Here is a 57,671-nt window from a genome sequence, read left to right as displayed (position 1 = left end):
TGGTACAAGTGATGCAGAACCAGGTCAGTCGATTACTCTTCACTTCGTTGATAATAAAGGTGAAAAACAAGTAATTGTTGCTAATCCAGCAATTATTGTGGATGAAAATGATCAATGGAGCTATACATTTACAGCTGAGCAATTGGCAGGCTTACCTTATGAGCAAGGCTTTAAGCTCGAAGCGTCTGTTAAAGATAAGGCTGGCAATGAGACCTTGATTCAATCGAATCATGTTCAGTTCCAAAATAACCAAATTGTAGATTTTGATGAAGCTGAATTGGTTGATCAACAGGGTGAGCCAGTAATGCTATCAAAAGAAGGAACTTTTGCAATTAGCGAAGGGCTTGCGTTAACGCTTTCAGCACCAGCAAAACCTGTCTATGTACAGGGTGAGTTAGTAACTTGGTCGGGTGATGCAACACAAAAGTTAATTGGCTCTGTAGATGGTCGTAATATTGTTGAAATTACGATTGATGAGACAGGCAAATACACTGTGAAGTTACTTGGTGCGGTAGACCATGATTCATCAACTGATGAACAATTTAACTTTGATGTGCGTGTGGACTTTATTGATCAGGCTACTAATGAAACGACATCTAAATTTATTACTGTTGATATCAAAGATGATGTTCCAACCGTTTCGGAAACGACATCTGTCAAATTGACCAACGACTATAATGTAGAAGGTCAAATTAAACTTGATTATGGTAGTGATGGAGGTTTCATTGAAACTTTAGAGATTGCTGGAGCAATTTTTAAATTTGATCCAGAAAGTAACACTTTAGTTCAACAACAGCCTTCTGCTGAGGTGGTGAACTATACATATAATTACCAAGGTTTGGATAATGGAGAGCTTGTTGTCGCAACCGCTAGTGGTGAAACTATTGTATTGAATTTAGTCACAGGTGTTTATCAATACAATGTATTGCCAATGTCTGAATCGCTGAAAGCGAATATTGATGCTCAGAACCAACCTAGCGCCTCTTTAGGTGGATCGGGTAGTTTACTAGGTGCTGTTGGATTAAATGTTGCTGGTCTTTTAGCTTTTGAAAGTGATCAACTATACAGCGTCAGTGGTACAGGTTTCCAACATGTGAAAGTAAGCATGGGTGGATTAGATGTGGGTAACATACTAGGCGGTCTTCTCACAGGTGAATTGGTAAGCTTTACCTACAACCAACAGTTGGCACAAGAGTTTGGTTATATTGTGCGTTTGGATACAAATTTACTTACTCGCCATTTAACAATTGAAGCACGTGACGGTTCTATTCTTGATGCCTTTAAAGTCAACCAATTATTATCAACGGTAAGTGTTGGTGGTGGTTTGAGTGGTACGGTGGATTTAAATGTATTACCGACAGGTTCAATTGAATTAAGTAACTTTAAAACAGACTCTAATGGCAATCGTATTGCGATTACAAAAGGTCTAGGTGACGATAAGACTGTAGTAGGTTATGAAATTAACGATCCAGTTTATAAAACACCTGCAAAAGTTGAATTGGCTGATGTTGGATTACTGACTGAACTCTTATCAGGTGAAAAAGCGAACACTACACAAGTTGACCAAGTCGGCATGAATTCGACCTTGATCGTGAAAAACTCACAAGTATCGAACAAACTGTATGGTTTAGACGGCGATGATACTTTGATTGGTGGCCTAGCAGCAGATCTACTTTATGGTGGTCGTGGTAACGATACATTAAATGGTGGTGCAGGTAATGATGTACTCGTCGGTGGCCAAGGTAATGATATTCTGACTGGCGGTGACGGTGCAGATACCTTCCGTTGGGAGAAAGATAATCAACGTAATGGTCTAAAAGCAGCACATGATGTGATCACAGACTTTGATCTACGTCCTTTTGCAGCGGGTGGTGATGCGCTTGATCTATCAGATATGCTGATTGGCGCAAGTCGTATCGGATTTAATGCTGGCAATCTAGCCAACTATTTACATTTTGTATATGACAAAGAGACGGGTAATACCACGATCTATGTAAGTACAAAAGGTGAGTTCATTGGTGGATTTAATGCAGTCACGGACTTTGCAAAAGCAGATCAATTAATTGAACTTGAGAACACAAACTTGACCAGTCCTAACCATAATAATTTGGACTCTGATTTTGAAATCATTTCATGGTTAGTACAACAAGGTAAGTTGGTCACAGATGTTACGGCTTCTACTTCAACAAAGACGTCAACTGATATTAAAGTAACCGTGACGGACTTTGATGGTGATAAAGCGACCTCTGATAGTGGTCAAAACTCCTTAAGCTTTGATCGCAGTGAGCTTGTTACTAACGTCACATACGATCCAAATAATGTTGCACCCTTAGTTTTCGGTAAGGATACAAGTTTACTTGGATTAATTTCTCTTGAAGCATTGCAATTGATTGAGCTGAGCGAACAAGATATTTATGTCTTTGATGTAAATAATAATTTGAAGTCGGTTGATATTCGTTTTGATCAGGCAATTGCAGTCAATGTAACGAATCCAGAGTTCTATTGGTCTAAGGCATTAGAACAAGAGTTAGGTTTGAAAGTTGAAGTGATATATAGCGAAGGTTTACTCGGATTAGTTGGTAAATCAACAACCTTAAGAATTACTAAACCGATTAATGATATGAACCAAGCGATTAGTAATGATGTGATTAATCAGTTCCTTGCTCAGGTTCAGTTCGGTGCACGTAAATCAGAAAATGGTGATGACGATTTAGGTATTGTCACAGGTGAATTGTTGTCATTAGATGTGTTAAATGCACTAACGATTACAGCGACAGACCTTCAAAATACATCAACGACGACGACATTAAGTAATTTACTTGATTTGAATCTGATTAATAGTAATGGCGGTCTCAATGGTAATGTGAATTTTGTTGAAGATAAGGGCAGCAACGTCATTGATGAACAAACTTCAACAAAATCTTTACTTGTCTATGGTTATGGTGGAGACGATACCATCGAAACAGGTGCTGGTCATGACATCATCTATGCAGGTACTGGTAATGACACTGTAACAGCTGGTGCAGGTCATGACATTATCTATGGCGATGATGGTTCTGACAAACTCTATGGTGAAGAGGGCAATGATTTCATTTATGGCGGCGCTGGGGATGATCAAATTCATGGCGGTCTAGGTCATAATACTTACCATGGCGGTGAAGGTAATGACCACTTCTACTCAGAGTTGGGTGCAGGTCGAGACACTGTAATCTACGATGTGTTAGAAACTGCTACAAATGATGCTGTGGGTGGTCACAGTCTAGATACGTGGTCAGGCTTTGTCGTTGGCAATATTACACATAATGCTGATGCAGATGTCCTTGATATCTCAAGTTTATTAACTGGATTTGAACGTGATCAATTTGAATATCTACTAGAAACAGAAGATAGTTCAGATAAAGCTCTAAGCTATTTAGGTGAGTTTATTTCAGTGAGAGTTGAAGGTAATAGTACTCAAATCAGTATTGATCGTGATGGTGCGGAATATACAAAAGATGGTGTGGTTTTTGGTCAATCATCTATGAAGCACCTCGTTACCCTAGAGGACACCAAAACTGATTTATTAACGTTACTGCAAAACAATCAAATCATCTATTAATCCCTATCACTTGGAAGCAGCTTCGGCTGCTTTCCGTATGGTTTTATCATTTATTTTTGAGATTTATTTATATGAAAAAAGCAGTATTGATGGGGATTGGTGGACTCTTAGTGAGTTTAAACACCTACGCAAATTCTGATTTATACGGTCGATATGCGCTAGATTGTAGTAAAGAAAAAGCCCATAACTTATCGTATGTCGTGGGTGAAAAAAGTATTATTCGTTTAATTTCGGCTAAGCAAAAGCATGCGGATTTTAAGATGGAGCAGCTTGCGCCAAAAGAATATCAGGATTACCAATATTTAGTTACGCGAAAGTACGATGGATTTAAAGTTGAGTTCTATCAAAAAGATCTCAAAAACTTTGCGCATATAAAAAGTACAAGTTTAATCAATATCTTTGGTCCAAAAACTCAAGAGTTACTTGTGCAATGTCCAGTTGAAATAGTGAAATAAAATAAAAAGGCCAGCAAATGCTGGCCTTTTTATTATTAGATCAAAATATAGAAATAAAACACTTCTGAAAACTTTATGAATAATAATGCTTAGGTTAAGATGAACCATCCTTTTATTGAAGTCTTTTGAACAGCTATGCAATCTTTTGTTCTTTATAACTCTGAGCAACGTAAAAAAGTAGAATTCGTACCTCGAAAAGAAGGGCATATCGATTTGTATGTTTGCGGAATGACTGTATATGACTACTGTCATATTGGGCATGCGCGTACTGTTATTGCATTTGACTACATTATTCGTTTTTTACGTAGCCAGGGTTGGCAGGTAAAATATGTTCGTAACATCACAGATGTAGATGACAAGATTATTAAACGTGCCAATGAAAATGGTGAAAAGATTTCAGATCTTACGAGCCGTTTTATTGATGCAATGAATGAGGATTTTGCAAAATTAGGTTGTTTGGAACCAGATGCTTCACCGAAAGCAACGGATCATATTGATCAAATGCAAAATATGATTGGTACGTTGGTGGATAATGGAACAGCATATCCTGCAAACAATGGTGATGTGTATTTTGAAGTTGAAAAATTTGCAAAATATGGTCGTCTTTCGGGTCGTAAACTTGAAGACATGCAAGCCGGTGCATCAGAACGTGTAGATGTTGAAGTAGAAAAGAAACATCCATTTGACTTTGTACTTTGGAAACATGCCAAAGAAAATGAACCGTCTTGGGCTTCACCATGGGGCAATGGTCGTCCGGGTTGGCATATTGAATGTTCAGCAATGTCCACTTGCTGCTTAGGCAACCACTTCGATATTCATGGTGGTGGTGCAGATTTAAGCTTCCCACATCATGAGAATGAAATTGCACAATCAGAAGCAGCAACAGGTGAGCAGTATGTAAACTACTGGATGCATGCAGGTTTCATTAATGTAGACGGTGAAAAAATGTCGAAATCACTCGGCAACTTCTTCACGATTCGCGATGTCATAGAAAAATTCCATCCAGAAGTTGTACGCTACTTTATTGTATCGTCTCACTACCGCAGCCCTGTGAACTATTCTGATGTTGCTCTCAAAGAAGCTAAAAACACACTTTCACGTTTCTACCATTCTTTTAAAGCATATCAACAAGCGTATGGTGAAGTGTCGACGCAACAGTTTGACGACGCACTGGTTGAAAAATTCAATGCTGCAATGCGAGATGATTTCAATACACCTGAAGCAATTGCGATTTTGTTTGAAATCAATAAAGAACTCAATCGTGCGGTAAAAGAGGAAAATGCAGAGCAGGCGGGTATTTATTATTCAACGCTACGTCACTTGACCAATATCCTAGGTTTAGTGCAATACAACGTTGATGAGTTTTTAAAATCGGATATTGGTCAAGAAACGTTGGGTTTAACTGAAGAACAAATTGAAGATTTGATTCAACAGCGTAAAGATGCCAAAAAAGCCAAAGAATTTGCGAAAGCAGATGAAATCCGTCAGTCTTTACTAGATCAGGGTGTTGTTCTAGAAGATACACGTCAAGGTACAATTTGGCGTCGTGCTGATTAAATAGACAAATAAAATTATAGAGAGTTGACAGTTGTGTGAATTTCTCTATAATTCACCTCATTGCGGGAATAGCTCAGTTGGTAGAGCATAACCTTGCCAAGGTTGGGGTCGGGAGTTCGAGTCTCCTTTCCCGCTCCAGAATACGAAAAAATCCTTATCGAAAGATAAGGATTTTTTTTGTCTAAAAAATTGAAAAATTACAATAAACATTACATTTCGCAGCAATATTTTGAAACGTAGAACTTTGTTAGTTATGCTAAAATGTCTAAAAATATTCTGAAATCCTATTAAAGGTTAACTCGTTGGCGAGTTAGTAAGGTGTAAAGGTTTTGAATCCACAAAATATGCCGAATCAAATCGATTTTCAAAAAGTTGCATTAGAAACTTTACGTATCGAAGAACATGCACTACAGGTATTAGCGACTCAAATTGATGAGCGTTTTGATCGTGCATGCGAATACATTTTAAAATGTCGTGGTCGTTTAGTGATTACAGGCATGGGTAAATCAGGCCATATTGGTCGTAAAATGGCTGCTACATTTGCCTCAACTGGCACGCCCTCCTTCTTTATGCATCCTGGTGAAGCAGGTCATGGGGACTTGGGGATGTTGGTCAGTGGTGATGTGCTCATTGCAATTTCGAACTCTGGGAAGAGCGATGAAATTATGATGTTAATGCCATTAATCAAACATCTTGAGATTCCACTTATTACCATTAGTGGTGATGATAAAGGCCCGATGCCACAAAATGCTGATGTAGCATTGACGCTTGGAAATATTCAAGAAGCTTGCCCATTAGGTTTAGCACCGACCTCAAGTACGACAGCAACGCTTGCTTTGGGTGATGCATTGGCAGTGGCTTTATTAGATGCTCGTGGCTTTACATCGGATGACTTTGCTCGATCTCATCCAGCGGGTGCCTTGGGTAAACGCTTATTACTGCATGTAAAACATTTAATGCACACAGGTGAAGATTTACCAAAAGTTTCACCAGATACACCAATGAACAAAGTTCTGTACGAAATTTCGAACAAACGTCTTGGCTTAACCACAGTTGTTGATGAGCAGGATCGATTATTGGGTATTTTTACTGATGGTGATTTGCGTCGTTTAATTGATAAGCAGCAAGGCTTTGATGTAAACATGCACGTGTCTGATGTAATGATTCAAAATCCATTGACCATTTCACAAGATGCTCGTGCAGTACATGCGTTAGAACGTATGAATGAAAAGAAAATTACACAATTTGTTGTAGTTGATGAAGCCAATAAAGTCATTGGTATTATCAGCATGCATGATCTGATTCAAGCTGGGGTAAATTAATTAAATGGCATCATATGTTTTGCTAGAACAAGCGCGTCACATTGAAGCATTGGTATTAGATGTAGATGGTATTTTAAGTGATGGTTTTGTTACATTGACCAATACAGGCGATGAAATTAAATCATTTGATATTCGTGATGGACTAGGTATGAAACTGGTTCAAAAAGCGGGTATTAAAGTTATCATCATTACAGGTCGTAAGAGCAATATCGTTGATAAGCGCATGTCAGACCTTGGTGTTGATTTGGTTTTTCAAGGTCGCGAAGACAAAGGCGTTGCTTTAAAAGAAGCGTGTGCTCAGTTTGGTATTGATCCTTCAGATTGTTTGTATATGGGTGATGATTGGCCTGATCTTTCAGCTTTTGCGATTGCGGGGATGAAAGTCACTGTACCAAATGGTCATTTAGAAGTGCGTCGTCGTGCAGATCTGGTAACTCAAGCTATGGGTGGTCGTGGTGCAGTACGTGAAATTTGCGACATGTTGTTGGTATCTAAAGGGGTATACCAGGAACTACTTGAAAAATATGCAAGTGCACCTTATTAATAAACTATGATGCCGTCACTGGATTGAATCTCCGCTTATGGATACTAAAGTTTTATACGTTACGGCAGTGGTTATTGCCGCAATAAGTGGCGGTTACTACTACTTCGGTGGTAAAGGTAACAAGCTTCAAGCAGACTCGTCTAAAAGTATGACGTATTCTGCTGAAAATATTGTGATCACCCAAACTGATGAATTAGGCAAATTGCATATTCGTGCTCAGGTCGATCGTCTTGAGCAAGATTTGCAGAAACAAACCTCACACTTGGTAAATCTGAAAGCCTCTGCATATAAAGATGGTGCGGTAGATGCAACATTCTTTGCAAAACAAGCAAATGGCACAGATGACAATAAAAAAGTTGTACTCAGTGAGCAAGTCGTGGCGACTAAATTGATGAATCAAGGGCAAATGGAGTTTCATACCGATGAACTTACTGCATTTCCTGATACTCGTGAACTTGAGACGAATAAACCTGTTACTGTGATTTCGCCACAAGCTGAATTTACTAGCCAAGGTTTAAAAGCCAATTTGAATGACGGTCAATACGAATTTTTTAATATTCGAGGAAAGTATGAACCATAATCTTAATCGAAACACTCCTAAAACTTTCCTAAAACGCGCAGCGCTACTCGGTTCACTGGCGTTATGCTCGGTTGCGGCATTTGCTTTACCTTCTGACCGTAATCAACCCATTTCATTGGTTGCGGATCGTGCAACATTCAATGAAAAAACAGGCATCACGACCTACACTGGTAACGTGATCATTGAACAGGGCACGATGAAGCTACAAGCAAATTCAATTGTTGCAAACCTGAACAGTAAAAAAGAAATTAGTACGATCACAGCGACAGGTGGCCCTGCACATTTCCAACAAAAAACTGATCCAGCTAAAGGCCCAGCTAAAGGTCAGGCTCAAAAAATTATCTATAATGCTGAAACCGGCATCATCACTATGACTGGTAATGCATTGCTTCAACAAGATGGTGCGAGTATTCGTGGTAATTCATTGAAATACAGTATGAATAAGGGTGATATTGTTGCTGAAGGTACTCCGAATAAATCGGGTTCATCGACAGGTCGTGTACAAATTGTCATTCCACCATCAAGCACTAAATCCTTCCCAGGAGCGCGTGATTAATGGAGCAAAATCAGCAAGTACAAACGCTGTGCATTAAGCATTTAGCAAAAAACTATAGTAAGCGCTGGGTGGTAAAGGATGTGTCCTTTAGTATGCAGAGTGGTCAAATTGTTGGATTACTCGGTCCCAATGGTGCAGGTAAAACCACGAGTTTCTATATGGTGGTCGGTCTGGTTCGAATGGATAAAGGTGAAATTCATCTTGATGACCTAGATCTATCAGATTTAGCGATGCATGAACGTGCACGTAAAGGGATCGGTTATTTACCGCAAGAAGCATCGATTTTCAGAAAGCTTACGATTTCTGAAAATATCATGTCAATTTTGGAAACACGTAAAGATTTAAATAAGCAACAACGTCAGCAACGACTTGCTGAACTACTTGCCGATTTTAAAATTACCCATATTAAAGATTCATTAGGTATGAGTGTTTCAGGTGGTGAACGTCGTCGTGCTGAGATTGCGCGTGCCTTAGCGGCAGATCCTAAGTTTATGCTACTAGATGAGCCTTTTGCAGGTGTTGACCCAATTTCTGTGGGCGATATCAAAGATATTATCCGTACACTGAAAGATCGTGGTATTGGGGTATTGATTACTGATCATAATGTGCGTGAAACACTCGCAATTTGTGAGCATGCTTATATTGTAAGTGAAGGTGCTGTAATTGCAGAAGGCACACCTGATGAGGTGTTAGCTGATGAAACGGTGCGTAAAGTCTATTTAGGCGATGACTTTGTTGTATGATAAATATCATTATAAAAAGATGAATTTTCCTGTTGAATGCGCTAGTTTCATTCAACAGGTTTATGTTATTGTCTAATGTGACAAAAACTGACCATTTAATCTAAAAAATTAACAATAAATCAGTATACTCTAACTAAAAATACGACTTGCTTACATCATGCAATTACGAAAGATAACGAACCCGAAAAAAGGGTTGAAGCGACCAAATAAATACGCCTTTGTTTGTATGTTATTACTACCTTTTTCGATTAGTTTGGTGCATGCAGCAGAAGTTGATAATGCGAAAAAGCATAAAACGCTGCAAGAAAGCCTTGATAAAATCTTTTTACCAAAACCCAAACGGTCTATAGACAAAATAGATGTCACTGAATTAAGTAAGTTCAACCTAGACACAACACGTGTTGCAGAATTACCAGCAGTTTCATACGGTCAGAAAATACAGGGTAGTTACAATCCGAATACAGTTGCTAAAAATTTAAGCTTCGTTGATGCGATTCACATTGCAGTTCAACGCCGTCCTGAAATCACACAAAGTATTGCTGCAGTTGGATCTCAAAGTGCAAATGTAGATGTTGCAAATGCTGCGTATTATCCACAAATTTCAGGTGGACTTGGCACAGCAGACTTAACCAAAGGTGAGCGTGGTCGACAGTTATTTTCATTGAATGCGACTCAAATGCTTTATGATTTTGGTAAGACACGTAGCTTAGTTGATATTGAGGAAGCCAAAACTTTACAAGAACAAGCAAATGTTTTGGTTAATTTAGATGAAGTCTCGCTTGAAGTTGCGAATGCAATAATTAATATAAAACGTTATCAAGAAATCACCAAAATTGCCAACCAACAGATTGCCGGTGTAAGTCGAATTGCTGAAATTGCAAATTTGCGTGCAAAAGCAGGGATTAGTAGTCAGGCGGATCCAATCCAAGCGCAATCTAATTTAGAAGCAGCAGAGTCAAATTTAATTGTGCAAGAAACACAGTTAAAACAATATCAGCAGCGTCTGCGTACATTATTGGGTTTTGATGTATCAAATATTAATTGGGTTATTCCAGACCGAATTTTAACTGCTGCTGAATTGTATAAAGATCCTGATTTTAAAATGATCCCAAGTATGATGCAGGCGCAAGCAGGCGTTGAAGTCGCAAAATTACAAAAGCAGCAATCTAAACTGAGTGCTTATCCAACCATTAATGTAAAAGGCAGTTTAAGTCAGGCAGTTAATGGGCGTAATCCAAATAATAATGAAGATGATGGTCTTTATAGCTCTATCATGTTGGAAGCGACCAGTAATCTCTATCAAGGTGGGGCCGTTGCTGCGCAAACACGTGCTGCAAGTTATGCTGAAGAAGCTGCAAAGGCACAAGTGAATACAGTGTATCTGGATGTAGTAGATCAGGTACGTTTAATTCGCGAACAAATTGAAAATAAAAAGCGTCAAATGTCTGTACTGGTACAAAGACGTGAAACAACGGTTCGCACAAAAGAGCTTTATCAAGAGCAATATAAATTAGGGACACGTACAGTTGTTGACCTATTAAATGCGGAACAAGCTATTCATAGTGCAGCTCAAGAAATTGTGTCATCGCAATACGATATTTACGCTTCACTTGCTCAATATATTCAAGTGACAGGACGTTCACGAGATATTTATGAACTTAATAATATGTCTATTCAGGGGTTTGAAGTCCAGCCATGAGTAATACCATAGATTATCAGCCTTGGCTTCAAGCGGTATTGAATATTGCCAAGCACTATCGAATTGAACCTTCTGAAGAGCGTATTCGCCTACAACTGGATTGGAATCAACATAATAATGCTGATGAACTTGTTCAAGTGATGGCGCGCCAAATTGGTTTAAGTGTTCGTAAGAATAAATACGATATTAATTTACTAAATCCATGGCGCTTGCCGGTACTGGTTGAATTTGTCAGTGGTGAAGTGGGTGTTGTAGAACGTATTGATGTAGATGGCAATGCCAGCGTACAACTCAGTGGCGATGAAGGTTTATCACAAGTTTTTTCACTCGATCGTTTAGCAAATGGCGTACGTAATATTTATATCTTGCGTCCTGAATCTTCAGTGCCAGATGCTCGTGTCGATGAATACATCAAACCCTTTGAAAAAAATTGGTTTTGGTCCATTGTTCTGAAAGATTGGAAGCGTTACATCGATATTATGTTTGCCTCTTTAATGGCAAATATTTTGGCGCTGGCTACTATTTTATTTTCGATGAATGTTTATGACCGAGTGATTCCATCACAGTCAGTGCCGACACTTTGGGTACTGGCAGGTGGTGTACTCATTGCAGCTATTTTTGAATTTACGCTGCGTGTTTCACGTATTTATTTATCGGATATTATTGGTAAACGTGCAGATTTAAAAATTTCTGACCGTGTATTTGGGCATGCACTTCGCATTAAAAATAGTGAACGTTCAAAATCAACAGGTACATTCATTTCTCAAATTCGTGAGCTTGAAGGCGTTCGTGAAATGGTGACCTCCACCACGGTCACAGCAATTGCTGATCTACCATTTTTCTTTTTGTTCTTATTCATATTCTGGCTGATTGGCGGCAACCTGTTTTGGGTAATGTTGTTGGTTGTGCCACTGATGATTATTCCTGGTATTTTGGCACAAAAGCCTTTAGCGAAATTGGCACAAATGGGGATGCGAGAATCTTCAATTCGTAATGCATTATTGGTTGAATCTGTACAAGGTATGGAAGATATCAAGTTATTACGTGCTGAATCACGCTTTCAAAATCAGTGGAATCACATGAATGAAGTGTCTGCTGATGTCAGTATGCGTCAACGTAAAATTGTTGGTTTGATGTCTGCTTGGACACAAAAAATACAAGGTTTAACCTTTGCCATAGTTGTATTGGTCGGTTGTTTCGCAGTAATGAAAGGTGAAATGACCACTGGTGCTTTGGTAGCCTGCTCAATTCTATCCTCGCGTATGTTAGCGCCAATTTCCGCACTAGCTGGGGTACTGGGTCGTTTACAACAAGCGAAAGTGGCAAAAGCAGGCTTAGATGAGTTGATGAAAAAGCCTGTGGATCAGCCTGATTATTCGCACTTAATTCATAAGCCTGTTATTAGTGGTGATTATGAATTGAATGGCGTGTCATTCAAATATGGTGAAGATGATCCACGTCCAAGTTTAATCATTCCAAAACTTGAAATTAAAGCTGGTGAGAAAATTGCAATTTTAGGGCGTAATGGAGCAGGTAAATCGACCCTGTTACAGCTCTTATCAGGCATGCAAACACCAGTACAAGGCAAAATTAAACTTGACGGTATTGAGCTGGCATTAATTGATCCAGCCGATGTCCGCCGTGATATGGGCTTACTGAATCAAAATGCACAATTATTTTATGGTTCAATTCGTGAAAATTTAACTTTAGGTGCACCACTTGCGACAGATGAGCAGCTCATTGATGTGCTTAAAATCACGGGCGCGTTAAGTTTTGTACAAGAGAAAAAAGAAGGTTTAGACCACATTATTTTAGAAGGTGGTGTAGGTTTCTCTGGGGGGCAGCGTCAAGCATTACTCCTAGCACGTTTGTTAATTCGTCAACCGAATATCTTGTTATTGGATGAACCGACCGCTGCGATTGATGATGTATCTGAAAAACAATTAATTGATCATCTCAAAGGCTATTTACAAAATCGTACCATGATTGTTGCAACACATCGTCGCGCTGTATTGGAACTTGTTGACCGTATTATTGTGGTGAATGAAGGTAAAATTGTGATGGATGGGCCTCGTGATCAGATTTTGAATCAAAATCAGGGTGCACCTAAACGTGCAACAGGGGCATAAGTCATGAGCGATAATAAGCAAGAAGTAAAACGTTCAAATGCTGTCAGTTTTAAAGAACCACCATTACCAAAAACGAGTTTGATTATTTGGATTATAACCATTGGTTTGGCAGTACTTTTAATTTGGGCATGGTTATTCAAATTAGAAGAAGTTTCAACGGGTACAGGTAAAGTAATTCCTTCATCTAAAGAGCAGATCATTCAATCTTTAGAAGGCGGTATTTTAACCAAATTAAATGTGAAGGAAGGCCAAATTGTTGAGCAAGGGCAAGTCCTTGCGCAATTAGACCCAACACGTTTTGAATCGAATGTGGCAGAGACTGAGTCACTACTGGTGGCAGCTCGTGCGACAGCAGCGCGTCTTCGTGCAGAAGTGAATGGGACTGCTTTAAAATTTCCCAATGATGTGTTAAAAATTCCTACATTAGTGAACGAAGAAACAGCACTATATCATTCACGTCGTGCAAATTTGGATGAATCACTATCAGGTCTAAAACAAGCCCTGGTACTTGTACAACAAGAATTGGCGATGACTGAGCCTTTGGTGGCAAAAGGTGCAGCGAGTGAAGTTGAAGTTTTACGCTTAAAGCGTTCAGCCAATGATTTGCAAAATCAAATGAATGACGTACGTAACCAGTACTATGTCAAATCTCGCGAAGAGCTTTCTAAGGCGAATATGGATATTGAATCACAACAGCAAGTGGTTCGTGGTAAATCTGATACGCTCAGTCGTACTGTTTTTAAATCACCAGTCCGTGGTGTTGTTAAAGAAATTGATGTTATGACTTTAGGCGGGGTGATTCCTCAAAATGGTAAGTTAATGACTATCGTGCCTTTAGATGAGCAGCTTTTAGTTGAAGCACGTATTTCGCCACGCGACATCGCTTTTATCCGTCCAGGGCAAGAGGCTTTGGTTAAGATTACTGCTTATGACTATTCAATCTATGGTGGTTTAAAAGGAAAAGTGACGGTAATTTCGCCTGATACCTTACGTGATGAAGTTAAACAAGATCAGTTTTACTATCGTGTGTATATTCGGACAGATAGTGATAAGTTGACCAATAAAGAAGGTAAGGACTTTAGTATCACGCCTGGTATGGTCGCAACAGTCGATATCCGTACAGGTTCGAAAACAGTACTTGAATATCTGGTTAAACCGTTTAACAAAGCCAGCGAAGCTTTGCGTGAACGATAATGTAATAGTTGTTTAAAAAGCCTCCTCTATGGAGGCTTTTTTTATCGGTAAGTCTTTCAAAATAGATATAATCATTGTTCCACTTAGTTCGAATGAAGATATGGCATTTACACTTTCTACACAGGTTTGTTTTGAAGAGGACATTAAGAAAAGTCGTTTTCAGGCGATAGCTGTCCCTGTAGAAAATGAACAGGCTGTTAAAGACTTTTTAGAAGCGAACCGTGATATCTCCACAACCCATCAATGTTGGGCATGGAAAATTGGTCATACTGTACGCTTCAATGATGATGGTGAACCTTCAGGAACAGCAGGGCGACCAATTTTAGCAACAATAGAAGGCAATGATTTAACCAATGTGCTGGTTTTGGTAAATCGTTGGTATGGCGGCGTTAAGTTAGGTACAGGTGGATTAGTCCGTGCTTATGGTGGCTGTGCAGGTCAATGTTTAATGCTTGCTGAAAAAATTGAGTTAATTGAAAAGAAAAAAGTGCAGTTTAGTTGTCAATTTAATGAGTGGGCAATTATTCAATATGACTTAAATCAACAAAAAATAGAATTTCAAGAAGAATATACTGCGACAGGCGTAGATATTGAAGCAGCGCTACAGGTTCATCAGATCGAACCACTTGCAATTAAACTTCAAGATGTGAGTAGAGGGCGCGAGCAGTTAAAAATAGTGGATGAATAATGTATTCATTTCTCTTGTGAGGCAATTTGTCTCAAACAACCAACCAAATAATTGAGATTAAACTAGATGACTGAGCAAGACCCACTACTGAAATATCGTGAACAGCATAAACATCGCTTGAATTACATGCCATGGTTGTATCGGTCGTTGAAACCAAAAAATAGAGTATGGGCCGAAGCTTGGCAAAAAGAATATCAAGAATATCTTATGTCGATGGAAACCGTTGAAATTGGTGAGAACTGTTTCATTTCACCGCTCGCTCATATATTTGCTGAGCCAGGTCGAAAGATTAAAATTGGTGATAATACGTTTATTGCAGCAGATTGCACATTGCATGGGCCGCTTGAAATAGGCAGTGAAGTAGCGATAAATCATCACTGTATACTGGATGGTGGCCGAGTCGGAATTAAGCTACACGACCAAGTACGAATTGCTGCCTATTGCCATCTGTATGCTTTTGATCACGGCATGGATACAGATATGCCAATTTACCAACAAGCTGTACGCTCACAAGGAATCGAAATTGAACGTGATGTCTGGTTAGGTGCACATGTTGGCATAAAGGATGGTGTACACATAGCAGAACAAGCAATTGTTGGTATGAATAGTATGGTGACGAAGCATGTCGAAAAACGTGCGATTGTGGCAGGGAATCCAGCTAAATTTATTCGATATCGAGATTAAAGCCATACATTTGTGCAAAAAATGGCTTTTAAACTTACACAAATGTATGCATCACGAAACAGAGTTGTGATAAGTTAAAAATAACAAACAACTTTTATAGCCAAGCAAAAATAAAACGAGGGCTAATCATGAAACGAGTTATCGCATGTATCGACTCTTCGCCATGCATTAATGCATTAGCAGATGCAGCGGCTTGGGTTGCAAAACAGACCAATCGTGAACTGGTTCTACTTCAAGTCCTTGACTATTACCCAGCAAGTTATCATCTAGGTGAAATTAGTGGTGTGATTGGTTTTGAAAGTAATGCCATGCTTTTAAAAGAACTGGCAGAGCTTGAGCAAAAACAAAGTGATCTAGCACTCGATTATAGTAATAATCTACTCAAACATATTTCTGAAATGATTCAGGACAAACATGGCATTCAAACCTCACACATTCAGGAAAAAGGCGACTTTTTAGAACAGAGTTTTAATGTTCTTCAGTCTGATGACATTGTATTAATTGGACGTGTTGGTGAGCGCTCAGCAGAGCGTAATAAGCCATTAGGGAGTAATGTTGAAAACTTTATACGTGGTGCAAGCTGTACTGTAATGACTGTAGGGCCAACCTTTAAGCCACCTACACGGTTTATTTTTGCTTACGAATATTCGCCAACATGTGTTGATTTAATGAAACGCGTGGCTAAGAGTGATTTATTACGTATTTTACAATGCCATCTAGTCTATGTTGGTGATCATCCACAAATTTTAGATGATCCCAAAAACTTTTTAACCAATGCCGGACTGGATGTTGTCACTGAGTATCGTTATGGAGATGTTTCAGAAAATATCTTGGATTATCAACAAGAGCATGGTATTCAATTAATTGTATTGGGTGCATTTAGTCACAGTAAAATTCATCAATTCTTTTTAGGTAGTATCACCACCAGTATCTTTAGGAATTCGAGTGTCCCTTTACTAGTTGTGAAATAAAAGTGTTTAGTTGTGGCAATTAAACAGGAATTTTAGACACAGATTAAAGTATTGATTTTGTATTTTAAATAATCAGAGTTATCCTCATATATTGTGGATAACTCTGTGTGTTGTTTTTGTAAGTTGCTGTTTATTAATTAAAATATTGTATTGATTGATTTTTAATCCAAATCAATCTTTGTGCAATCTCAAGATTAATCAGTTATTTTACAATCGCAAGTGCGAAACCATCATGGCCTTTACAACCAACCGTTTGCAATGCGGTGCAAGATAAAATACGAGGATTATTTTGCATAGCTATGAACATATCACGGATACCTTCAATACTCGGTTTATGATTTTCTGGATTCAAAATATCGCCTGCACGAATGACATTGTCCAGCACGATAACCGTACCTGAATGTGAGAGATCCAGACTCAACTCTAGATATTCTGGATAGCTTTGCTTATCCGCATCGACAAAAATAAAGTCAAAAGGTTCAGTATTTTCGGGTAGGGCACGTAAGATATCTGCAGCACGACCACATTTAAGATCAATCTTTTGAGGCAATTTTGCATTGTCGATATTTTCTTGTCCTAAAGCTGCGTGCGTATCACGACCTTCAATCGTTAAAATATAGCCATCGTCTGGAAGTGCACGTGCTAACCACATGGTGCTATATGCAGCAAAAGTTCCTAATTCCAAAACACGTTTGCACTTATTCATTTGAATCAACATTTGTAGCAACATGCCTTGGTTAGCCGCTACAGCAAGATGATCGGGGAAACCACGCTCATCTGTATGTTTCAATGTCTGAGTGAGAATTGGATCTTCAGGAATTAAATGTGAATCGATGTAAGCATCAATGTCTGTCCACATTTGTTGCATGTTGTAGCACCTCATTTTTGATGAGAGCATTTTAAACCTTTCCATACATAGCGCAATTTATTGTTCAATAATCGCCTGTTTTATACACAAAAAAGACCTCAAAAGAGGTCTTGGTATGACATTGTAATTTATTAGTAATTACACATTGAAGATCGTCTAGATAAATCTGGTCCCCAAGTGCGATAGCCCTGAGTATCAATATGAATTTGACCACTAGAATATAAGCCGAGCCCCATATTTAAACTCTGACCATGCTGTGCCCAAAATTGGCAAAGACGGAATTTCGTATTTTCAATATAGGCATAATCTTCAGGTTGAGGATAAACTGGCCCAATACGAAAATCGATTGCAGAATTGAATAAGTGACGAGATGAATTTGCACCACCAGCACATTGGTTTAATGGCAGATCACGATAAACCGATGTCACTTCGAAGTCTGTTAAGATGTTTGCTGCTACGAGATACTTAAATACACGCAGGGTAGAAATTTGGTTAGCCCATAGCTCACGATTAGGCACCATATACTCTGAACGGCCACATTTTTGCCAATCTCGCGCTGTACGCATAAGCTCAAAAGAAGGAATAATATTGCCAACACCATTTCTTTCAAGAAAGACCTCGTAATCACGTACTTTACGCAAATTATCTACAGATGCCACCCAGGAGTTGTAAGCATAAGGAACAACTTTAGGTTGCGATTGGCGAACGGTTGAGACTTTTTCTTGAGGAATGTAAATACGTTTACCGTCGTGAGTTGTAATAGTGTGGCCTTGTTTTTGTGGTGTACTGGTACAACCAATGAAAACAAGTGGGAAAATTGCAACGGACAATAATCCCTTAATTAAATGCTTCATTATAGAAATCAATTATTTATAAACTTGTTCTATTTTAATCTAATTTGAGTGAGAAATTTTGAATATTTTGCAATGAAATGTGTGCATTCGGTATAAAAAAAGATCAGCATGTGCTGATCTTTTTTGAATCTGTAAAATTACTTTTCAAGATATTGTAATTTATCAGTTTTGCCATTCCATTCTTCACGGTCAGCAGGTTGATCACCGATTTGAGTGATGTTTGGCCATTTTTGTGAAAGTTCAGTATTGAGTTCGATAAATACTTCTTGACCCTCTGGTAATTCATCTTCAGAGAAAATTGCATTTGCTGGACATTCTGGTTCGCATAATGCACAGTCGATACATTCGTCTGGATTAATTACAAGGAAGTTAGGACCTTCATAGAAACAGTCAACAGGACAAACTTCTACGCAGTCTTGATATTTACATTTAATACAGTTTTCAGTGACAACAAAGGTCATGGCGACAGCTACCTAAAAATATGGTTCTAATAACTAATAGTGTATTTTAGGCAAAAAATAGCACAACTAACAATTCCTTTTATTGATATTTATTATATGCAGTGCTGTTAAAATTACTAAAAACTGAACAATTTAACCAAAACAGCGATGTAATGATAATCATACTCAATAGCTGGCCTGAACTCACACTTTTATTTAGCATTTTACCTTGAGCGTTTTACATTCAAAGCTACTCCTTTTTCAATTGGATTAAAAAAAGCCCCCTAATAGGGGGGCTTTCAAATTGAAGTAGATTTAGATTTTTAATAAATCCTTTAATGCATAAAGTTGCTGTAATGCTTCTCGAGGTGTCAAATTATCAACATCAAGATTATTTAATGCATCAAGTGCAGGAGATTCCTTTTCCACTTCAACGATGCGTTCAACTACTTCAGCTGGAGCGACATCTGCAAATAAGTCAGTTTGTACCGCGGTATTGAGTTGCTGCTTTTGCTGGGTTTCTAAAATACGCAAACGGTTTTGCGCTTCTTTAATTACCGCATTTGGAATACCTGCTAATTTAGCAACTTGTAGACCATGGCTTTGACTCGCAGGCCCTTGCTGAACTTTGTGTAATAAAATGAGATTGCCATTCAATTCACGTGCAGTAACGTGGAAATTATCGATATTGGCATCTTTGCCAAGTTCAGTCAGTTCAAAATAATGTGTTGCAAATAAACATAAGCACTTGATACGACGTGTTAAGTCCAATACACATGCCCAAGCAAGTGACAGGCCATCATAGGTACTCGTGCCACGACCAACTTCGTCCATAAGGACTAAAGATTGGTTGGTGGAGTGATGTAAAATTTGTGAGGTTTCAGTCATTTCGACCATAAATGTAGATTTACCTGTGGAAAGGTCATCTGCTGAACCAATACGGGTAAATATACGGTCAATTGGGCCGAGTATTGCTGATTGCGCAGGCACGAAGCTACCACAATACGCTAATAACGTAATTAAAGCGGTTTGACGCATAAAGGTGGACTTACCACCCATGTTCGGCCCAGTAATAATGGCCATGCGATGATTAAAGTCGAGCGTCGTATCGTTTGGCGTAAATGCCGATTTGCTTAATGCTTCGACGACAGGATGACGACCGGCTTTAATATGGATACCAATTTCAGGGCTATATTCTGGGCGTGTCCAATTACGAAGACGGGCTTGATGGGCGAAGTTGGCCAATAAGTCAATTTGCGCGATGGCTGCACTCATCATTTGTAAATTGCCAATGTCTTCACGCAATTCATTAAGTAACATTTCAAATAGCATTTTTTCACGTGCAAGTGCTCGTGATTCGCTTGAAAGGACTTTGTCTTCAAATGATTTCAGTTCAGGCGTGATATAACGTTCGGCATTTTTGAGTGTTTGACGGCGAATATAATGATCTGGTGCTTGTTCTGCTTGTGCACGCGTTAATTCAATGTAATAGCCACTAACACGGTTGTAACCGATTTTAAGGGTTGGAATACCTGTGTTTTCACGTTCTTGTATTTCTAAGTCAATTAAAAATTGTCCTGCATGATCACGAATTTGACGTAGCTCATCTAATTCACTATCAAATCCTTCTGCAATCACGTTACCATCACGTAGCAATACAGGTGGGTTTTCAACAATCGCGGACAGCAAACGCTGATGTAATCCATGAAAATCGCCCATCTCATCATTCAATTGCATTAATAACTTAGATTGATGCGATTGGATCATCGGTTCGAGTGCATGGCGCAAGTAAGGGATTTGCGCACAGGTTTGGCGTAATTGAACTAAATCACGTGGACGAGCACTGCCTAAAGCAACACGAGACAATACACGTTCAATATCACCAATTTCTTTTAATACTAAGCGTATAGGGGATTCGTGATAGCCTTGTAACATGGCTTGTGATGCATCTAATCGTGCATCTAATAATGCTGAATCACGTAGTGGTTGCATCAAGGTGCGGCTAAGTAAACGTCCACCCATTGCAGTTTGGCAATCATTGATCAATTGAAATAATGATGTGCCATGTTCAAATAAAGGATCAATCAGTTCTAAATTACGGCGTGTAACAGGATCGAGTGCGACAAAATCACTGCTTTGCTCAAGTTGAATACTGCGAATATGAGGTAGCGCAGTTTTTTGCGTAACTCGTGCATAGTGGATTAATGCCGCAGCCGCAGCTTTTGCGAGCGGTAAATGATCAATACCGAAACCGGCAAGGGTAGAGGTGGCAAATTGGTCACATAGGGTTTTTTGCGCATTGTTTAAATTAAAATCAACATTGGGACGCTTTGTTACTGGACAGTCCAATTGACGTTTAATTTGCTCAACAATGTTTGGATCAATTAAATCTTCATCTATCAAAATTTCACTTGGCATTAAGCGTGAAAGTTCAATTGCTAATTGTTCAAGTTGATAGTCCATTTGCTGAACTTTAAAAATGCCCGCACTTAAATCAAGTAAGGCAATACCAATTTGGTTTTGTTGCAGACAGATAGCAACCAAGTTAGAGCTTTGATGTGATGCAATGAGTGCATCATCAGTCAATGTACCCGGTGTAATAATTCGAACGATACCGCGCTCGACTGGACCTTTACCGGTAACCTCACCAATTTGTTCGCAAATCACGACAGTTTCGCCTTTTTTGACGAGACGTGCGAGATAACCTTCCGCTGCATGGTAGGGAACGCCTGCCATCGGAATTGGCTCACCATTGGCTTTACCGCGATGGGTTAAAGTGATTCCAAGAAGTTTCGCTGCTTTATGTGCATCTTCAAAGAAAAGCTCATAAAAATCGCCCATACGATAAAACATCAATGAATGCGGATTTTGCATTTTCACTGACATATACTGTTGCATCATAGGGGTTAAAGTAGACAGATCCATCTTTGAAATCGCTGCTTGCATTAAATAAAACACCTTAAAAATAAATAGCTGTGTATTTGTCAAAAGAGCTTAAGGACTGAAATAAAGTCAATATGTACAGGTTTATGCTTATTCTTAGACTGTATTTAAAACTTCGACGTTCAGAAACAAATACCGCGGATGATTCTAACAAAAAAAGTCTGAACAAAAAGCCGTAATCGACTTTGCTGTGTATAAATAATGCAGAAAAGAAATAGAGGAGATGTAAGATACAGATAAGCGTATGAATATTATGGCGGTGGCTAAATAGAGGCCATCAATTCAGCACCGATACAATATTGATTACGTCCATGTGCTTTCGCACTATAAAGCGCATTGTCTGCGGTACGTATAAATTGATTTAGGTCATCTTTTCATTCGGCTTGATACTTGCTGTGCCAATGCTAATCGTCACGATGTCAGCAACACTACTTGCAGGATGTGGCAATTTTAGCTCATGAATACGATGAATGAGATATTCAGCTAAAGATTCGATTTGTTTTTCATCAAACATTGGGATAAGAACCAGAAATTCTTCACCACCATAGCGTGCAGCTAAATCACCACTGCGGCTGCTAATGGTGAGGAGTTCTTGAGCAATCAATTTTAAACATTGATCACCAGCTTGATGACCCAAATGATCGTTATAGTTCTTAAAGCAATCAATACCAATCATCATAATACTTAAAGGGTGCTTGTGGCGCATTGCATAGCGCCATTGCTGTTCAAGTATCATTGATAAATGGCGTCGGTTTGCAAGTCCAGTGAGTGAGTCAATCTGAGAGAGTAATTATAATTGTCTTGATTGCTTTTTCATTTCTAATTGATTGAGTTCAATCATGCAGTTTTGTAAGTAGTTTTCACGATGTTGCCGGTCAATTGCATAGGCAAGTGCCATACCGAGGAAGCTACTAAAAGTATATGTGCGATTAAGAAAAGTCCAATCTATATTATAGTGAAACAGTTTCGTCACAATGACCCCAATAACACCGCCAAACCATCCTGCAATAAGCGCAGTATAAAAGCGCATGCCAACAAAAGCATAGATAATCACAACAGCGTACATCATGGCTGCGTGTAATAAGGCGTCATTGTGGTCGTTGCCCACCACCGTCACAATAATAAAAGAGATCGCTACGGCAAACATTGAACCAATGCAAGTATATAAATCAAAATATTGGTTTAAACGTTTAAGGAAAGATAAAATCCAAGCAACTAAAATAATGATGCCGACCCAAACATAGAGTGAAAACCACAGTGTTGAGTTTTTACCAGCGGGGATAATTTGATAAATGCCATAACTTAAAAAGCTATAGAGCATAAAAATAATAATGCCACGCACGCGGAACTCATAGGCGGCTTCATTTTGGTATTGACGTCTATAGACAGGTTCTAAATTTTTAGAAAAGTGAACTTTATTTAATCTTTTAGAGATCAAATTGTTGATCGCTTCTCGATCTAAAAGTTTAGAGCCTTTTAACTTCATACGTTGTCACGCTCACATTAAAGTTATGGATTTTTATATCATTTCAATTTTGCTTATTTTTAGAATGGATAATAATGATTAAATATATTAAATTTTAAAATAAAACAAGCACTTTTATGCCTTTGTAAAAAATCTTAAATAATGATTATGTGAATGGTGAAATTTAAATTTGAATTATAATAAATATATGAAACTACGATCTTTAAAAAAGGATTGTGTTCGGAATATATTCACTTAATATGAAGAGAATAGTCAGATAGGCAGCAAGGCGAAATGACATCGATAATACAAAATATAAAAAAAGATAATCGTAATGTATATGGAGAGGAATTTCATATAACCCCACATCAAGTATGGTCACAGCAATTTTGGGATAATTTATTACCATATAAAAATAGAATTAGTGAACACCCATTTTTTGTAGATATGGCTAGTGGAAAATTAACTTTAAATAGCTTTCGTTTTGCCTTATTAAACTTTTATCCTTTGGTGGCACATTTTCCATCTTTTATGGGGTTAGCCTTAAGTAAAGCGACTCAATTTTCCGAGTTGGGTGTCACCGAAACACGGAATTGGTTGATACAAAATATTAAGGTTGAAGAGCGTCATTTAAATTGGTACCGAGATTGGGCAGGAGGTTTTGGTCTAAGTGTAGATGAACTTGATCGTGTGCAACCTCCAGCAGCCATGAATGCGATAAACCATTTTTTATGGAATATTAATACGCGTGGTCATTTAGCCGAATGCTTGGCAGCAACCAATTTGGCTATAGAGTGGGCAACAGGTGATTGGAGCACAAAAGTCTATGCCGGAATTTCGGCTTATACGTCACATCCAGAGGTGAATATAAATAAACGTAGTTTGGCTTGGTTACGTGCTCATGCGCATTATGATGATATTCATCCTTATGAAGCGATGGAACTCATTAAGCGTTTATGCGAGCATGATCTCGTTATGCAACAAAAAGCCTTTGATGCGGCCAAAGAGGGTTTGGCCTATTATGAACTAGCCTTAGATGCATGCTATGCACAACAAAAAAGTTGGGATTGAATAATGTTATTAAATTTAGTGTTAAAAAAACCGCCTATGTAGGCGGTTTTTTTACTTAAGGCTTGTACAAACCGAGTTCGATTAAATGTAAGCGTAAGATTCGGCGTAACTCCAATACGGCTTCAGGCGTTTCTTGAATAGAATGTCCACCCTTAATAATTTTTTCAGAGACTGCCCCATCCAAATGCGCACTGCTATAAGGTACAACATCATCACTAATAATATTAAGGTCATCACTGTTGGTGTTATTGCCCATAATTGAATGAAACTTCAATCCTTTACGCGGCTGGATATTTTCAGTTAGTGCAATAAACTTGGATTGATGGCTTAAATCACTTGGCCCATTTTGAATTAAACCGTGATCAATTTCTTTAAATAAATCTTTCAAGTCTTCTTCTTGAGTAATGACATCCCCCATAGCCGATAAGAATGCACCTGGAAGTTTAATGATTTTACGTGCAGCTTTGGTAAACCAACGGTCTGCAAATGCAGTTCCACGGTGTGGGGCAGCAAGGAAAATCGCACGACTGAAGTTTGGTATATCATCCATGACCAAGCGGTTTTTGACCACAGGGATGTTTCGATATTGGCCAAGTTGGCGGGAATTCATCATTTTCAAAGCATCTTGCGTGGTATCTGCTTGACTCACTAATAAGCGGGCAATAATACCGCCCATACTATGGCCGACCAAGACAGCATCCTTTTTTGCAGGCGCATTAGCAGCAACCTTGTCAAAGGTTTGATTCAATATTGAATAAATTTGGAATCGACTTTCAATAATCGGCATATTCGTTGAATAGAATACTTGCCATACTTGATAGTGCTCACGCAGCACAGAATCACCCATAATATCGTTGGTTAATCGAATCCATGCTTCGGGACTGCTAGCAAGACCATGTACCAATACGATGACTTTTTTATTCGGATTGTAGGGCTCTAACATATACAAATGCGGCATAGTCAGTTTTTCATCACGGTCAATCAATGATAAATAGGCTGATTTACCGAGGTTATTTTGCGCTAACCACAGTCCATAAGGTGCAGAAAAGTTTGCTGCCAACGCATAATTTTTATTACCGATATTCACTTGCTCATATTTGTAGGGATCATACGCTTTGATTTGAAATTCTTTACTATTCAGAATTTGTTCTACTGAGCCTGCATTGACAGGTTCTGCCGTAAATGTCGCTGCAAGATAACGTGCTGGATGAATATTTGGATTAGCACCATTCGGATATTTAAAGTGAAGCGGGTCGATAATATATTTTGATTTTTCTGATGGATTTGCACTGTCATCGGGTAGAACCACTAAAAACTCAGAGCCAAAACCATCCCGACGGGTGATCGAGCGCAAGCCTGAAAAGTTCAAGTTATATGTGGACATCAACTGCTCAATTTTACGATTTTGCAGCTCTGGATAATGACTAAAATTGATGTGATAGGTGGTATGCCCAACCGTGATCCGCTGCGTTGCTTCTTGAGGTTTATAACGAAGAGAGTAGCTATTAACTAATTTTGCAATGCCTTGGTTGTAAAAATCACGAATTTGAACCTGTCTGTTGTCAAAGATACGATCGGCAGGTGCACGTTTCGTTTTGAACATATAGGCATAACTATAGCGAATGCTCTTATCTAATAGGGTTAATTGGTTATCTAGACATTGATTATAGTTTGCTTCTTCAAGCTTTTTCTTTTCATCGGATTTATGACTACTTAATAACCCAATTTTACAAGCAGAAGATGATTCAAGTTCGATAGCTTTGGCTAAATACAGCTCACTTGCGGTTGCAAGCAATTGTTCATCCTGAATTTGAGGAATTTGTTGTAATTCGTCGACGCAAGCTTGTGGGTTTTCAGTACAGGCTTTGGCTTCGCGGCCAGTCATTGATAAGACGTTTAAACTGGCTTCACTGAGTTTGTTTCGAGATAAGATACTTTCACGTTCATTGGCAATCGAAACATTAAGTTTCTGATTTTTGACACTGACGACCTGACATCCACTCAGTACGCTGGTACTCATGATTCCAAGGAGCAGTATTGTTTTAGTATTTAGCTGCATAGGTAGGTCGCAAAATAAGTTTGAATATTTTCAAATCATACGATAATTGTCAGGATTTTCAATTCGCCATAAATGAAAAAAGACCGTTAAAACGGTCTTTTTCAAAAGAAATTTCTAAATCAATACGATTAAGAAGCAACTTTAGGTGGATTTAATACTTGCCATACGTTCCAGCGGCCTTGCTTTTCAATTTCTTGAATTAAACGATCAGCAACTTCACCTTCTTGAGGGTATTTTACTTTATAGTTTTTCAAGACTTGAATCGCGTTCTTTTTTTGTTCCATAGCAATATAGTTGTTTGCAGCTGACAGGTAGGCTTCTTGTACACCCGCTTTCATTGCTTTATCTAAATATGGAATCGCTTCACGTTGACCGCCACCTTCAGAGAGACCAAAACCAAACCAGAAGTTTGCTTCAGCATCTTCTTGGTTAATTTTAAGAATGCGCTGAGCATAAGTTAAAGACTTGGTGGTATACACAGAACCTAAATCTAGGTTACGTGCCATAACACTCGCTTTGAATGCACGCACTAGGATGTCAAAAGAAGCATTCTCTTTTGAAGCTAAAGTATCAAGCTGTTGAGTTACTTCTTTAAGTTTCAGCTCAAAACCTTTACGTTCTTGACGTTGTACAAAACGCGGTGGGTAGTGACGAGCTTTCCCTTCAACCAATTGTAAGAAGTCATCAATTTCTGTGATATCAATTTCGTTATCACCTGCCAATGCAGCAAATTTCATAGAGCGTTCTTTGCTGTTAACAGTTGTAATGATCAAACGGTTTTCTTCAAGTGTGAGTTTCTTAGAAGGGTCAGTCGGGCTTGTCACAACCATTTTAGTTACAGGTTGAGCCGCTGCTTTTTGTAGATTTAATTCAAATGGAGGTGGGGCATCGTAGTTAAAAGGGTTAAGGGCATAGAACGGAGGTGTAAGTTCTGGTTCTACAAAGATCATTGCATCTTTAGGTGCATTATTCTTAGTTGGGGCGCTTCCACAAGCGGCAAGAGTTAAAGCAATACAAGCAGCTGCCAAGGGCTTAAGCGTCATAATGTTCATCCATTTAATTTATTTTATACAAAAGTGCATGTTGGTCAGTCTAAAAAATCTCTGAACAACATGCAAGTCGCACATTATTGATTGTGATTGTGATTGTGATTGCTTTTGGTTAAGCTTTAGATTGTGAACTTTGCGCTTCGCATTCGCGACGCACATCTTCAATGATTTTTAGCTCTTCTTGGCTAAATGGTTTTTCGTTTAACTGCTGTTTGTTAAAGGTTGGGTCAAGGAGTGATAAACGTTGACATAAATTGTTCATACGTTTTTCATTTTGTTGAATGCGGTCAAGTAATACACGCATACCTTCAAGCATTGGATCGGTTTGATCTTGTGTCGCTGCATACGGTTGGAAACCAATACTTTCAGCATAATCACGACGACGTGTTTCAGCATCATCCTTTGGCTTATCTTTGCTAATAAAGCGTGCTGGATTACCTACAGCAGTCGTATCAGGTGGTACTTCTTTAGTGACAACGGCATTTGAACCGACTTTGGCATTTTTACCTACGGTAAAAGGCCCTAAAATTTTGGCACCTGCACCAACCACAACACCATCTGCCAACGTCGGATGACGTTTACCTTTATTCCACGTAGTCCCGCCAAGGGTTACACCATGATACAAAGTTACATCATCCCCAATTTCTGCTGTCTCTCCAATAACCACACCCATGCCGTGGTCGATGAAGAAACGACGACCAATTTTTGCACCCGGATGAATTTCAATGCCTGTGGCAAAACGACTAAAAGAAGACAAGAGGCGAGCTGAGCCTTTACACTCTTTTTTCCAGAGTTCATGAGCCATGCGGTGCATGATCAGAGCATGAATACCTGGATAAGTTGTTAAGACTTCGAGCGTGTTTCGTGCAGCAGGATCGCGCGCGAAGACAGCCTGTATATCTTCTTTGAGCTGTTTAAGCATTTGATTGATCCTCATTCTTTGTTGATTTTTTCCATGTTCCGTTATTTAAAGCCTGTACTCGGCTAAAGATGCCACGTAATAAGTGGTATTCCATACGATCTAATTGTATACGTCCAAATAGACGACGCAAGCGCAAAGGTAACAATCTTGGATTTTTAGGATCCATAAATTCAATCTCTGCCAACATTTTTTCAATATGTGGGTAGAACTGCTCCATCATTTCATGGGTGACCAAAGGTTCATCCCATTCCATATCGATGTCTTTAGTCACATGCATATTTGCATCAGGGTTGCTGGTTAATTTTGTTAAACCAAGAGCTGCCATACGCATTTCATAACAAATCACTTGAATAGCTTGCGCAACGTTCAAAACGCCATATTCAGTGTTGACTGGAATCGTCACATGGTAGTTGGCCATCGCCAATTCTTCATTGGTTAAACCGCGGTCTTCACGGCCAAACACGACAGCTACTTCTTGTTTGCTTTCAGATACGGCTTTGAGTGACATTTCCGCAGCAGGGCGTGCATCAAGTAAAGGCCAAGGAATAGTGCGACTACGTGCACTCGTACCAAATACAATATGACAATCTTTAATTGCGTCTTCTAGGGTGTCAACGATTTCAATTTGATCAATTAAGTCGACTGCGCCAGCAGCGAGCGCATTAATGTCTGGATGCGGATAAGTTTTTGGCGCAACCAAAACAAGTTTAGAAAGACCCATGGTTTTCATGGCACGTAATGCACTACCAATATTTGCTGGCAAAGTTGTATTCACCATGACAATACGCACATGGGAGAGATGTGCTGAAACTGCAGCATTGTCAGTTTGATTCATGTTGATTCCAATATGATGTATTTAAAAAATTAGTTTAAAAACGCATTTAAACTTTAAGAAAATTGTCCGACTTCGGCTTGATATAAATCCATTGCGTCATCCATGCTCATACCTTCAGGTGGTGGCGGTACTTGAGCGGGCTGAGAGGCTTGTTCATAGCTCACTGCTTTCGCTGCTTTGGATTTAACATGATACTCAATGTGCAACGCTTCTTTACCAAAGTAATCACGTAATTTGGATAGGAGTTCATCCAATGGTGCAACTTTCCAATTCAGGCCTAAATGAATATCAGCTGTAGCATACGGATAGTCGACATAAAGTTGAACGGGAATATGCGTACACATATCAACATTGCAGTAAGGTAATAAGATATTTTGAATATCGCGTGAAAGGGTCTTACTAAAATGATCTGGGGTCAGTTTAATTTGAATTGCATTGGCACGCTTTTGGCGAATTTCATTCAAACTGAAGGCTTTGGTTAAACGACCCATTGGGCGATCAAAACCTTCACGTTCGTAAATTTCACCCTCAATTACCACTACTTTTTCATTTTGTAAAATATCTTTAAAGCGGTTAAAGCGTTCATGGTTGGCTGAAACTTCAATACGAGCTGTACCATCATCCAGTGTGACCATCATACGGTTGGGGAAGTTTGCCACATCCACCACAAGGCCGGCAAAGACAGTGGTTACGCCACGACGTGTTGGGGTGAGTTCATTGATACGCTGCGAAACGAAAGCTTTAAGTTCAGGGCGATAAACATCAATCGGGTGACCAGTCAGATATAAACCAAGCGTATCTTTTTCACCTTTAAGACGTACTTCATCTGACCACGGTTTAACAGGTTTAGAAGGTTTACGCTGAACTTCTTCAACTTCACCAAATAAATCCATCATCCCTGTTTCACGGTTTGTACGGGCTTGGTCAGCCGCTTGTACAGCTTCTGGTAATTGTGCCATCAAATCGGCACGTTCAATGCCTAAGCAATCTAGTGCACCTGCACGAATGAGGGCTTCTAAAGTTCGCTTATTGATTTTTTTCAGATCAATACGGTGACAGAAATCGAATAGGTCTTTATATGGGCCATCTTGAATGCGTGAATCAATCACCGATTGCATCGCGGCTTCACCGACACCTTTAATGGCGCCTAAACCATAAACAATGGTTTTTGGATCGCTGGCATGGAAATTATACAGCGACATATTGACTGAGGGTGGAAAAACTTCTAATCCATTGATACGACAGTCATCAATCAAGAACACCACGTTGTCGGTGTTTTGCATTTCCGAGGTCATGACTGCTGCCATAAACTCGGCAGGGTAATGCGCTTTTAACCATGCGGTTTGATAGGCCACAAGGGCATAGGCTGCCGCATGTGATTTGTTAAAACCATAACCCGCAAATTTTTCCATATAGTCGAAGATATGGTTGGCAGTATCAGCATCAATGCCTTTGAGCGCAGCTCCGTCAGTAAAAGTCTGACGTTGCTTAATCATTTCTTCGACTTTCTTTTTACCCATGGCACGACGAAGTAAGTCTGCACCACCCAAGCTATAGCCTGCACAGAACTGCGCAGCCTGCATTACCTGTTCCTGATACACCATAATGCCGTAAGTCGGTTCTAACACGCTTTCCAGCAAGGGATGTAAATACTCAAACTCACCACCGTGCATACGGAAGATAAAGTCTGGAATCAGGTCCATCGGGCCTGGACGGTATAAAGATACGAAGGCAATAATTTCTTCGAATTTGCTAGGACGTGCCTCTTTCAGCATTTTTTTCATGCCGACGGATTCAAACTGGAACACCGCTGTCGTGTTGGCATCAGCGAACACGGCATACGCAGGTTTATCATCCAGTGGAATCAATGAAATGTCGACAGGTGTCGTGATATCTGGACGGGCATTAATATGCTTAATGGCATCTTCAATTACTGTTAAGTTACGTAAGCCCAAGAAGTCGAATTTAACTAGGCCGGCAGCTTCTACGTCGTCCTTGTCAAATTGAGCAACACGGTTTGTCCCATCTGCGTCACATAATACTGCTGAATAATCGGTAAGTTTGGTTGGTGCAATTACGACACCACCGGCATGTTTACCTGTATTACGCGTAATGCCTTCAAGCTTTAATGCCATTTCCCAAATTTCGGCTGCATCGTCGTTATCTGGGTTAGATGGATTGGTCACAATGTCTTTAAGTTGTGGTTCAGCTTCAATTGACTCCTCTAAGGTTAAACCTAAAGGTTTGGTCGGAATCATTTTCGAAATACGGTCAGCCAAACCATAGGATTTACCTAAGACACGAGCAACGTCACGAATTGCACCTTTAGCCGCCATGGTACCGAAAGTAGCAATCTGTGATACAGCTTCACGACCATAGGTACGTGCTACGTAGTCAATGACACGGTCACGACCTGCGATACAGAAATCGACGTCAAAGTCGGGCATGGATACACGTTCTGGGTTTAAGAAACGTTCGAACAGTAGGTCATAACGAAGTGGGTCAAGGTCGGTAATTTTTAAGCTATACGCAACCAATGAACCCGCACCTGAACCACGGCCTGGGCCTACCGGTACGCCGTTGCCTTTAGACCATTGAATGAAGTCCATGACAATTAAGAAGTAACCAGGGAATTGCATACTCAGAATGATGCCGACTTCATAGGCCAGTCGTTCATCATAAGGCTTACGAATCTCAGGCCAATCATCACCACGTTGTTCTACCGGGTATAAGTGTGCCAGACGTTCTTCTAAACCGACTTGAGATAAGTGCTCAAAATAGGTATCAATGGTATGACCTTCAGGGATTGGATAATCCGGTAAGTCATGGAAGCCTAAACGCAGCGAAACGTTACAACGACGGGCGATGTGATAAGTATTTTCAATTGCAGTTGGAATATCTGCAAACAGCTCTGTCATTTCCTCGGCAGTTTTGAAGTATTGTTCAGGGCTGTAGTTTTTCGGGCGACGGCTATCACCTAGTACATAACCATCTGCAATACAAACACGTGCTTCGTGCGCTTCATAATCTTCTATGGTAATGAAATGCACATCATTATGCGCAACAACACCGATATTGTATTTTTTAGCCAGCTGAACTGCTTCATGAATGAAGTCTTCTTCACCAGGACGGTCAGTACGTGTTAATGACAAATAAACACGATTGCCAAACTTTTCAATCCATTCGGCTAAAAGTGGTTCAGCTTTTTGTGGATTAGATGAGCACAGCATCTTGCCCACGTCACTATGCATGCCGAGTAATACAATTAAATCTTCGTGCTGATTTAAAATCCAATCTTTTTGAACACATGGAATATCAAGTTGTTGTCCTGAAATATAGCCTTCAGAAACCAACTCAGTCAGGCTACGCCAGCCTTTATTTGACATAGAAAGCAGGGTAACTTTGTGCTCTGCGTCATTTAAGCGTAGGGTAGAACCTAAAATAGGTTTAATACCTTTATCCATCGCTTTACGATAAAACTTTACCGCTGCGTGTAAGTTGGATAAATCTGTGATGGCTAAAGCAGGCATATCATCTGCGGCTGCAGCTTTTACAAGATCAGGTATACGTACAATAGATTCAGTAACGGAAAATTCTGTAAAAATACCAAGATGTACAAAGTGCATAGATGAGTCCCTGCGAAAACAGCTGATTATTTTAGCATGCTCTGAGATCAAACTTGCGTTTATTGCATGGCTTTATGGTGTTTTATAAATTCACTGTTTAATCAATAAACGCTGTAAGACAATCACTATTTAGCAAGCAATACCTTGATTAACTGAAAAGGCAGTTAATTTGCCATTTTTAAAGTTGAATGCTAGGTTGCCAATATAGGGTAAATCATAGTTTTGCGGTTCTTTCAGCACTGATTTGGCATGAGCTGGTGAGAGCAAAATCACATAAGCAACTTCATTTTGGCTGGCTGATTTTGCACTTTTGGGAAAGTCTTTTTTAAATTGTTGAAAGTTATATTGGCTTGTCAGGTTTTTTTGACCGATTTGAATTTTATCGCGTATTTGCGTGGCGTTGTCCCATTCCATCCAAACAGCGCCTTTGGTTTGGCCAAGTTGAGCGAAGCTGTTTTTATTTTTATAGAATGAATCATTTTTAATTTGAGGATTGTCCTCAGCGTAAATTTCAAATTTAAGAAATTTACCTTTTGATGAGACTTGAAATTCTGTATTACCAGTACATTCTGAATATTCATATTTTAGCTTCACTGGATTTTTGCTGATTAATGCATTTGCTTTTGCAGCAGGCAAGGGTGAGGCTAAGTCAACATCATTCACCTTAATGCTGGTCACATAATCATAATGTGCAATGGATGCAAAGGTTGTCGTGCTCATTGTAGAGCTGAACATTAGTGCAGAAAATAGAGAATAAATGAAGCGCATAGCTATCCTTTTCTAGAATTTAGTTGTGTATTGATCAAAATTTGTTATTGAGTTTGAGCTACTTCTGTGGAGCTGCTGATTGATTAATTAATTGTATTAAACACTGTGCTTCATCTAGGCTAATTGATTGTGCAAATTTGAAAGTTTTTTCAGGCGTGATGATTAAAATTTTCCCAGTTTTATCTTGTGGATTTTGGGGAGTAAACGGATTAAGTTTAATCTCTGTAATTTGATGTGTAGCAAGGCGCTCTGAAACGCCAAGACCTAATATTGCATTTTTTATACTGAGCTGCTGGTCTTTAATCACTAACTGTTCTTTAGCGAATAAGTTTTCTAAGATGGTTTTCATTACAAAGAGCCCGCCGATTGTCCAGCCAACTAACCAAAATAATTCAAAAGTATCGATCTTATAGTTTTCATTGATAAAATCAGTCACGGCATGGTATTCAGCAAAGCCCCAACCGGTTAGCCAAAGCATTAAGAACAGAAGCGTAAATAGATTCTTTTCGCAGGTATAGAAATATATAAGCCATTAAAGTCTTGGCGGAAATTGGCATTTTTTATTTTGTAATTCATAAGATTAATATTTGTTAAATAAAGAAAAAGTGAAATGTCGTTTCTAGTTTTACAAGATTTCTGGAAGTATAAAATAATATCGACAAAATAAAACCCTCATGTAGAGGGTTTTATTCAATAAGGTGATGAAAACGCGCTTAAGCCTTAACGTAGCTTTGATAACCAGTCACCTAGACTTTGTACGATTTGCACCAAGATCAATAATACAATCACAGTCATAATAACGACGCTACTATCAAAACGTTGGTAACCATAAGAAATCGCCAGGTCACCAATACCGCCTGCACCGACTGCACCTGCCATGGCTGTTGCGCCAATTAAGCTAATGGTTGCAGTGGTTAAGTTTAGAATGAGCGAACTACGTGACTCAGGTAGTACAAATTTAGTGATGATCTGCATAGGAGATGCACCCATGGCCTGGGCAGACTCAATAATACCGTCATTTACTTCAAGCAGTGAAGTTTCAATTAAGCGGCCAATGTAAGGGCCAACATAGATGGTCAGTGGAACAATTGCTGCCCATGTACCAATAGAAGTACCCACAATGACTTTAGTTAGCGGAATCACAGCAATGAGTAAGATAATAAATGGCAATGACCGTAGCGCGTTCACAATTGGGTTTAAGCCATGATAAATCACGCGATTTGGCAAAATACCTTGCGGACGTGATACATATAAAATCACTGCTTGAATAAAGCCCCAAATACAGCCAAATAGCATGGCAAAAAATACCATGTGAAACGTTTCTTGCAGGGCAGTGACAAACTGATCCATCGAAAGAGAGCTTTTCCAAAATGGTGCTGTCATTTGTGTCAGCCATTGAACAATTAAATCTCTCATGGCTGAACTCCTGGTTGTGTCACTTCAACGCCATTTTGCTCAAGGAAAGCAACCGATTGTTGAATCAAGGTTGCATCACCCAATAGCTGAACAAACATTTGTCCAATCACTGCACCGTTAATTTCGGTCATATTGGCAAATAAAATATTCAAGCTGATATCAAACTGTTTAATCACCGATTGAACCACGGTTTCTTGTGCTGAACTGCCGAGGAATTTTAAGCAGTAGATACTGTTATGATTTTTATTTTCTAGGTTATTTAAAATGTTAACTGGTAACTGTTGTTGCAATACAGTTTGAATAAAATTCTTGGTGGTGTTTTGTTGCGGCTTACTAAAAATTTCTAGCGTAGAGCCGTGTTCAATTACTTTACCTTGTTCCATGACGGCAACAAAATCACAAACAGATTCAATGACATCCATTTCATGGGTCACCATAACAATGGTGATACCTTGTTCTTGGTTGATTTTTTTAAGTAAGGCTAAAACTGATTTTGTGGTTTGCGGATCAAGCGCAGAAGTCGCTTCATCACAAAGTAAAATTTTAGGATGATTGGCGAGCGCACGAGCAATACCAACACGTTGCTTTTGTCCACCAGATAATTCATCTGGATAGGCATCTTTTTTATGTTTTAGGTCAATAAATTCTAATAATTCATCTAAACGCTTTTGACGCTCAGCTTTTGATACACCTAATAATTTCAGCGGCATTTCAATGTTTTGTGCAACAGTCTTGGTTTGCAACAAGTTGAAATGCTGGAAAATCATACCGATGTTAGTGCGTTCTTGACGAAGCTCGCTCGAATTTAAAGCAGTAAAGTCTTTATCATTAATAATAATTTGACCTTCGCTCGGGCGCTCTAGCAAATTGATTAAACGAATTAAGGTACTTTTGCCTGCACCACTATAGCCGATCAGACCGAAAATACAGCCATCTGGAATATCCAGATTAATCTGATCCAGTGCTGTAACGGTTTGGCCTTTAAGCTCAAAATGCTTGGAGATATTTTTAAATTGGATCATAGCTTCAAAAAAGTTCAAAAATGAAAAAACAGGCAAAGTAAACTTTGCCTGTTTATTTGACTAAATTATATTACTATTTTGCTTCAGTGAGGTAGCTTGTTGGTTTATTTACATCAATTTTAGTACCACCGAAGTGTTCATCGATATAAGCTTTGACTGCAGGGGTATGGTAAAGCGCTCCTACTTTTTGTAATACAGGATCGTTTTGACGGTCAGCTGCAACAGCAAGAATGTTCACATTCATTTTTGTACTTTGATCGATTGGCTCATAGTACACAGCATCTTTCAATACATTTAAACCACCTTCCATTGCAAGGGTATTACCCAAAACAATTGCATCTACTTCATCTTTAACACGAACAGCAGTTGCCATTTGAATCGGTTTGATCACGATTTTTTTCGCGTTTTCAGTGACATCAGCAGGTGTGCCTTTTACGTCATCAAAGTCTGCTTTAAGTTTGATTAAGCCAGCAGATTGAAGGAGTAACAATGCACGTGATTCGTTTGCGCCATCGTTTGGAATCGCAATTGTTGCGCCAGTTTTGAACTCATCAAGCTTTTTAACTTTGCTTGAATAGATACCCATTGGTTCTAAGTAAGTTGTAGAAAGCGGGGCAATTTTATCTTTATTATTGTCGTTAAACGCAACCATGTATGCATAAGATTGGAATGCATTCACGTCGATTTCTTTATTCGCTACAGCGGTGTTCATAGACACGTAATCAGTGAAGTTTTTCACTTCAAGCTTGATGCCAGCTTCCTTGGTTTCAGGAAGGCCAGCGATGTAACGCCAAATGTCAGCATCAGAGCCTGTAGATGCCATTGTAACTGTTTGAACTTCAGCATTATCTGTTGATTTTGTCGCATCAGTTGCAGGTGCTTCTTGTTTACCACAGCCAGACAAGCCAACTGATAGACCTAAAACAAGACCAAGGAGCTTTTTCATGTGTTCATCCCAGATAAACTTAACATCATTTTAAATTTATCAATCTGAATAGAGAGATTAATTCTGTTTAAATCATTACATCTGATTTTAAAGACAATCATAAAAGACGGTCATATTTTGATGCAATGCGATATCAGTATAATTAAGTCACTTTATTGGCAAGAAAAATTATTATGTTTTTCAGAGTCTAAGAGCTTAACTATGAGTGATATCAAAAAGTTAGCGCAATCATAACAAGTTTTTTTTATGCATTATAGTGATTAAAGTGAGTGTATTTATATGAATTAATGCTTAAGAAAATTAGAATTCTTATAAAACAATCGTAAAAACAATATATTGTGTTTATTAAATTTGAAATTTCTTCTAGTTTTATATCCTTAACTGCTTTATAAGATTTTCTACAATGCAAAGCTGAAAATTGGATATAAAACTGAAATAATGCGATTACTCAATTGCTCAATGTTTGGTACATCAAAAACTCCACTTATCGCTTTGCTTGAGTGATTCGTAAATATGTAACAATTTCAACTTATCTTAGTAGCGAACGATATTTTTAGTTCAGACCCAATAAATGTTTGGATGCTTTTTAAAAAATGAAATAGCACGCTTTATAAAAAGTCCTTGGAAAAACATTTAGAAAATTTTCAAAACAATGTATAAAAATTAGACATTAAATTGTAAGTTTGAGTGGGTTAGAAGAGTAAAAGTTAAATAAATATTAAATAAATATTAAATGAGATCGAGTATGTCTAGACAGTTTGATTTTGTTTCTGTGACTAAGAAACCAACGATACATTATGGTGGTCGTTCAATTAGTCATGTCTTGCATATGCAGGATGGGACTAGAAAAACAATAGGTGTCATCTTACCTTCACCACAACCTTTAGTGTTCGAAGTACATGTGAATGAACGCATGGAAATAGTGTCCGGACAATGTCTCGTACAAATAGATGATGAAAGTGCATATCGATTATATGGGGAAGGTGAGTCTTTTACCGCTAGTCAGGGGAGCATATTTAGGCTACAAGCCAAAGAGGTTGTGGACTACGTATGTCATTTTGAATAAAAAACCATATTTGAAGGGTCTTTCATATTCATATTCTTTGAAAAATGCTTTACGCATTCTATGAGCAATTGCACACTAAGCAATGTCTTTATGTTATTAGATCACCCTCAAATAAAAGTGACTTTTTTCTTATTCTCTAAATCTATTTGTTTAAAAGTGTTTCGCCTAAGGTTGCACAGAGATGGATCCGTAAATTTGAACAACTCCTATAAGTGATATTCTGCTCCTCAAATGATGTTATAAACATCAATATATGGAGTATTTTATGGCACGTAGACCAAGAAGAAATCATTCAAATGATTTTAAAGCTAAGGTAGCACTTGCTGCGATTAAAGCAGAAAAAACACTTGCTGAATTGAGTGCTGAGTTTGATGTTCATCAAAACCAAATTATTGACTGGAAAAATCAATTGATCTCAGCTTCCTCGCAAGCTTTCGATCAATCAAAAGCTCCAACAGAACCACCCATCGATCTAAAAAAACTACATGCAAAAATCGGTGAGCAGGCATTAGAAATTGATTTTTTAGAAGGTGTGTTGAAGAAACTGGGCCGCTTCAACCACAAAAGTTAATCGACGACTCACTTCAGATTTCAGTATCTAAGCAAGCTAAGCTGCTGAAAGTCTCCCGTGGTTGTTATTACTATCGCCCAAAACCTGTGAGTGCATCAGATCTGAAGCTGATGCGATGTATTGATGAATTACATATGCAATATCCTTTTGCAGGCAGTCGTATGATGCGTGATTTGTTGAATCGTCAAGGACATCATATAGGACGACGTCATACACGTACTTTAATGAAGAAAATGGGTATTCAGGCGTTATATTGCAAACCAAATTTAAGCCAGGCTAATCAAGCTCACCGTAAATATCCATATCTGCTCAAAGGGTTGGCTATTCAGCGCAGTAATCAAGTGTGGTCTACGGATATAACGTATATCCCTATGGCAAAAGGCTTTGTTTATTTATGTGCTGTGATTGATTGGCATAGCCGCAAGGTACTTGCGCATAGGGTATCGATTAGTATGGAGGTGGATTTTTGTATTTCGGCTTTAAATGAAGCGATTGAAAAATATGGTCGACCTGAAATATTTAATACAGACCAAGGCAGCCAGTTTACCAGTGATGCATTTATTGATGTATTGAAATCAAATGGCATTCAAATCAGTATGGATGGTAAAGGTCGATGGGTAGATAATGTGATGGTTGAACGATTATGGCGGAGCGTTAAATATGAAGAGGTGTATCTCAAAGCTTATAGCAGTGTCACAGATGCGAAAAAGCAATTAAGTGCATATTTTGAGTTTTATAATTTGAAACGACCTCATTCGAGTCTAGACAAAATGACACCAAATGAGTTTTACTATGATCAGCTACCCCAACAAAACAAGGTGGCTTAACTAGAGCGGAATATCACTTATAAATACGCTTTTAGTTGTTCAAACAAGTGGGACCACCTCTATTGTTCAGGTGATTCTTTTGAACCTTTAAAAAGTTGGCTTAACTTATTAAACATAGCGATTAAAACAAAATTAAAAACTATTGTACTGCGTATTTGCTTTGCTGCGTTGAATTGTTTGAAATCATTCATCAAACGGTTCATTTCACTGATTTATACACTTTTTAATTCTATAAATAGAAAAGTGAAGACGAATCTTCACTTTTAAATGGCTTTTTCATTGAGACTGTAAGTCAATCACAATTAGCTCACTTGAGCCAATGGCGCCTGCCAAGGTGTAACTTCTGAAACTAGATTTTCTATGGAGAAAATTTCATCCAATTGCTGTACAGTTAATAATTGCTGTTCAAGCACCACTTGGCGGATAGTTTTATTCTCTGCGATACATTGCTTTCCAATTTCATCACATTTTGCATGCCCTAAATATGGATCAAGCAAGGTAACAATCCCCACACTGCGCATAACTGCATCAAAACAAGCTTGTTCATTTGCTTGAATACCTTGAATACATTTCGTTTCTAAGGTGGTAATTGCATTAATCAGTAATTCAATTGACTCATTCATTGAAACTGCAATCACAGGTTCCATTACGTTCAATTGCAGCTGCCCTGCTTCAGCAGCTAAAGTGATGGTCAAATCATTCCCCATGACTCGAAATGCAATTTGATTCACTACTTCAGGAATCACTGGATTAACCTTTGCCGGCATAATTGAAGAACCAGCTTGAAGCTCAGGTAAGCGAATTTCTGCAAGTCCTGTACGTGGGCCAGAACTTAATAAACGTAAGTCATTGCAAATTTTTGAGAGTTTCACCGCGAGTCGTTTTAAACAGCTTGATAAAATAATAAAGACACCACAATCACTGGTTGCTTCAACATAGTCTTCAGCACCTTTTAATTGTAAGCCCGTTAAATTTGCGAGATTTTGCACCACTTCAGTTGCATAGCCTTTGGGTGAATTCACACCTGTACCAATTGCTGTTGCACCTAAGTTAATTTCCAATAAAAGTTGACGTGTTTGGTCGATTAGCTTTAAGTCTTCTTTTAATAAAGTTGCAAACGCACGAAATTCTTGCCCCAGTGTCATTGGAACAGCATCTTGTAATTGAGTACGTCCCATTTTAATGACATGCGCAAATTCTTCTGCCTTTATATAAAGTGCATCAATTAACTGAGCTATAACTGTCAGTAAACCATCGAATGAACTATATGTTGCAAGGCGTAGCGCTGTTGGATATACGTCATTGGTCGATTGCGACTTATTCACATGATCATTGGGATGAACTCTGTGATAACTTCCCTTCGTTTCGCCCAATAATTCCAAAGACAAATTAGCAATCACTTCATTGGCATTCATATTAATAGAAGTACCCGCTCCACCTTGATAAATATCAATTGGAAATGCAGGCTGCCAATGTTCTGGATGTAAAATCAAACTGTCACATGCTGATTGAATCGCCTGTGCGATTTCATCCTGTATTAAATTAAATTTCTGATTGGTTTGTGCCGATGCTTTTTTAACTTGCGCAATCGCACGAATAAAATTGAGATTCATACCTACCGTTTGGGATGAAATCTGAAAGTTTTCCATTGCCCTTAAAGTATGAATGCCATAATAGCTCGATTGTGGGACGACTTTTTCCCCTAACAAATCATGCTCAATTCTTGTTTTTTCCATCTGAACCGTCGTCACTGCTGATACTCACTTCTAACGCACCATCTTCGTGCACTATGATATTTAATCAATCACACTTATTGCTCTACATCACAAATACAGCGAAATTGAAAGCAAATATATCTATTAAGTGCTTCATGTATATAATGTAAAGTTATGTAATTTACCTCATTATGCTTACGTTTTAATTTGTAGAGCAAGCCATACCCTTAACTTTCATTTTTATGTTCAGGATCTAATTAGATTAAGGAATGAACTCACTTTGCAAAAAAAAGACTTTGTAAGAAAAAAATATGAAATCTACATAAACCATACACAAAACACGCTTAAATGTTACAGAGTGTAATTTTTAAATCATGCTTATATCAGCGACCTAAGTAACAAGTACAAATTTTCATCTAGGAATGAGATGAATCTGTTCAAATAAGGATGAACTGCCTATGAGCCAATTGAACCCGACATTAGTCACTTTTATTTTCTATATCATCGCCATGCTTGCTATTGGCCTGTATGCCTATAGAGCAACAAAAAACTTTGATGAATATATTTTGGGTGGCCGAAGTTTAGGCAGCGTTGTCACCGCACTTTCAGCAGGTGCATCCGACATGAGTGGTTGGTTACTCATGGGTTTACCAGGTGCAATTTATCTATCAGGACTTTCTGAAGCATGGATTGCTATTGGTTTAATCATTGGTGCTTGGCTGAACTGGCTCATCGTTGCAGGTCGACTACGTGTACATACTGAATATCAGAATAATGCACTCACCTTACCGGATTATTTCACCAGCCGTTTTGCAGATAAAAAGCGTATTTTACGAATATTATCTGCTGTTGTGATTTTGGTATTCTTTGCAATTTACTGTGCATCTGGCATGGTTGCTGGTGCTCGTTTATTTGAAAGTCTGTTTGGCTGGAACTACACAACAGCGCTTTGGATTGGCGCAATTGCCACCATCAGCTATGTTTGTATTGGCGGCTTCCTCGCTATTAGTTGGACCGATACTTTTCAAGCTGGCTTGATGATTTTTGCCTTACTGCTTACCCCCGTTATTGCCTACTTATCATTAGGAACTAACAGTCATGATATGGCGCTACTCCTTGAAACTGCGCGTCCGCAGGCTTCAAATTTATTTGAAGGTTTAAGTACAGTTGCGATTTTATCAAGTATGGCATGGGGTCTAGGTTATTTTGGTCAACCACATATTTTAGTGCGTTTTATGGCTGCGGACTCTGTGAAGTCAATTCCTGCGGCACGTCGCATTGGTATGACGTGGATGATTCTATGCTTAGGTGGCGCAGTTGCTGCTGGCTACGTCGGTATTGCTTACTTCCAAGCACATCCAGAATTGGCAGCTGTAGTGAATGCCAATCCTGAAACTGTATTTATGGAATTAACCAAAATCCTGTTTAATCCATGGATTGCCGGCATTGTCTTGGCTGCAATTCTAGCCGCAGTTATGAGTACTTTAAGTTGTCAACTCTTGGTGTGTTCTACGACTTTGACTGAAGATTTGTACAAAGGTTTCATTCGTAAAAACGCGTCACAAAAAGAGTTAGTTTGGATTGGCCGTGCCATGGTTCTAGCAATTGCGATCTTAGCGATTACCCTTGCCATGAACCCTGCAAGTAAAGTACTTGGTTTAGTATCATATGCTTGGGCTGGCTTTGGTGCTGCATTTGGCCCATTAATCATTCTTTCGTTGTTATGGAAACGCATGACATTGAATGGTGCGATTGTCGGCATGATTCTAGGCGCTGTAACCGTTATCGTGTGGAAAAATTACATGGGCCACACTGGCTTATACGAAATCATTCCAGGATTCATCCTGTCATGGATTGGTATTGTCGTGGTGAGTTTAATGGGCAAAGCACCTTCAGCAGAAGTGACAGACCGCTTTGAAAAAGCCGAAGCGCAATATCAAAAAGAAATGGCTGAAATTGGTAAATAATCTTTAACAACCCACCCAATGTAAAAAAATAGGAGCTAAATGCTCCTATTTTTTTGTTTTTAAATCGGTAGTTATTGTGGACGACTGGCAGGTTTCAGCTTAATTTGCAGACTTTCTTTAATCACTTCCATCACAGGATAGCTCCGTGTTTCTTTGATCCCAGGAAGTTGCCAGAGCACTTGCCCCGAAATTTTTCTAAACTCTTCCATATTGGCACAGCGAATTTTGACAACAAAATCGAAGCCGCCACTGATCATATGACATTCTACAATTTCTGGTATTTGACGTACGGCATCAGAGAAATCTTCGAGTACGTTCGGTGTTGTTTTATCCAATAATATTTCAACAAAAACCACAAATCCATTGTTCAATAGCACTGGATTTAAACGTGCTTCGTAACCTAAAATGAAGCCTTCCTTGGATAATTTTTGCACGCGCGCCAAAGCCGCAGTAGGTGAAAGATTAACCAATTCTGCGAGCTTAATATTGGACAATTTTCCATCTTGTTGCAGTAGCTCTAAAATTCGAATATCTATACGGTCTAAGCTCAAATATGGGCTAGTCATCTGAATTTTTCTCTAAATATAATAAAAACTATAGTGAGTTATTCGGTAAATATTCTGTGATGATAAATTAAATTTAGCACCTTGCTCAAGATTTATTTGAACGTCATAGAACATTGACACGGAAAATTGACACATGAATGGAAAAGTATTTGAAGTCGCGGGAAGCGATGATTTCATCACGGAATTTCAAGACAAAAACAGCTTTGAGCAATCTATAAATACAGCATGGCGTCGTGCTGAAACAGAATGTGTCGAAAACCTTTTAGCACACAGTGAAATTCCCTCTCCAATTTGCGAACAGATTCAAAAACTGGCTTTCGACTTAGCCCATTCATTACGTGAACGTAAAAGCGGAAGCGGCAAGGCAGGTATTGTTCAAGGCCTTTTGCAAGAGTTCTCACTTTCTTCACAAGAAGGCATTGCATTAATGTGTTTGGCTGAAGCACTACTGCGTATTCCAGATAAAGCCACTCGTGATCTTTTAATTAAAGACAAAATTAACCAAGGCAACTGGAAAGACCATGTTGGTCAAAGCAGCTTGATGTTTGTGAATGCAGCAGCTTGGGGTTTAATGCTGACAGGCAAATTGATGGAAACACCACAACAAAAAAGCCTATCTAGCCTACTTACTGGTATTTTGGCGCGTAGCGGTCGAGGCATTATTCGTAAAGCTGTCGATGTGGCAATGCGCATGATGGGTGAGCAATTCGTTACAGGTGAAACGATTGAAGAAGCATTAAAACATGCAGAAGTACTTGAAGATAAAGGCTTCCAATATTCTTATGACATGTTGGGCGAAGCAGCGTTAACCGATCCAGATGCTGAACGTTATTACCAAGACTATACCGATGCCATTCATGCTATTGGTCAAGCGTCAGCAGGTAAAGACGTCTATAACGGCCCTGGCATTTCAATTAAATTGTCTGCCTTACATCCACGTTACCAGCGTTCGCAAATGGACCGTGTGCATGATGAATTATATGGCAAAGTACTTGAACTCGCTCAACTTGCGAAACATTACAACATCGGTTTAAACATTGATGCCGAAGAAACCGATCGTTTAGAAATTTCTTTAGAATTGTTAGAACGTCTGTGCTTTGAGCCAAAACTTGAAGACTGGAAAGGCATTGGTTTTGTTATTCAGGCTTACCAAAAGCGCTGCTTCTATGTTGTTGATTATGTCATTGATTTGGCAAAGCGTAGTCAAAAACGCCTGATGATTCGTTTAGTGAAAGGTGCATATTGGGACAGCGAAATCAAGAAAGCACAAATTGAAGGAATGACTGACTACCCTGTCTTTACCCGAAAAGTGCACACCGACCTTTCATATGTTGCATGTGCGAAAAAACTATTGGCTGCTCCTGAGCAAGTTTACCCACAATTTGCGACCCATAATGCTCAAACCGTGGCAACGATTTATCAACTAGCACAACCTGAACACTATTATCCAGGCCAATACGAATTCCAATGCCTACATGGTATGGGCGAACCTCTTTATGAACAAGTTGTTGGTGCTAAATCTGAAAATAAATTGGGCATTCCTTGCCGTATTTATGCCCCTGTTGGTAACCATGAAACGTTGTTAGCGTACTTAGTGCGTCGACTATTGGAAAATGGTGCAAATACCTCTTTCGTAAACCGTATTGCTGACAAAAATCTTAAAATTGAAGATTTAATTGAAGAACCACGTCAAACCATTTTAGCGGCAGCAAAAAATGAAAATGTAGTTGGTGCAAAGCATTTATCTATCCCCTATCCAAAAGATTTATACGGCCACAACCGTACTAATTCAAAAGGTTTAGACCTCGCTAACGACCATGATTTGTCTGCTTTAAATACAACCGCAATCGAATTAGCCACAGTTCAATGGCAAGCTCAAGCAATGGGAGCTGCTTTTCACGATCTTAGCAATGAAAATGCAATTCAAATCGTTAATCCAGCAAATCATCAAGATATCGTTGGTCAAGTGGTCGAAGCTAGTATTGAACAAGCAGATCTTGCTTTAAATTATGCTGTAGCAGCCCAAAAATCATGGCAAAACCTTTCAAAAGATGAACGTGCAGCCTGCTTAAATCGTGCAGCAGATTTGATGGAAGCTCAATTACAGCCATTCATGATTTTACTATCTCGTGAAAGCGGTAAAACCTACGCCAACGCAATTGCCGAAGTTCGTGAAGCAGTCGACTTCCTTCGCTACTATGCCGCACAAATGATTGATCTTGCAAAAGATACGCAAATCACACCGCTAGGTACTGTGTTATGCATTAGCCCTTGGAACTTCCCGTTGGCAATTTTCTCAGGACAAATTGCTGCCGCATTGGTTGCAGGGAATACCGTTATTGCAAAACCAGCGGAACAAACGCCATTGATTGCTGCACAAGCAGTAAAAATTCTATGGGAAGCCGGCATACCACAAGACGTATTACAACTTCTTCCAGGCCGTGGTGAAACAGTAGGTGCCAAGCTCAGTAGTGATACTCGTATTCAAGGTATCATGTTTACCGGTTCAACCGAAGTTGCACGTATTTTGCAAAAAACCGTTGCACAGCGCCTCAATCAATTTGGTGAAAGTGTCGCATTGATTGCTGAAACTGGTGGCCAAAATGCCATGATTGTCGACTCTTCAGCACTGACTGAACAAGTTGTATTGGATGTTGTGAATTCAGCCTACGACAGCGCAGGTCAACGTTGCTCTGCATTAAGAATCTTATGTGTTCAAGAAGATAATGTTGATATTGTGCGTACTATGCTTAAAGGTGCAATGAAGCAACTTCGTGTAGGCAATCCAAGTCTGTTAAAAACTGATATTGGCCCTGTTATTGATGTTGAAGCTCAGCAAAACATTCAACGCCACATTGATAAAATGCGCAGCAAAGGCTATCCAGTTCATCAAATCATGTTTAATGCAGATGCGAGCGAATTGACTGCTGGAACGTTTGTTCCACCAACGTTAATTGAACTGCCGAATTTGAATGATTTAGAACGTGAAGTCTTTGGTCCAGTACTGCACCTTATTACCTATAAATATGGTGAGATTGAAAACCTACTCGAGCAAATTAATCAAAAAGGCTATGGCCTAACCATGGGTCTACATACTCGTATTGATGACACCATTCAAAAAGTCATTGCTCATGCAGAAGTAGGTAATTTATACATTAACCGTAACATTGTAGGTGCTGTGGTTGGTGTACAACCATTTGGTGGTGAAGGCTTATCAGGTACTGGACCGAAAGCAGGTGGTCCGCTTTATCTCTATCGTTTAATGCATCAAGTATCTGAAAAGAAACTCGCTACACCTTATGCGGCAAAAGTAGAAACGCCAACAGCTCACTTCCCTGCATATGATGCCTTTAAAACTTGGGTTGCACAGCTATTTGCTCAAATACAACTCACACCTCCAAATGCAATTGCTGCTGGACAAAGTTTTGAACTACAAGGCCCAACAGGTGAAAATAACCAATACGCAATTTTGCCACGTTCACGTGTACTGTCCTTAGCCCAGAACGATGTCGATCAATTACATCAGTTTGCAGCAATACTCTCTGTAGGCAGCCAACCTGTCGTATTAGCGGAGAATACTTTTGTGCTGAAATATTTAAGTAGCATGCCTAAAACCCTGATGGATCAATTCAAAGTGATTACCGATCTTTATAACGGTGACTTTGATGCGGTATTACATCATGGCGAAAAAAATGAGTTACTTAAATTACAGCAAGTGATTGCTTCACGTGAAGGCGCAATTATTGGTATCACCCATTTAAACTCCGGCAATTTTGACATTCCCGTTGAACGCTTCGTCATTGAACGTGCAATTAGTGTCAATACAGCTGCGGCTGGCGGTAATGCCAGCTTAATGACAATGAGTTAACTTTTTCCTCGGCTTGCTCAGTCTTTATGAATGTTCCATAAAGACTGAGTTTTTTTATGCAAATAACGCGATAAATATTTTAAAATTAACGCGCGTTAAATCCCACCATGACAAATGATATCCCCGAATTAACGACAATTAATTTAGTCTTATGAGGCTAATTTTGCTAACATGACTTTTTTTAATATGTTTGCGATTTTTTACTGCATATGACTTCAACTTATCAGCAACAACTTGATGCCAAAGTTGCGCGTATCACGGCTCAATTTTCAAATTACGATCCTCCCTCTTTAGAAGTTTTCTCTTCTGCAGAACATAACTTTCGTATGCGTGCGGAATTCCGTATTTGGCATACTGAAGATGATATGTTCTATGCAATGTTTGAACGTGATGCAGATAATCAAAAACAAGTCATTCGCATTGATGAATTTCCAATTGCAGATAAAAGCATTAATGCTTTAATGCCAGTTCTTTTGAATGAACTAAAAGCGACTGAAATTTTATCGAAACGCTTATTTGAAGTTCACTTCCTAGCAACCTTAAAAGGCGAAATGCTGGTTTCACTGGTGTATCGCTGCCCACTTAATGCAGAATGGGAAATTGCTGCAAAAGCACTGTCAGATAAATTAAATATCAAAATTTATGGTCGTAGCCGTGGCCAGCGTGTCATTTTGACAGATGATTACGTTGTCGAAGAGCTTCAGGTTTTTGATCAAAGCTATCAATACAAACAAATCGAAAGTAGCTTTACACAGCCTAACGCACGCGTTTGCCAAAAAATGTTGGAATGGGCTTGTAATGCCGCGAAGCAGTCTGATAAAGACCTATTAGAACTTTATTGTGGGAATGGTAACTTTACTTTGCCATTGTCTAAGCATTTTAATCGTGTGCTCGCAACAGAGCTAGCCAAGTCATCTGTATATGCTGCTCAATGGAATATTGAAAAAAACAACATAGATAACATTCAAGTTGCTCGACTTTCAGCAGAAGAATTTACTCAAGCTTATAACGGTGAACGTGAATTCCGTCGTCTAGAAGAAGCTGAAATTGATATTGCGAGCTACGACTTCGATACAGTATTTGTCGATCCGCCACGTGCAGGTATTGATGATGATACTTTAACGCTTCTACAGCGCTTTGAACGTATTATCTATATCTCATGTAACCCAGATACGCTGCATGACAATTTGCAGCAATTAGCACAAACTCACAAAATTACCCAATTTGCTTTGTTTGATCAATTTCCTTACACCCACCATGTGGAATCTGGCGTTTTACTTGAAAAAATTTAAACAAATTATTTCATGTCATACAAATGTCATTGAGGGAGCTTAAATTTAGCTCCCTTTTAATTTACAAAAATTCTTATATATTGCAAAAACATGCGTTGAACACCACTCAAATATGCCTATTAAAAGACATAACATCAAAAGTCCAATCGAAAAAACGATTGTTCAATTGATTAAAATATCACTTTAGTAGTCTTGCTTTATTTAATAGATTGGCTATATTTCGTCCTATGTTAGGTCGTAAATGAAGGCTCTATGAGTTTTTGGCAAAAGTTGTTCTCAAATGAACAGCAAAACGGGCATAAGAATCAAATTGCCTGTGTTGAAAATGATTGCTCTTGTAAAACCAATGAACAGCTTATTGCTGCTCTTACAAAAGCAACAGATGAAGATGTCATCCTTGGTATTAAAAAAGTGCTTGCAGCACGAGGCTATAGCCGCAAGGAACTCAATGAAATCCAGCATCTACCTCTTCAGTAACATCTGAATAGAGCAAGATCAAAAAGGCATACTGTTTTGGCAGCATGCCTTTTTTCATGTCTGATGTATATGCTTAAAATTGAGTCTCATTATTTTACGCGACTCCATCATTTCTAGCATGTAATGCTTAGCGCTTCTCCAATGCTAGGGACAAAGCCATAAAGATATTGCTCGCTATTTGCCAAACAAACACTATAATTAAAATCCATAAATTGTTATTTTAAATCAATTTATTTTAATACTTAGCATATTAAACCATACAACTAAAACGTAGATAACAACGGAATAGAAAAATGAATCATTTAACTTTAGCCTTAATGACCACTGTTTGCTTCAGCCTGAGCGCATGTAGCAATATGCCCAAAGAGTGCGAAGAGTCATGGGAAAAACTCGAATCTTTTTCCAAGCAAATGGGCTTAAGTGAAGAGCAAATTAAACAACAAAAAGTTCAATTTGAAGAAGGGATTAAAAAGCATCCTAAAGAAGAAGCCATCCAAATCTGCCAAACGCAATCTAATTTTCTAGGTTTAGTTGGTAAATAAATGAATTGTGAAGAGCTGGCAAACAATGGCCTGCAAATTCCATAGGTTTGAGCTTTGATCATCTATCAAGCTCAAACGACATTTAAATACCCATCTAAGACTAACGACAATTAAATACTTGGCTATATGCAACAATTGGTCCTAAGGGCCTCAACTGATCATTACGCTTAAGTTCACCAATATATGCACTTGAAACCGAACCATCTAAATACAAGGCATTTTTCACACCGAGCGTCGTTTTAAAGTAATCTGCAAAATTGTAGAAAGAGACACGCTCATTTGTTATCACAAAATACAACTTACCGTCTTTAATCCCTACCCCATTACGTATTTTTAATGAATCTGAATTTTTAATAAAGTTTGGATTAATCTGACCATTGATCACCAACATGGGGCCAGACTGAGTCGCATATAAGGCTTTAAATGATGATTTCGCATAACTTTGGGTAGTTTCAACTTTGGCTTGTGTATGATTCCAGGCCAAGACACCATTCGGTTGTATTAAGAAATTACCAAAACCACGTGTTGCGCGATTTAGAGCTTTCTCTTCTACAGCACCTTCAATATATAGGCCGACAGGACTCAAATCTGCGTGGTACATACCTGCATTCATTGCAAACTGCATAGTACGACAGTTCTTTTGCAAATCTGCTGAAAGTCGTGAAATAAATTGGTAGGGCTGATGATTCGTATCATTTAAATGAAGTTTTAAATTTTTAAAATCACCAATTTCGACAACATCAGCTAAAATCGGTTTTTTAACCTGAAATACCCGAACGCTACTTTCTGCATAAGTCGAAGCAATACCGAGGTTTATAATGAGTAGCGCACTCAAAATTTTTACACTTGTCTTTAAATATTCTAAGTACACGCTACATCCCTCCCCATATACACAAAATTGATCAAAAATACGATGAAATCCCCGCTAAAATAGTCGATTAATTCACAGATTAAAAGTAGACTAATACTTAAAAATTGTTTGGATATCAAAGTAGGATTCGCATAAGTATGTACGCGCAGAAAGATGGTTATCCATTAGGAGCACATCTGATTGTTAAACACTTCGGCTATACCCATCATGGCATCTATGCTGGTCGTGGACGAGTGATTCATTACTCAGGTTTTGCGCACCTATTTAAAAAACATCCTATTGAAATCACCTCTATCGACCGATTTAGTCATGGCAAAAAAATAATGGTTCAACATTATAGCCAGCCAAAATTTAAGGGTCGAAAAGTGGTACGCCGTATGCGTTCTCGTATGCATGAAAACAATTATCATCTGATTATTAATAACTGCGAGCATTTGTGTACTTGGGCGATAACTGGCGTAGAAAGCAGCCCTCAAGTCTTTCGCATGATGAATCGCCTGACCACAATTGGTTACGTCAGCTCAATTATGAGTTATATGAGCAGCATGATGCTTACTGTCACCACAACCTGCTTCGCTTTAGTATTTTATATTAAAAAGAAATTACGCGAAAAAGCCAAGATGCAAATGCCTGCGAGCTATTTAAAGCCACCACAACATAAAAATCGCTAATATCACGCTTTGGCCATAGTTTCTTCTGTAAATGGGGGAAATTTATCCTCAACCAGTTTTGCTACGATATCATGTTCTAAATAGATTTTAGCTGCATCCAATACTGTGGTAAAACCGCCTGTACTATCAATGACGAAGTCGATGAGCGCTTGATCCTGCAAAGGATTATCATAATTTCTAATTTTGACATAGGTCTGCATACTGGTGATTTTTTCAAAAATAAAATCTACTTTGGTTTTAGGTTCTCCCCACTCAATCTGAATTAACTCATTTTCTTTAATCTTTAAAACATTTACCTCTGCTGACGCCTTATATTTAGGCCAATACCACTGAACTGTTTTTCCTGCTTCTAAATATCCTGATGATTCATTAAACCAAAACTGAGTGGTAATTAAAGGATCAACAAAAGCATTAAACACAATATTGACGGATTTTCGGATTAGCATTTGCGTTTCGATCACAGTACTCATGTTTTATCCTGCGTTGTTTTCTATCAGTGATAGCACAGACGTTCCAAATATCGCTATCACTGATTTGTTATTGATGAATTAAACATTCAATTTGTATGTATGAATTGCGAAGACACCAAAGTTGGATTTTTTTCGCTAAATTGCCCATTCCAATACGGATAGTATGGATACGGCGGATAGACTGCACTCACACGGTTTAGTCGCTCTAACTGCTCTAAAGTTAATGACCATTCTAGAGCCGCAAGGTTATCGATTAGTTGTTTTTCATTGCGCGCACCAATCAAAATACTAGAAATCGTTGGACGTGTTTTGAGCCAATTTAAAGCAATCTGCGGTATCGAACGCTGTGTTTCTAGGGCGATTTCATTCATCACATCGAGCACAGCAAATAATCTTTCTTGGTTTACAGGCGGGGCAAATTGCGCTGTTTCATGTAATCGACTTTGCTGAGGTATTGCATGTTCACGATCAAATTTCCCCGTTAAGCGCCCCCAGCCTAGAGGACTCCACACCACGGCACCAATATGCTGATCGTGTTGTGCCGGCATGAGCTCCCATTCATAATCTCGCCCAATTAAAGAATAATATACTTGATGCACACTTAATTTCTCATAGCCTTGTTGCTGTGAGATTGATTGCGCTTTCATCAATTGCCAACCAGAAAAATTCGAAGCGCCGATATAACGAACTTTGCCACTTCGAACCAAATCATTAAGCGTGCTCATCAACTGTTCAAGCGATGTCATACTGTCAAACTGATGCAGTTGTAAAACATCAATATAATCTGTAGCTAATCGTTTTAAAGAGGCATCGACGGCCGCTATTAAATAGCCTCTTGAATACCCACCTTGATTTATTCCGTCTTGTAACCGTATTCCAACTTTGCTGGAAATAATAACGTCTTGGCGTTTCAACCCAAGCAATTTACCCAACATCTGCTCAGATACTCCATTGGAATATGCATCTGCGGTGTCAAAATCGTTCACCCCATGATCTATACAAAGATCAATCATCCTTTGTGCTTCTGCTAAGTTGGCCTGTCCCCAAGCTGAAAATATCGGGCCTTGCCCACCAAAAGTACCGGCACCAAAGCCAAACTCTGATACAAGTAAGCCAGATAGACCTAAATTTCGATAGTTCATTTTTACTGTCCTGTGTTGAATTTATACACAGAATAAGTACTGAACATTATTTGAAAAACTATGAATATCTAGAAATACTTTCTTGATTTTTTTGAAAATGCAGACTGAAGACTTTAATCTATTTAGCCGTATGGCAATACTGAGTTCAATCAGCCAGGCCGCCAATGAAGCCAACATTTCAGTTTCAGTTGCCAGTGCCCGCCTTATGCGACTCGAACAACATTTAAAAGTTCGGCTTTTTCATCGCACCACGCGACAGCTTCACCTGACACAAGAAGGTGCGATGTTGCTTGAACAAGGTCATCCACTACTCCAACAATTTAATTCATTACTTAATCAATTGAATACTCAGCCGCTAGTACTTTATGGCACGCTTAAAATCACGTGCTCTGAAGTCTTTGGCAATCGTATTCTCAGCCAAGCATTCGCAGCGTTTGCTCAAAAACATTCAAATTTAACTTTAGATATTGAACAAACAGATCAGAACTTAGATTTAATCAGTTCAGGGATCGATCTTGCCATTCGTATTGGACAACTTGAGAGCTCATCATTAATTGCTAAACCGCTGAGTTTAAATAAACGTATTCTGTGTGCATCGCCAAGCTATATTGCACAGACGGGCGAACCAAAAACGCTAGATGATTTATCTCGGCACAACTGTATCTTACAAAAATATCCCAAGGGGCTAATGCAAACTTGGAATTTTGTTCAAGAGCAGCAGGTCATTCAAATCCCTGTCTCAGGTCATTATCAAATTAATTCGGGTGAAGGTGTGCGCCAAGCTGCACTGGCAGGTTTAGGTATTTCGAATCATTCTTTATGGCATGTAGACAATGACCTGCAATCTGGCCGTCTCATTCAAATTCTGCCGAGCTTGCAAGTCCAAAGTACCGCTATCTATGCAGTTATCCCTCATCGAAATTTTGTACCCGTAAAAGTTCAGGCCTTAATCCAACATTTAGAGCAGTATTTCCAACATGACTTTCCGTGGTTTATTTCACCCAATTTAGCTAAATAAATTCTAGGTTTAGCATAAGTTACTGTTATGTGGCTCAATTACAGGCGGCAATTCTTCATTCAAACTACTTAACATTTCACGCTCGATATTTCTCACGATAGAGTCAAGCGGTAAGTCATTTTCTTGTAGTCCAAAAGGTTCTTCGAGTTCTGCACTCAAAGCGTCTAAACCTAAAAATAAGTAAGCGATTAAAGCCACGATCACAGGTGTCCAGATGCCTAGACTAGCTTCCAAACTAAAAGGCAAAATCAAACAAAATGAATATACCGCCCGATGTAATAGCACCGAATATGAAAATGGTAATGGTGTACTCATAATTCGGTCACAACCTGCATGGATATCTCCCATCGCAACGGTATGTCGGGTTAAAGTGCTATAAATAATATCGCTGATTTGTCCCTGCTTATAGTTCTGAACTAAGTTCTTTTGAATTATTTCCAATAAGTACTGTGGCGCATTGATATGTTGAGTACATTGCTGCCACTGTTCGGCTGTCAGTTGAACCTTATCTTGAAAATGCGCGATAGGCTGGCTCTGGTGGCGTAAACGATCTCGTAATAAATAACAAAATAGCATGACACGGTACATTAAGACCTTACGCTGATTGTCATCTAACACATAACTATCTCGGATAATATGCCGTGTATTGGCAATTAAAGCGCCCCAAAGTTTACACCTTCCCACCAACGGTCATAACATGCCGTATTTCTAAAACTTAAAAATATTGAAAGAATCACACCAAAAATCGTAAAACCTATTGCTGGTACTTCAGGCAACATCAAAAAATGCGCTGCACTTAAATATACCAATAATGCAGATAAACAAACCACCACCATCAGTGCAGGCATTACTTTTGGCAAAATTGTGCCATGCCAAGCAAAGAGTAATTTGAAACTGTTATTTTTATTACGGATGATCACGGTGATAGATCCCTTAAATGCGTGAGAAATCAAAATCCGAAGCAGATAAAAGCCCAACCGAAGTTGGGCTTTTATCTTAGCGAAAACATAATGAGCCTTTATGCACTCTCACATTTCGGGCTCATATCAATTTCACACACAGGTATTATTTAGCTGGCTTAAAGCTATCTTTTAAGTCCAAAATACGGTTAAACACAGGTTTTTCGCTTGTATGATCATATTGATCTGCAACAAAGTAGCCTTCACGTTCGAACTGGAAACGATCTTCAGGTTTAGCTTCAGCTAGCGTAGGCTCAATCACAGCTTGAACCACTTTTAATGATTCAGGTGTTAAGTTAGCGAGGAAGTCATCACCTACTTCAGGATCAGATTCTGTAAATAAACGGTCGTAAATACGAACTTCAGCTGCAACACCTTTACTCGCAGAAACCCAATGCACGACACCTTTCACTTTACGGCCTTCAGGGTTTTTACCTAAAGTTTCAGGATCAATTGAACATTTCAGCTCAACCACTTCACCATTCGCGTCTTTAATCACTTCATCACACTTAATCACATAAGCATGACGTAAACGTACTTCACCGCCCGGAATAAGACGTTTAAAGCCTTTCGGTGCCACTTCTTCAAAGTCTTTACGGTCAATGTAAATATCTTGTGTCAATGGAATGATACGGTCGCCCATATCTACGTTTGGATGGCGCGCATGGCTTAAATCCATTGCTTCAGGCAAGTTGGTTAAAGTCACTTTTAGTGGATTTAACACAGCCATACCACGAGCAGCAGTATTTTCTAAAGACTGACGGATGCAATATTCGAGCATTGCAACATCAACAATACTACCATCAACTTTAGTAACGCCAACACGCTTACAGAAGTCACGTAGACCTTCAGGTGTAAAACCACGACGACGCATACCGACAACAGTTGGCATACGTGGATCATCCCAACCATTTACAAATCCGCCTTCAACCAATTTACGTAATTTACGCTTAGAGGTAATGGTGTAATCGACATTTAAACGGCTTGACTCATACTGACGCGGTACAGCTGGTGATTTAACTTTTTCTACAACCCAATCGTAGAATGGACGGTGATCAACAAATTCTAATGTACAAAGTGAGTGCGTTACGCCTTCAATGGCATCTGATAAAGGATGCGCATAGTCGTACATTGGATACATTTTCCACTTATCACCAGTTTGGTGATGTTCTGAATGTAAAATACGGTACAAGATAGGATCACGCATATGAATGTTAGGTGATGTCATATCAATTTTGGCACGAAGGACAGCCTGACCTTCACCTAACTCGCCGTTACGCATCTGCTCAAAACGCGCAAGGTTTTCTTTTACAGAAGCATCACGTTGTGGTGAGTTTTTTCCTGGTTCTACGAAGTTACCACGGTTTAAACGAATTTCTTCTGGTGACTGCAAATCGACATAAGCATCGCCTTGTTCAATCAATTGAACTGCCCAAGTATAAAGCTGATCAAAATAGCTTGATGCATAACGTGGCTCGCCGTTCCACTCAAAGCCTAACCATTTCACATCGTTGGCAATACCATCTACATATTCTTGTTCTTCAGCATCTGGGTTCGTATCATCAAAACGCAGGTTACATAAACCATTGAACTCATCTGCAATACCGAAGTTTAAGCAAATCGCTTTAACATGACCAATATGTAGATAACCATTTGGTTCTGGCGGGAAACGTGTCACCACTTTCTGGGTACGACCGGCAGATAAATCATCAGTAATGACCTGACGTACAAAGTCTAAGCCAGGCTGTTGTTCCTGCTGCGCAGCTTCGACAGGGGCATTGCTATTTATTGTCGGATTGTTAGGCAGGGATGAAACAACATCATTTGGCTTCATGGTAATAAAATCACTTATAAATTGAAAAATAGGACAATTAAAACGCTTTTCTTCATTTTTAACAAAGAAAGTAACGTTTTTACTTGCCTTGTAGTTTACAGTTTGCTTATGCTTCTCACAACCAAAAAACCCATGGCTTTCATGTCCATGTATAGGAGATTACACAATGAGTTTTCCTCAAGTTGAATTAAACACCAATAAAGGTCGTATTGTTCTTGAGCTTAACACTGAAAAAGCACCTAAAACTGCTGAAAACTTCTTACAGTATGTTCGTGACGGTTTCTATGACGGCGTTATTTTCCACCGTGTAATTGATGGTTTCATGATCCAAGGCGGTGGCATGGATGAAAACTTCAAAGAAAAAACGACTCGTGATTCTATTGAAAACGAAGCTGACAACGGTTTAAGCAACGAAGCTGGCACAATTGCTATGGCTCGTACACAAGCACCTCACTCTGCTTCAGCTCAGTTCTTCATTAATGTGAAAAACAACTCTTTCCTTAACCACACTGGTAAAACAGCACAAGGTTGGGGTTATGCAGTATTTGGTAAAGTAACTGAAGGTCTTGACGTTGTTGATGCGATCAAAGGCGTTCGTACTGGTAACCGTGGCTACCACGCAGACGTTCCTCTTGAGAACGTTGTGATCGAATCAGCTAAAATCATTTCTGAATAAAAAAACGTCCTCTCCATTCTTTATGAGTTTTAAAGCATCGCTTTAAAATGGAGTAATGAAAAAGGTTTCTCTATCTAGAGAAACCTTGAGGATGCTAAGGAAAAGATCCGTGACCTATCTGTTTATCTCTGATTT

Annotated in this window: 48 protein-coding genes, 1 tRNA gene and 1 pseudogene (2 of these 50 cut by a window edge); 27 read left to right on the top strand and 23 right to left on the bottom strand. The window is 39.0% G+C overall.

Features of this window, described 5'->3' with window-relative positions; translation table 11 throughout:
• The 15 genes from A9J31_RS03590 to A9J31_RS03520 all read left to right on the top strand — a co-directional run.
• On the top strand, positions 1–3,598 hold part of the coding region annotated (locus tag A9J31_RS03590; RefSeq protein WP_155857595.1) for an Ig-like domain-containing protein (this coding region is incomplete at its 5' end). 3,987 nt of the annotated region lie to the left of the window's left edge; 3,598 of 7,585 annotated nt are visible.
• A gap of 71 nt (positions 3,599–3,669) precedes the next feature.
• Positions 3,670–4,053, top strand: coding sequence for a hypothetical protein (locus A9J31_RS03585; RefSeq protein ID WP_067762592.1), 384 nt, complete (start codon positions 3,670–3,672; stop codon positions 4,051–4,053).
• A gap of 135 nt (positions 4,054–4,188) precedes the next feature.
• Positions 4,189–5,610 carry a cysteine--tRNA ligase gene (cysS, locus tag A9J31_RS03580; RefSeq protein ID WP_067762591.1) on the top strand — a complete coding sequence of 474 codons (1,422 nt, stop codon included), beginning with the start codon at positions 4,189–4,191 and terminating at the stop codon, positions 5,608–5,610.
• Between the two features lie 62 nt (positions 5,611–5,672).
• Positions 5,673–5,748 (top strand) — tRNA-Gly (locus tag A9J31_RS03575).
• 206 nt (positions 5,749–5,954) lie between these two features.
• Positions 5,955–6,932: a KpsF/GutQ family sugar-phosphate isomerase gene (locus A9J31_RS03570; protein ID WP_067762590.1), complete on the top strand. Its 978-nt coding sequence runs from the start codon at positions 5,955–5,957 to the stop codon at positions 6,930–6,932.
• A gap of 4 nt (positions 6,933–6,936) precedes the next feature.
• Positions 6,937–7,476, top strand: a complete 540-nt coding sequence (locus A9J31_RS03565; RefSeq protein WP_067762589.1) for a KdsC family phosphatase — start codon at positions 6,937–6,939, stop codon at positions 7,474–7,476.
• Between the two features lie 37 nt (positions 7,477–7,513).
• Positions 7,514–8,056 (top strand): LPS export ABC transporter periplasmic protein LptC, encoded by a 543-nt coding sequence (gene lptC / locus A9J31_RS03560; RefSeq protein WP_067762588.1) that lies wholly within the window; start codon positions 7,514–7,516, stop codon positions 8,054–8,056.
• Entirely contained in the window at positions 8,046–8,612 is a 567-nt protein-coding gene (gene lptA, locus A9J31_RS03555) for a lipopolysaccharide transport periplasmic protein LptA (RefSeq protein ID WP_067762587.1), read from the top strand. Before lptC ends, lptA begins: the two co-directional genes overlap by 11 nt.
• Positions 8,612–9,355: an LPS export ABC transporter ATP-binding protein gene (lptB, locus tag A9J31_RS03550; RefSeq protein ID WP_067762586.1), complete on the top strand. Its 744-nt coding sequence runs from the start codon at positions 8,612–8,614 to the stop codon at positions 9,353–9,355. Before lptA ends, lptB begins: the two co-directional genes overlap by 1 nt.
• Positions 9,356–9,581: 226 nt before the next feature.
• Positions 9,582–11,054: a TolC family outer membrane protein gene (locus A9J31_RS03545; RefSeq protein WP_245668202.1), complete on the top strand. Its 1,473-nt coding sequence runs from the start codon at positions 9,582–9,584 to the stop codon at positions 11,052–11,054.
• The gene (locus A9J31_RS03540) at positions 11,051–13,183 is read left to right on the top strand and encodes a type I secretion system permease/ATPase (RefSeq protein WP_067762584.1); all 2,133 of its coding nucleotides are present in this window, start codon (positions 11,051–11,053) and stop codon (positions 13,181–13,183) included. The genes A9J31_RS03545 and A9J31_RS03540 overlap by 4 nt, the downstream gene beginning before the upstream one ends.
• Before the next feature lie 3 nt (positions 13,184–13,186).
• The gene (locus A9J31_RS03535; RefSeq protein WP_067762583.1) at positions 13,187–14,377 is read left to right on the top strand and encodes an HlyD family type I secretion periplasmic adaptor subunit; all 1,191 of its coding nucleotides are present in this window, start codon (positions 13,187–13,189) and stop codon (positions 14,375–14,377) included.
• Between the two features lie 100 nt (positions 14,378–14,477).
• Positions 14,478–15,065 carry an IMPACT family protein gene (locus A9J31_RS03530; RefSeq protein WP_067762597.1) on the top strand — a complete coding sequence of 196 codons (588 nt, stop codon included), beginning with the start codon at positions 14,478–14,480 and terminating at the stop codon, positions 15,063–15,065.
• 66 nt (positions 15,066–15,131) lie between these two features.
• Complete coding sequence (locus A9J31_RS03525) at positions 15,132–15,749, top strand: acyltransferase (RefSeq protein ID WP_067762582.1); 618 nt, start codon at positions 15,132–15,134, stop codon at positions 15,747–15,749.
• 128 nt (positions 15,750–15,877) lie between these two features.
• Positions 15,878–16,720, top strand: a complete 843-nt coding sequence (locus tag A9J31_RS03520) for a universal stress protein (protein WP_067762581.1) — start codon at positions 15,878–15,880, stop codon at positions 16,718–16,720.
• A gap of 202 nt (positions 16,721–16,922) precedes the next feature.
• Here the strand turns inward: A9J31_RS03520 and A9J31_RS03515 are convergent, their stop codons facing one another.
• From A9J31_RS03515 to A9J31_RS03495, 5 genes and pseudogenes are all read right to left on the bottom strand, one after another.
• Positions 16,923–17,588, bottom strand: a complete 666-nt coding sequence (locus tag A9J31_RS03515; protein ID WP_067762580.1) for an O-methyltransferase — start codon at positions 17,586–17,588, stop codon at positions 16,923–16,925.
• Positions 17,589–17,719: 131 nt separating this feature from the next.
• Complete coding sequence (locus A9J31_RS03510; RefSeq protein WP_067762579.1) at positions 17,720–18,442, bottom strand: M15 family metallopeptidase domain-containing protein; 723 nt, start codon at positions 18,440–18,442, stop codon at positions 17,720–17,722.
• A gap of 137 nt (positions 18,443–18,579) precedes the next feature.
• Complete coding sequence (gene fdxA, locus A9J31_RS03505; protein ID WP_053580096.1) at positions 18,580–18,903, bottom strand: ferredoxin FdxA; 324 nt, start codon at positions 18,901–18,903, stop codon at positions 18,580–18,582.
• Positions 18,904–19,197: 294 nt separating this feature from the next.
• Positions 19,198–21,828: a DNA mismatch repair protein MutS gene (gene mutS, locus A9J31_RS03500; RefSeq protein WP_067762578.1), complete on the bottom strand. Its 2,631-nt coding sequence runs from the start codon at positions 21,826–21,828 to the stop codon at positions 19,198–19,200.
• A 260-nt stretch (positions 21,829–22,088) separates the two neighbouring features.
• Positions 22,089–23,311, bottom strand: a pseudogene (locus tag A9J31_RS03495) (GGDEF domain-containing protein).
• Between the two features lie 273 nt (positions 23,312–23,584).
• Here A9J31_RS03495 and A9J31_RS03490 point away from each other — a divergent pair.
• Positions 23,585–24,361: an iron-containing redox enzyme family protein gene (locus A9J31_RS03490; protein WP_081410254.1), complete on the top strand. Its 777-nt coding sequence runs from the start codon at positions 23,585–23,587 to the stop codon at positions 24,359–24,361.
• A 55-nt stretch (positions 24,362–24,416) separates the two neighbouring features.
• Here the strand turns inward: A9J31_RS03490 and A9J31_RS03485 are convergent, their stop codons facing one another.
• The 10 genes from A9J31_RS03485 to A9J31_RS03440 all read right to left on the bottom strand — a co-directional run bounded on the left by A9J31_RS03485 (position 24,417) and on the right by A9J31_RS03440 (position 37,004).
• Positions 24,417–26,420 (bottom strand): alpha/beta fold hydrolase, encoded by a 2,004-nt coding sequence (locus A9J31_RS03485; protein WP_067762577.1) that lies wholly within the window; start codon positions 26,418–26,420, stop codon positions 24,417–24,419.
• Between the two features lie 128 nt (positions 26,421–26,548).
• Positions 26,549–27,463 (bottom strand): ABUW_2363 family tetratricopeptide repeat lipoprotein, encoded by a 915-nt coding sequence (locus A9J31_RS03480; protein WP_067762576.1) that lies wholly within the window; start codon positions 27,461–27,463, stop codon positions 26,549–26,551.
• A gap of 118 nt (positions 27,464–27,581) precedes the next feature.
• Entirely contained in the window at positions 27,582–28,391 is an 810-nt protein-coding gene (cysE, locus tag A9J31_RS03475) for a serine O-acetyltransferase (protein ID WP_067762575.1), read from the bottom strand.
• A complete protein-coding gene (locus A9J31_RS03470) occupies positions 28,384–29,226 on the bottom strand; it encodes an RNA methyltransferase (RefSeq protein WP_067762574.1) in 843 nt (280 codons plus the stop codon). The genes cysE and A9J31_RS03470 overlap by 8 nt, the downstream gene beginning before the upstream one ends.
• A 53-nt stretch (positions 29,227–29,279) precedes the next feature.
• A complete protein-coding gene (gene dnaE, locus A9J31_RS03465; protein ID WP_067762573.1) occupies positions 29,280–32,852 on the bottom strand; it encodes a DNA polymerase III subunit alpha in 3,573 nt (1,190 codons plus the stop codon).
• Positions 32,853–32,981: 129 nt separating this feature from the next.
• A complete protein-coding gene (locus A9J31_RS03460; RefSeq protein WP_245668200.1) occupies positions 32,982–33,572 on the bottom strand; it encodes a hypothetical protein in 591 nt (196 codons plus the stop codon).
• A 106-nt stretch (positions 33,573–33,678) separates the two neighbouring features.
• Positions 33,679–34,056, bottom strand: a complete 378-nt coding sequence (locus A9J31_RS03455) for a hypothetical protein (RefSeq protein WP_150922999.1) — start codon at positions 34,054–34,056, stop codon at positions 33,679–33,681.
• 284 nt (positions 34,057–34,340) lie between these two features.
• Positions 34,341–35,036 (bottom strand): methionine ABC transporter permease, encoded by a 696-nt coding sequence (locus A9J31_RS03450; RefSeq protein WP_067762570.1) that lies wholly within the window; start codon positions 35,034–35,036, stop codon positions 34,341–34,343.
• Complete coding sequence (locus A9J31_RS03445) at positions 35,033–36,058, bottom strand: methionine ABC transporter ATP-binding protein (RefSeq protein ID WP_067762595.1); 1,026 nt, start codon at positions 36,056–36,058, stop codon at positions 35,033–35,035. Before A9J31_RS03445 ends, A9J31_RS03450 begins: the two co-directional genes overlap by 4 nt.
• Before the next feature lie 73 nt (positions 36,059–36,131).
• Complete coding sequence (locus tag A9J31_RS03440) at positions 36,132–37,004, bottom strand: MetQ/NlpA family ABC transporter substrate-binding protein (RefSeq protein WP_067762569.1); 873 nt, start codon at positions 37,002–37,004, stop codon at positions 36,132–36,134.
• Positions 37,005–37,749: 745 nt separating this feature from the next.
• Here A9J31_RS03440 and A9J31_RS03435 point away from each other — a divergent pair.
• Both A9J31_RS03435 and A9J31_RS15260 read left to right on the top strand, forming a co-directional pair.
• Positions 37,750–38,070 carry a pyrimidine/purine nucleoside phosphorylase gene (locus A9J31_RS03435; protein WP_067762568.1) on the top strand — a complete coding sequence of 107 codons (321 nt, stop codon included), beginning with the start codon at positions 37,750–37,752 and terminating at the stop codon, positions 38,068–38,070.
• 265 nt (positions 38,071–38,335) lie between these two features.
• Positions 38,336–39,468 (top strand): IS3-like element ISAba14 family transposase gene (locus A9J31_RS15260; RefSeq protein WP_223155595.1). Its coding sequence is split into 2 segments (ribosomal slippage): positions 38,336–38,588 and positions 38,588–39,468, totalling 1,134 coding nucleotides; the frame shifts between segments, so codons are not numbered across the junction.
• Between the two features lie 302 nt (positions 39,469–39,770).
• Here A9J31_RS15260 and aspA read toward each other — a convergent pair.
• Positions 39,771–41,204, bottom strand: coding sequence for an aspartate ammonia-lyase (gene aspA, locus A9J31_RS03420; protein WP_067762567.1), 1,434 nt, complete (start codon positions 41,202–41,204; stop codon positions 39,771–39,773).
• A 437-nt stretch (positions 41,205–41,641) separates the two neighbouring features.
• On the opposite strand from aspA, the gene putP reads away from it, so the two are divergent.
• Positions 41,642–43,150: a sodium/proline symporter PutP gene (gene putP / locus A9J31_RS03415; RefSeq protein WP_067762566.1), complete on the top strand. Its 1,509-nt coding sequence runs from the start codon at positions 41,642–41,644 to the stop codon at positions 43,148–43,150.
• A 71-nt stretch (positions 43,151–43,221) separates the two neighbouring features.
• Here the strand turns inward: putP and A9J31_RS03410 are convergent, their stop codons facing one another.
• Positions 43,222–43,716: an Lrp/AsnC ligand binding domain-containing protein gene (locus A9J31_RS03410; RefSeq protein WP_067762565.1), complete on the bottom strand. Its 495-nt coding sequence runs from the start codon at positions 43,714–43,716 to the stop codon at positions 43,222–43,224.
• 133 nt (positions 43,717–43,849) lie between these two features.
• Here A9J31_RS03410 and putA point away from each other — a divergent pair, with 133 nt between their 5' ends.
• The 4 genes from putA to A9J31_RS03390 all read left to right on the top strand — a co-directional run bounded on the left by putA (position 43,850) and on the right by A9J31_RS03390 (position 49,895).
• On the top strand, positions 43,850–47,584 hold the full coding sequence (gene putA / locus A9J31_RS03405) for a trifunctional transcriptional regulator/proline dehydrogenase/L-glutamate gamma-semialdehyde dehydrogenase (protein ID WP_067762564.1): 3,735 nt from the start codon (positions 43,850–43,852) through the stop codon (positions 47,582–47,584).
• Positions 47,585–47,793: 209 nt separating this feature from the next.
• The gene (gene trmA, locus A9J31_RS03400) at positions 47,794–48,876 is read left to right on the top strand and encodes a tRNA (uridine(54)-C5)-methyltransferase TrmA (protein ID WP_067762563.1); all 1,083 of its coding nucleotides are present in this window, start codon (positions 47,794–47,796) and stop codon (positions 48,874–48,876) included.
• A gap of 252 nt (positions 48,877–49,128) precedes the next feature.
• Positions 49,129–49,353, top strand: a complete 225-nt coding sequence (locus tag A9J31_RS03395) for a hypothetical protein (protein WP_067762562.1) — start codon at positions 49,129–49,131, stop codon at positions 49,351–49,353.
• Between the two features lie 293 nt (positions 49,354–49,646).
• A complete protein-coding gene (locus tag A9J31_RS03390; protein WP_067762561.1) occupies positions 49,647–49,895 on the top strand; it encodes a hypothetical protein in 249 nt (82 codons plus the stop codon).
• A gap of 100 nt (positions 49,896–49,995) precedes the next feature.
• On the opposite strand, the gene A9J31_RS03385 is transcribed toward A9J31_RS03390, so the two are convergent.
• A complete protein-coding gene (locus tag A9J31_RS03385; protein ID WP_245668199.1) occupies positions 49,996–50,766 on the bottom strand; it encodes a phosphodiester glycosidase family protein in 771 nt (256 codons plus the stop codon).
• 137 nt (positions 50,767–50,903) lie between these two features.
• On the opposite strand from A9J31_RS03385, the gene A9J31_RS03380 reads away from it, so the two are divergent.
• Positions 50,904–51,437: a lecithin retinol acyltransferase family protein gene (locus A9J31_RS03380; RefSeq protein ID WP_067762559.1), complete on the top strand. Its 534-nt coding sequence runs from the start codon at positions 50,904–50,906 to the stop codon at positions 51,435–51,437.
• A 2-nt stretch (positions 51,438–51,439) separates the two neighbouring features.
• Here the strand turns inward: A9J31_RS03380 and A9J31_RS03375 are convergent, their stop codons facing one another.
• Complete coding sequence (locus A9J31_RS03375; RefSeq protein ID WP_067762558.1) at positions 51,440–51,907, bottom strand: SRPBCC domain-containing protein; 468 nt, start codon at positions 51,905–51,907, stop codon at positions 51,440–51,442.
• Between the two features lie 86 nt (positions 51,908–51,993).
• Positions 51,994–53,049 carry an aldo/keto reductase gene (locus A9J31_RS03370; protein ID WP_067762557.1) on the bottom strand — a complete coding sequence of 352 codons (1,056 nt, stop codon included), beginning with the start codon at positions 53,047–53,049 and terminating at the stop codon, positions 51,994–51,996.
• 97 nt (positions 53,050–53,146) lie between these two features.
• Between A9J31_RS03370 and A9J31_RS03365 the strand changes: the two genes are divergently transcribed.
• Positions 53,147–54,067, top strand: a complete 921-nt coding sequence (locus tag A9J31_RS03365) for a LysR family transcriptional regulator (RefSeq protein ID WP_067762556.1) — start codon at positions 53,147–53,149, stop codon at positions 54,065–54,067.
• A gap of 9 nt (positions 54,068–54,076) precedes the next feature.
• Here A9J31_RS03365 and A9J31_RS03360 read toward each other — a convergent pair whose 3' ends face one another.
• The 3 genes from A9J31_RS03360 to A9J31_RS03355 form a co-directional block, all read right to left on the bottom strand.
• Positions 54,077–54,685, bottom strand: coding sequence for a bestrophin family protein (locus tag A9J31_RS03360; RefSeq protein WP_483757035.1), 609 nt, complete (start codon positions 54,683–54,685; stop codon positions 54,077–54,079).
• Positions 54,686–54,720: 35 nt separating this feature from the next.
• A complete protein-coding gene (locus A9J31_RS15980; RefSeq protein WP_483757034.1) occupies positions 54,721–54,987 on the bottom strand; it encodes a hypothetical protein in 267 nt (88 codons plus the stop codon).
• Between the two features lie 145 nt (positions 54,988–55,132).
• A complete protein-coding gene (locus A9J31_RS03355) occupies positions 55,133–56,860 on the bottom strand; it encodes a glutamine--tRNA ligase/YqeY domain fusion protein (RefSeq protein WP_067762555.1) in 1,728 nt (575 codons plus the stop codon).
• 166 nt (positions 56,861–57,026) lie between these two features.
• Here A9J31_RS03355 and A9J31_RS03350 point away from each other — a divergent pair, with 166 nt between their 5' ends.
• Both A9J31_RS03350 and A9J31_RS03345 read left to right on the top strand, forming a co-directional pair.
• Complete coding sequence (locus A9J31_RS03350; protein WP_067762554.1) at positions 57,027–57,536, top strand: peptidylprolyl isomerase; 510 nt, start codon at positions 57,027–57,029, stop codon at positions 57,534–57,536.
• A gap of 109 nt (positions 57,537–57,645) precedes the next feature.
• Positions 57,646–57,671, top strand: partial view of a UDP-2,3-diacylglucosamine diphosphatase gene (locus A9J31_RS03345; protein ID WP_067762553.1) — the start only. The gene runs 694 nt beyond the window's last position; the window shows 26 of its 720 coding nt (coding positions 1–26); the start codon lies at positions 57,646–57,648; the stop codon falls past the right edge of the window.

It is taken from the genome of Acinetobacter gandensis (assembly GCF_001678755.1).
Classification (GTDB): domain Bacteria; phylum Pseudomonadota; class Gammaproteobacteria; order Pseudomonadales; family Moraxellaceae; genus Acinetobacter; species Acinetobacter gandensis.
This window is presented reverse-complemented; position numbering and strand designations above follow the sequence as displayed.

Coding starts and splice junctions, on each gene's coding strand:
- A9J31_RS03520 (WP_067762581.1), top strand. CDS start 15,878: ATGAAACGAGTTATCGCATGTATCGACTCTTCGCCATGCATTAATGCA.
- aspA (WP_067762567.1), bottom strand. CDS start 41,204: ATGGAAAAAACAAGAATTGAGCATGATTTGTTAGGGGAAAAAGTCGTC.
- A9J31_RS03390 (WP_067762561.1), top strand. CDS start 49,647: ATGAATCATTTAACTTTAGCCTTAATGACCACTGTTTGCTTCAGCCTG.
- putP (WP_067762566.1), top strand. CDS start 41,642: ATGAGCCAATTGAACCCGACATTAGTCACTTTTATTTTCTATATCATC.
- A9J31_RS03585 (WP_067762592.1), top strand. CDS start 3,670: ATGAAAAAAGCAGTATTGATGGGGATTGGTGGACTCTTAGTGAGTTTA.
- A9J31_RS03370 (WP_067762557.1), bottom strand. CDS start 53,049: ATGAACTATCGAAATTTAGGTCTATCTGGCTTACTTGTATCAGAGTTT.
- lptA (WP_067762587.1), top strand. CDS start 8,046: ATGAACCATAATCTTAATCGAAACACTCCTAAAACTTTCCTAAAACGC.
- mutS (WP_067762578.1), bottom strand. CDS start 21,828: ATGCAAGCAGCGATTTCAAAGATGGATCTGTCTACTTTAACCCCTATG.
- A9J31_RS03435 (WP_067762568.1), top strand. CDS start 37,750: ATGTCTAGACAGTTTGATTTTGTTTCTGTGACTAAGAAACCAACGATA.
- A9J31_RS03375 (WP_067762558.1), bottom strand. CDS start 51,907: ATGAGTACTGTGATCGAAACGCAAATGCTAATCCGAAAATCCGTCAAT.
- A9J31_RS03530 (WP_067762597.1), top strand. CDS start 14,478: ATGGCATTTACACTTTCTACACAGGTTTGTTTTGAAGAGGACATTAAG.
- A9J31_RS03350 (WP_067762554.1), top strand. CDS start 57,027: ATGAGTTTTCCTCAAGTTGAATTAAACACCAATAAAGGTCGTATTGTT.
- cysS (WP_067762591.1), top strand. CDS start 4,189: ATGCAATCTTTTGTTCTTTATAACTCTGAGCAACGTAAAAAAGTAGAA.
- A9J31_RS03365 (WP_067762556.1), top strand. CDS start 53,147: ATGCAGACTGAAGACTTTAATCTATTTAGCCGTATGGCAATACTGAGT.
- A9J31_RS03570 (WP_067762590.1), top strand. CDS start 5,955: ATGCCGAATCAAATCGATTTTCAAAAAGTTGCATTAGAAACTTTACGT.
- A9J31_RS03490 (WP_081410254.1), top strand. CDS start 23,585: ATGACATCGATAATACAAAATATAAAAAAAGATAATCGTAATGTATAT.
- lptC (WP_067762588.1), top strand. CDS start 7,514: ATGGATACTAAAGTTTTATACGTTACGGCAGTGGTTATTGCCGCAATA.
- A9J31_RS03540 (WP_067762584.1), top strand. CDS start 11,051: ATGAGTAATACCATAGATTATCAGCCTTGGCTTCAAGCGGTATTGAAT.
- A9J31_RS03525 (WP_067762582.1), top strand. CDS start 15,132: ATGACTGAGCAAGACCCACTACTGAAATATCGTGAACAGCATAAACAT.
- trmA (WP_067762563.1), top strand. CDS start 47,794: ATGACTTCAACTTATCAGCAACAACTTGATGCCAAAGTTGCGCGTATC.
- A9J31_RS03380 (WP_067762559.1), top strand. CDS start 50,904: ATGTACGCGCAGAAAGATGGTTATCCATTAGGAGCACATCTGATTGTT.
- A9J31_RS03355 (WP_067762555.1), bottom strand. CDS start 56,860: ATGAAGCCAAATGATGTTGTTTCATCCCTGCCTAACAATCCGACAATA.
- A9J31_RS03545 (WP_245668202.1), top strand. CDS start 9,582: ATGTTATTACTACCTTTTTCGATTAGTTTGGTGCATGCAGCAGAAGTT.
- A9J31_RS03485 (WP_067762577.1), bottom strand. CDS start 26,420: ATGCAGCTAAATACTAAAACAATACTGCTCCTTGGAATCATGAGTACC.
- fdxA (WP_053580096.1), bottom strand. CDS start 18,903: ATGACCTTTGTTGTCACTGAAAACTGTATTAAATGTAAATATCAAGAC.
- A9J31_RS03445 (WP_067762595.1), bottom strand. CDS start 36,058: ATGATCCAATTTAAAAATATCTCCAAGCATTTTGAGCTTAAAGGCCAA.
- A9J31_RS03440 (WP_067762569.1), bottom strand. CDS start 37,004: ATGAAAAAGCTCCTTGGTCTTGTTTTAGGTCTATCAGTTGGCTTGTCT.
- cysE (WP_067762575.1), bottom strand. CDS start 28,391: ATGCTTAAACAGCTCAAAGAAGATATACAGGCTGTCTTCGCGCGCGAT.
- A9J31_RS03470 (WP_067762574.1), bottom strand. CDS start 29,226: ATGAATCAAACTGACAATGCTGCAGTTTCAGCACATCTCTCCCATGTG.
- A9J31_RS03480 (WP_067762576.1), bottom strand. CDS start 27,463: ATGACGCTTAAGCCCTTGGCAGCTGCTTGTATTGCTTTAACTCTTGCC.
- A9J31_RS03565 (WP_067762589.1), top strand. CDS start 6,937: ATGGCATCATATGTTTTGCTAGAACAAGCGCGTCACATTGAAGCATTG.
- putA (WP_067762564.1), top strand. CDS start 43,850: ATGAATGGAAAAGTATTTGAAGTCGCGGGAAGCGATGATTTCATCACG.
- lptB (WP_067762586.1), top strand. CDS start 8,612: ATGGAGCAAAATCAGCAAGTACAAACGCTGTGCATTAAGCATTTAGCA.
- A9J31_RS03410 (WP_067762565.1), bottom strand. CDS start 43,716: ATGACTAGCCCATATTTGAGCTTAGACCGTATAGATATTCGAATTTTA.
- A9J31_RS03510 (WP_067762579.1), bottom strand. CDS start 18,442: ATGAAGCATTTAATTAAGGGATTATTGTCCGTTGCAATTTTCCCACTT.
- dnaE (WP_067762573.1), bottom strand. CDS start 32,852: ATGCACTTTGTACATCTTGGTATTTTTACAGAATTTTCCGTTACTGAA.
- A9J31_RS03460 (WP_245668200.1), bottom strand. CDS start 33,572: ATGAGCACGACAACCTTTGCATCCATTGCACATTATGATTATGTGACC.
- A9J31_RS03535 (WP_067762583.1), top strand. CDS start 13,187: ATGAGCGATAATAAGCAAGAAGTAAAACGTTCAAATGCTGTCAGTTTT.
- A9J31_RS03450 (WP_067762570.1), bottom strand. CDS start 35,036: ATGAGAGATTTAATTGTTCAATGGCTGACACAAATGACAGCACCATTT.
- A9J31_RS03515 (WP_067762580.1), bottom strand. CDS start 17,588: ATGCAACAAATGTGGACAGACATTGATGCTTACATCGATTCACATTTA.
- A9J31_RS03395 (WP_067762562.1), top strand. CDS start 49,129: ATGAGTTTTTGGCAAAAGTTGTTCTCAAATGAACAGCAAAACGGGCAT.